This window comes from Bosea sp. NBC_00550, assembly GCF_026020075.1.
GTDB lineage: Bacteria > Pseudomonadota > Alphaproteobacteria > Rhizobiales > Beijerinckiaceae > Allobosea.
Genome location: NZ_CP102772.1, coordinates 1 through 55,269 on the forward strand (window position 1 = coordinate 1; position 55,269 = coordinate 55,269).

Consider the following 55,269-nt stretch of genomic DNA (forward strand, 5'->3'; position numbering starts at 1 on the left):
TTTCAGCTTCTTGTTGGCTGTGAACCATCGATCCGCCTGCACCACCTCCAGCGGATAGGTCGAAGCCATCGGCACCTGTGCGAGCAAGGCGTCGGGGTAGAGCGCGATCGGCGCAACGAGCGCAACGGAGGGCCGCTGGAGAGAACTTCTTCGCCCTGCCCGCCTGGGGCGCCACGGGCACCTGCGGTTTTGAAGGGGGCGCAGTCGCCTGCCCCTACCCCTGAGAGGCGAGCCCGCTGAGGATAACGCTGTCGAACACAATTTGCAGATGCATAGTCATACCTCGCAACGGCCCTGCAACGCGATGAAGCGCGCCTCTTGCCGCAGCATGCTCATCTGCTCGCCGGCGGAATTCGACCCGCAGCTTGATCCGCGGCTTGCTGGCGGCGGAAGGCCTGAATGTTCTCCTGGCCCTCGCGCATGTTTTCGTTCATGCGGCCGTCGTGCATCATGTCATGCCCCTCGAGCAGAACATCCATCGTGCATCCATTTATACGATTGCACGCAGCGGCCGGGCGCGGGCAGATGGACGAGAATACTGCGGCAGCGAATATCGCTGAGATCACGCCGATCAATGAAATCTTGTTCATCCGATTAGCTCCGCGACAACAAATCACAGTCGAGCGCACAAGTTTCTGGCGGCTTATAAGATCAATCCTGGGCTCGACCTGCGCCAAACTCGATTGCAATTCTGGCGACCAGAAACCGACGCTCGATCGATCATTAGCACATCCGCAAGAGCGGAAACCTGTCCCTAGGGACAGTACGCGATCAGCCCGGGATGTGCTGATTGACTGAGCTCAATACAGTGCGACCTGCGAGAGAACAGGAAACAGGATGGCTTCTCCCGTTCAGGAATCGCGCAGCATCGATCACTTTTTTTCCGCCCCGTCCGGTCGCACCGACCGTTGGCGCGACCTCCACGCGGTGGCGCGTTCCTGGTCGACGGGCAGCAAGAGCCGCAGCGCAGTCGAGGCCGCGCTCGACGAGCTGGGTGTCATCGAGGAGTTTCACGCATTCCCGGGAGCCGACCTTATCTCGGTGCTGCGAGGCTTCCTCCAGAACGACGACGCCAGCGGCTTCCTCTCGCTCGCCAAGCGGATCTCGGTGGCGATCATCACAGGCAATTACAAGCACGACTCAAAGGAATGGCAGGCGGCCGACCTGTCGCTGGCGGAGCCCGCCGACATGCTCCCGTCCTCGTTGGGAGAGGCGCCGGTCTATAGGCCCTATTTCGAGATGCTGGCCGTGACGCCGGCGCCGATGGCGCGCTGGCCGCATATGGCCGCCGAATTCCGCCGCCTGCGGCGCGCCGAGGACGCCTTCGTTTACGAAACGGTCCTGGTCGGCAGCCTGGAGGATGCGGTCTGTGCGGCCGTGCTCAACCCGAACATCGCTGCCGTCGTCATCTATGAAGGCTTCGCGTTGAAATCGCGGCACGACGCGCCGGTGCTGCGCAGCGTGCTCGCGGCGCAGCAGCCCTATCTCGACAAGGCGGACGAAGCCGATCTGGCGCTGCGACTCGCGGCCGGCCTGAAAGCGATCAGGCCCGAGCTCGACATCTACCTGTTGTCGGACCGGCGCGTCGAGAAGCTCGCCGGCGATCCGCGGGCCGCCATAATCAGGCGCGTCATGTACCAGATCGAGGAGCCGCTCGAACTCCATCTCTCGGTGCAGGAGGGCATCGCGGCGCGCTACGAAACGCCGTTCTTCGACAATCTCAAGCGCTATGCGCAGCGGCCTGTCGGCACCTTCCACGCGCTTCCGATCGCACGCGGCAAATCGGTGTTCCGCTCGCCCTGGATTCGCGACATGGGGCAGTTCTACGGCATCAACCTCTTCCTGGCGGAGAGCAGCGCCACGACCGGCGGTCTCGACAGCCTTCTCGAGCCCACTGGGAACATCAAGCGGGCGCAGGAGATGGCTGCGCGGGCCTTCGGCGCCGACGAAGTCTTTTTCGTTACCAACGGGACGAGCACCTCCAACAAAATGGTGCTGCAGGCGCTGATCGGGCCCGGCGACATCGTCATCCTCGACCGCAACTGCCACAAGTCGCACCATTACGGCTTGGTGCTGTGCGGCGCGCAGCCCTTCTACGTCGAAGCCTTCCCCATGCCGGAGTTCTCGATGTACGGGGCGGTGCCGCTGCGTACCATCAAGAAGGCTCTGCTGGATCTCAAGGCCGAAGGACGCCTCGACCGTGTCAAGATGGTCGACCTGACCAACTGCACCTTCGACGGGCACATCTACAACACGCGGCGCGTGATGGAGGAGTGCCTCGCCATCAAGCCGGACCTGATCTTTCTGTGGGACGAGGCCTGGTTCGGCTTCGCGCATTGGTCGCCCTTCCTGCGGCCACGGACCGCGATGGGCGCCGCGGCCGACATCGAGGCCTGGATGCAGGATCCCGACGCGGCCGCGCAGCACAAGAAACAGCGGACAGCGCTTGGCGCTAACCCTTCAGCCGAGAAGCTCCTCGATACGCGCCTGGTGCCCGACCCGGACGCCATCAGGCTGCGGGTCTACCAGACCAATTCCACGCACAAATCGATGTCGGCGATCCGCCAGGGCTCGATGGTGCTGGTCAAGGATGTCGATTTCCACAAGGTCGAGGCGCAGTTTCACGAGGCCGTCTTCACCCATGCCTCGACCAGCCCGAACCAGCAGCTCATCGCCAGCCTCGACGTCGCGCGCCGGCAGATGGAGCTGGAGGGCTACGGGTTGGTGATGAACGCCATCGAGGTCGCGCTCGACATCAGGCGCGAGATCGCCGTCCATCCGGTCATCTCGAAATATTTCAAGGTCGTCGGTGCCGACGGAATGGTGCCGCAAGAGTACCGAACCAGCGGCTTCACCGATTTCCTCGCGCCGGACACGCGCTGGGACGATCAGTTGCGCAGCATGCGGGAAGACGAGTTCTGCCTCGATCCGACCCGCATGACGCTGGTCTGTGGAACAGCGGGTTTCGACGGCACGTCGTTCAAGGGCCTGCTTGCCGCGCAATACAACATCCAGGTCAACAAGACCTCGCGCAATTCGGTGCTGCTGCAGTCGAACATCAACAACACCCGCAGCGACGTCGCGCTCCTGATCGGGGTGCTGCTCAAGATCAGCAACGAGATCGAGCTGCGCCTGCGCCAGGGCGGCGAGGATGAGCGCAAGGCCTTTGACGCTCGCGTGCACAGCCTGATGAACGAGGTGCCCGACCTTCCGAATTTCAGCCGGTTCCACGATGCGTTCCGCATGGACGCCGGAAAAGCGACCCCGGAAGGTGACATCCGCACCGCCTTCTTCTCTGCCTATAAGGAGGAGAAGTGCGAGTATCTGCGCATAGACAGCCCGGAATGCGACCGCCGCATCGACAAAGGCCCGGCACTGATCTCGGCCAACTTCGTCATTCCCTATCCGCCGGGTTTCCCCATCCTCGTGCCGGGTCAGGTCGTGACACACGAGACGATCACCTTCATGCGAAAGCTCGATGTGAAGGAGATCCACGGCTACGAGAAAGCAAAAGGCCTCAAATTGCTGAAGCCGGACGCGCTGGGCGCCAGGACGAACCCGGGCTCAGAGAACGGCGGGAATAAATCGCGCAGCTGAGGGCAACTCTCAACCTGTCTGAATCAAAGGGCCGTTCATGCACTGCGATTGACACATAAATGCGAAAGAAATCGCGGCCTCAACTCTCGAGGCCGGACAGGCGTCGGAAGCAAGGCGCCAGGTAAGTGAACGATGCTGGGGCGAACTCTATGCAGGCAACATTCCATTTTCTCGCGACCAATCCGTACATCCTACTGTTTCTAACTGTGGGGCTATCGGTCTGGCTCGGGCGCCAGACCATCGCGGGATACGGGCTCGGCATGGTCGCATCGGCGATCATCGTCGGTTGCGGCCTTTCGGTCTGGGCATCCGTATATGGGGAAAAACTTGCGCTCGATAATTTCGCCCGCCTGCTCTTCTACTATCTCTTCATGTATGGCGTTGGGCTGCGGGTCGGCCCTTCGTTCGTCAACAGCCTGGGTGGCGACGGCATCAAGTTTACTTTTCTCGCCGTCGTCTCCTGCGTGATCGGCCTGTTCCTCGTTGTCGTAGGCGCGAAGTGGCTGGAGCTCCCCCCCGGCGCAGCCGGCGGCATGCTAGCCGGGTCGCAGACCATGTCGGCCGCCATCGGTTCCGCCGAACAGGCGGTGCTTGCTGGCGCAATTGCGTTGCCGCCGGGGACAAACCCCGACCAGGTGAACGCCATGATCGCGCTCTCCTATGGCATTACTTATATTTGGGGCACCGTCGGCATTATTCTCATTACCAAGTACCTGCCGAAATGGTGGGGCATAGACGCGCGCGAGTCGGCCAGGGCGTATGAGAAGGAGCACGGCGTCGCTAGCGGCGACAGTCCAGCTCTGTCTGGCTGGACGGCTGGCGGATTGCGGGCCTACCGGCTCGAGAACGAGGCTTGGGTCGGGCGCACTGTGCGCGATCTGCTGAGAGAAAATCCTGAATACCGCTTCGTGAATCTGGCGCGCGGCGACGCAGCGCTAGGCGCGAGGTTGGATGAACCTCTCCGAGCCGGCGATTTGATAGCCTTAGGCGGCAAGCGCGAAACAATGACGGAGAAAATGGGCCTGATCGGCCCCGAGGTCTCCGATCGCGTGGTGCTGGATCTGCCGCTGGACCGCGCCGAGATCCTCGTGACCAACGGCGAGATCCTCAAGAAGACGCGTGAGGAATGGCGTACGTTGCCAGGCGCCGATGAGATTCAGGTCACCGGGCTTGAGCGTTCGGGCGTGCCCATTCCGATTGGAAACGACACCAAACTGCAGCGAATGGACATCGTCACGGTCGTCGGCCTTAAGGATGCGGTCAACAAGATCGGCGCGACCTTTGGGCGCGTCGTGCGTCCGTCCACCGCCACGGACCTTCTGACGCTATCGGTGGGTATGATCCTCGGCTTCCTGATCGGCGCGATCCAATTCCCGGCCTTTGGCGCAAAGGTCGGGCTCGGCAATGCGGGCGGACTTCTGGTCGCCGGCGTGATCGTCTCGTCTGTCGTTTCGCGTCTGCGATATTTCGGCAACACGCCCACAGCAGCTCGGAACGTGCTGGAAGATCTCGGTCTCGTGGTTTTCGTTGCGATCGTCGGCATCAACGCCGGCAACTCGCTTCTATCACAGCTCACCGGTGCCCTCGCCCTCAAGATCTTTCTGGTCGGGTTTATCGCCTGTTCGATCCCGCCATTCATCGTATGGGGCATTGGCTTGTACGTGTTCAAAATGAACCCGGCCGTCTTGATGGGCGGCGTCGCCGGCGCGCGCAGCCACAGCGGACCCTGCCGCGAGGCCGCGGTCGAAATCCAGTCGAACGTCCCCTGGATCGGGTTCCCTGTCGCGTATGCGGTATCCGGCATTCTCCTGACGGTGTTCGGCTACTTCGCCATGGTGCTCGCGCAATAGCCGCATCGAGCCGGCGAAACGTCCCACGAAATTGGGAAGCCTAATTCGTTGGCTCCCCCGTTTCGGCGGAGCCCGAGTGACGCCGGGCCCGGCTCCTGGAAGAAAGTCGACTGATTGAAGGCCGGGTACAGCAGGTGGCGCGCCTCGCCAAGCGCAGCGCGGTTCACCGGACTGGTCATCCCGCAGCCGTCGGTCCGAGCCGACGAGGAAGGGAGAACCATCCTGGAATGCTTGCTGCTGGACGTCTCGCAGGCGATGACGGGAATCTGCGAAGGTGCCGACCCGCCCTAGTACTCCTTTGGCAGATTTTGAGGTGGGCAGCATTTTTTGGGATTCCGACGGCGCGGTTTAGTGGTCGCTTATGGAGAGCCGACCAGTGACGCGATCTCGAAGTCCGATCTTGAGCGCTCGATCACCGGCGTCGATCAGCCCTGCACAAAAGCCGGACACACCTGCACCGTTTCTCGATGCTCTTGGGCGCGCGGGCGCGCAAGAGCATCCAGCCGATGGCGGCGCGCGACGGTGACGTCGGCTACGACCAGCTTCATCATTCACTGATAGCGGGACATGGGATGCTGCGCCCCTCAAGAAAGGCCTTGCTCAACAGGCCGACAGGATGGTTGGCGGCGCTGAGACCTGGTAATCGTCGATGGCAAGCCCCTGCCGAAGAAGGGCGAACGCTCGGTCGGCGCCGCGCCAAAATACGCCTCGGTGCTCGGCAAGAATGCCAGCTGTCAAACACTCATGTCGCTGACGCTGGCTTCCGGTGAAGTCCCCATGGTGAAGTTGCGGCTTTTCTTGCCCGAGAGCTAGACGAGCGATCCCGCTCGGCTCTCACGTGCGGGTGGCCCGCGCGGACGCGTAACCGGGGCGAGTTGCGCAGCCGCCCGCGCGGTCATGGCGGGATTGCGCGGCGTTGCAGACGCTGTCCGCTCGATCGATGTCAGGAAGCTCGTTCGGCTACAAGCCGGCGAGGTATTCACGCCAAGGCCAACCTTTCACGAACAATCGCCGGACCGCCCACAGGGGCCTGCGATCAGGCCGGCGAAATTGGCGAACTAGACATGCCGACCTGATACCGCTCCCGCACTCCCCAAAAAGCAAGACGCCACCGCAGGGCCTGGGAGGCTGCGAGCGGTGGCGTCCGGCCGTTTCCGCTGCGCCTGCGCGAGCAGTAACCGCGAATGGAGATTATTCAATCGGCGTGCCCGCGTCCAGAAGCTGTACCCCCGGATTAACCTCCATCGCGGAGGTTGGGGGATCTGGAGGTTTGCGGATGTCCAGCTAGGGGGGACCCGATGAACATCCACAAGAATCCCGACTGACTCGGTAGAGCTGCGCTGGCGGGCCCGGCGTTCTGGCCTAAATTGACGCGTTCGCATTCGCGCGCAGACTTGAAGAAGGACCCAAAATGATCCGTTCGATCACTATTGCCGGCTTTATCGGCCTCGGCCTTTTACTCGCAGGCTGCAACCCCGAGTCTCAGTCCCACCGTACGCTTGGCGGCGCCGCCATTGGCGCTGGCGGTGGCGCGCTCATCGGAGGGATCGCGGGCGGCGGACGTGGGGCCGCCATCGGTGCCGTAGCAGGTGGCGTGGCCGGCGCGGTGGTCGGTCGGGCGACGACCCCGAACAACTGTATCTTCCAGGACACGAGCGGTCGCCGTTTTACAGGTCCCTGCCCGTAAGTGACAGAGCGCACCTGTCGGGCCAATTAGGGATCGATACCAGCAGCATTAGGTTTCTTGCACAGCCGCTCCGCTGGGGGCGGCTGTTGCGCGCGAGGATCGCCAGGGGAACTTTGCGGGCAGCGGACCGTGGCGCGGGGCCGCAATATTCTGGAAGCGATCATCGCCGAAGAAGCTCATGTCATCCGCGCGTTGCAAGTCGACAGGCTGATGATGACGACCGATACGGGCTTCTACTGAGCCCGGCGGATAAGGCAGGCATGGCGCTGCGATCAGCGCGGGTTGGTTTCGAGAAAGATTGCAGGGGGAAGCTGCATGGATTTCCTGATCGCCGTCGCAGCCCTCGTCCTGCTGATGTTTGTCGCCTATCGCGGTTTCAGCGTGATCCTCTTCGCGCCCATCGCTGCGATGCTGGCCGTTCTCCTCACCAATCCCCAGGCCGTGCCACCCGTATTCACCGGCATCTTCATGGAGAAGATGGTCGGCTTCGTGAAGCTGTATTTCCCCGTCTTCCTGCTGGGCGCGGTCTTTGGCAAGCTCATCGAACTGTCGGGGTTCTCCAAATCGATCGTCTCGGCGGTGATCGGCGTCGTCGGGCGCGAGAGGGCGATGCTGTCGATCGTGCTGGTCGGCGCCGTCCTCACTTATGGCGGCGTTTCGCTCTTCGTGGTCGTTTTCGCGGTGTACCCATTCGCGGCCGAAATGTTTCGGCAAAGCGACATCCCCAAGCGTCTCATCCCGGGCACGGTTGCCTTGGGTGCCTTCACCTTCACCATGGATGCTCTTCCCGGCACGCCGCAGATCCAGAACATCATCCCGACGACGTTCTTCAAGACGGATACCTGGGCTGCGCCCATTCTCGGAACGATCGGCGCGATCTTCATTCTCACTACTGGCATGGCCTACCTGCAATGGCGCCGGCGAGCGGCCGCGGCCGCTGGGGAGGGCTATGGCGAGGGCCACACCAACGAGCCCGAACCCATGGCCGCGGAGAAGCTGGTCCACCCGGCCATCGCCCTGGCTCCACTGGTCGTGGTCGGCGTGGCGAACAAGATCCTCACCAGCCTGATCGTCAAATATTACGGCGCCACTCACGAGGTGGCGCTGGCGGGAATGGCCAAGCCACTGGTTACGCAGGTGTCATCGGTCGCCGCGATCTGGGCCGTCCAGGGCGCGCTCCTGCTCGGCATCCTTACGGTGCTGACCTTCGCGTTCCGACGGGTCATGGAGCGCTTCGCTGACGGCACCAAGGCGGCGGTGGCCGGATCGCTTCTCGCCTCGATGAACACGGCCTCCGAATACGGCTTCGGCGGCGTGATCGCGGCACTGCCGGGATTCGTCGTCATCGCCGACGCCCTCAAGGCGATCCCGAATCCGCTGGTCAACACGGCGATCAGCGTATCGGTGCTCGCTGGGATCACCGGTTCGGCCTCGGGAGGAATGAGCATCGCGCTCGCGGCCATGTCGGAGCAGTTCATCGCCGCCGCCAACGCAGCGCAAATCCCGCTCGAGGTCCTGCATCGCGTGGCCGCGATGGCGAGCGGTGGCATGGATACATTGCCGCACAACGGCGCGGTCATAACCCTGCTTTCGGTGACCGGCCTGACTCACAAGCAGTCCTATCGGGACATCTTCGCTATTACCCTGATCAAGACGCTAGCGGTCTTCTTGATCATAGCTGTCTACTACATGACCGGACTGGTTTGACCGATTTTGCAAGAGGTTCGTTAGCAAAAGAAGCGCGAGCGGGCAGATCGCTCGCCCACAAACGGCGCTTAGGCGCCACTGGAGGCAAGATGTCACTTCAAGGAAAGGCGGCCGTCGTCACCGGATCGACGAGCGGCATCGGGCTTGCTCTGGCGCGTGCCTTTGCCGCGGTGCCCAGATTAGGAGCCGCCGTTCACCGCGGGAGAGGTTCGTAAACCCCAGGCCAAATCCACGTCGGGCCGATTGGAGATGAGCTGAATCGCTGCTGTAGGCTCACTGGCAGCATTGTATTCCCAGAGTGTACGTGGATTACCCAGGACCTGTGCGGAGGTTCGTCGGACCGGCCGCGCGTCTCGACGATGACACCAACCGACAGGCCTTGATGGATGACGGTCCAGAACTTGTCGTCATCCTAAGGGCGTGGCTGATTGCAAGCACGCCAACGGCGTTCGATCCCAAATGGCTGTCCAGGGAGAGAGGCAACTCGTGATGCGTGCCTCCCCGCCTTCCGACAAGCCTTCGAGCGCTACCTAATCTTCATCGGCGAGGAGGGCTGGGCCGGCCATGTCGAGCACATGAGGCGGTTGGGCCTGCGCAGCGCGGAAACAAGTCGGTACTGAAAACCCGCCACAGTCGGAGCGAAGTGGGGCCTACGCTTTGCACTTCGGGGGAGCGGAACGAACGAGCCGGCGCCCGGTTAAGGCGGGATGGGCCGCATCGTGATCCGCAACGAAGAGGAACTGAGCGCTGCGCTCGAGCGCGCCCAGGAGCTGATGGGCTTCACGAACGGCAGCGACGAAGAGCGCGAAATGGCAGCGATCGCGGACGCCGTGAAGGTCTACGAGGATTCGCTCGCCATGATGAAGGGCGTCGGCAACAGAGCTGCCGGTCATTCCTCCGAGGATTGCAACACGTAAACCGAGGCCTCGTCGGCTTCCTCACGCAGCCCCTTGAACGACGCGTGCCGCAGCTTTCCGTCGTCCGTCCAGGCGCGGAACTCGACCTCTGCGACCAGAGCCGGCGTGAGCCAGCGATAGGCCTGTCGACGCCCACTCAGGCTGACTGCCGGCTTCGGGATGACGAGCTTGTCCATCTGCTTGCGCAGCGCGGTCGCGCTGGCGTGGCTGAAGCCGGTACCGACGCTACCGACATAGACCAGCTTGCCGGCTTTGCGAGCGGCCAGCACTAGCCGACCAATCCCGCCGAGCGCCGCAGTCGACGGCTCATACCCGATGATGACGAAACCCTCGGACTGGACGCACTTGATCTTGAGCCAGTCGCCGCCCCGCCCTGATCGATAAGGCGCCGATCGGCGCTTCGCGATGATGCCTTCAAGCCCGAGCTCGCAGGCAAGCTTGAGGAACGGGGCGCCCTCTGTGTTGATCTCCTCGCCGAGCCGGATCGAGCCATGCGGCTGCGAGGCCAGGACATCCTCCAGCATCGCCCGGCGCTCATCTAGGCTGAGCGAGCGGAGGTCGTGGCCATTGAGATAGAGCAGATCGAAGGCATAGAGCATCGCGCTCGCAGCGGATCGCTTGCCGCTGCGCCCACCCAGCGCCTTTTGCAGGGCGCCGAAGTCGGAAGCGCCGCGCTCGTCCAGCACGACCGCCTCGCCATCGAGGATTGCGCTGTCCAGGCCGAACTCAAGCGCGTCGTGGGCTATGGTCGGAAAGCGGCTGGTCCAATCGTGACCACCGCGGGTGATGACCCGAACCTTTTTGCCAGGGCCTATGTGCACCCCGAGCCGATAGCCGTCCCACTTCACCTCGAACGCCCAATCGTCGCCGGTCGGCGGCTTGCTTTGGAGAAGAGCAAGGCAGGGCTCGACGCGCTCCGGCATTGGATCGCTGAATAAGTTGCGCTCGATTTTCGGCCGCCGCGTTACCGGCCCCTTGACCGTATCGACACCAAGCCCGGCTCTGAGAACCCGACGAGCACACATGACCGCAACTCCACTCCGGCGGCAGGCGCCAGCTACATCTTCATCCGGTCGTATGCGTCGTCCGCCTGTTCCTCGACGGGATCGCGTTCCTTGATCTCGAACTTTCGGCACTCGACCAGCGGGATATCCATCCAGCGGCCGGTCGCTTGGAGACCGCGCGCTTCGGCATTTTCGATCAGAGCCGTGATCAAAGTGTCCGCCGCCTTCGCGATCGAGGCGATTTTCGCGTTGACGCTGGCCGCGTCTGCCTGGTCCAGTTCACCGGTGTTTCGGATGCTCTTCACATCCTCGAGCCGATCCGCAAACGCGCTTGTGAGCATCGCGACTTCATCGACCTTGTCGACCCAGCCTCGGGTCGCGCTGTAGGCGCGATAGGTTGGGAGAACGCGGAGATCGAGAACACCCTGGCGCTCGTCATCCCGCGGCATTGGCCGGCTGCTGACGGTGTCCGAGGATAGGCCAGCTCGAAACATTCGCTGGGCACACATGACGCAACTCCAACTCAACGGAGTCGAGAACCGCAGCTCCGAAGAATCGTTCCTTCGATAGAGAACCGCGATCAGGCTAAGTCTTCGGAACTGAAGAATGCAGGCGAATGCGGCACCATCGCTCTGTCGCCCCCTGGGCTTTCCAGTTCATAGACTGAAGACTCACATGAAGAGCATTCGGGGCGACGCTGCGGTCGTTCGATTGCGCGCCGAGATCGAGCGCTCAACCGCATTGAGGCGGAACTTAAACGAAAAAGACCCGGCCTCCTTTCGGAGTGCCGGGCCTGTGACCGTCGTCGCGCGCGGGCGAACGGCCGCTTCTGAATTCGATGGCTACCGGCCGATCGGGCGCTGCCAGTACATCCGCGGCTCGCTTCCTGATCGGCGGTAGAAAGAAGGGAGCCAGCGGGGGGTGTATGCCGGCTCCCTTCGGTGGTCATCTTGGCAGAGAACCATCACCCCCGTCGCTTGGACACACAACGGCTGCGCTGCCACAACGAGGTAGCCTCAGCGGAGTTCCCGCCCGTCAAGAATTGAATAGTCCTCCGGGAGACTCCCGTGCAAAGTGTAAGGGTGAGGTCGCACGGGCGCGGTTCTCACGGCGGCGAGACCGCCCTGCAAGGCGGGTTCGTCGGAAGCGACGGCGGGGGTGCTGGCGCCCACCTGGTTCTCCCGTCGTCGCTGACCTGCATCTCCCGCGCAAGACCGACCCGAAAAAAGGCAGCCCCGCCGAAGCGAGCCCGGGCCAGCTTGAACGGCAATCCCACGCCGCGATGGGCGCGACCTTCGCCCGAGACGAAGTCCCGGGGCCTGATCCGCTATAGGCACTCCCTCAACACGGGAATGGTCGGGTTAGCGCACTTTCACGGGCAAGAAGGCCCCAGCGCGAGCGGGTAGCGAAGGCGAATTTACCTAACGGTAACTCGCTGTTGGCACCGTTCAGCAATGAGGCCGAGCGACAGATCCCCAGATAAGCGCCGCCATGGTCGCGTACCTGTGAGCCTGGCTGGCCGCCTGATGCTGACCCCGCGCCAGGAGGCAACCTGTCGCGCAGTCGATATGAGCCCAGGCGGCCTTAGCCTTGAAACGGCCGTCCAAGTTCGTCCGGGTGAGCGCATTGTTGCCTACATCGACGAAATCGGCCGCATCGAGGGTTTGGTCGCCCGAACAACCCGGACTGGGTTCGCAATGACGATAAACGCGACCGGCCGCAAGCGGGACAAGCTGGCAGCAATCCTGACTTTTCAAGCGAACCGTGAAGACCTCGATATCGCCGATATCGCCAGCGGCGGTAAGGAATGCCCATAGCGGCCGCCAGCGCTCGATCGCGGCGAAGACAGGATTGGGCTGCTCGCTCATTGGCGCGCCTCCCTCGGTGGTTTGCTCGCTGACACCCGTGCCACGAAGACTGAGAAGGCCGAACGTCGCGAAGCGCTGACAGAGGAGCCGGCGGTCACCGGACGGCGAGAGGCAAGGGGCAGGGTCGCAAGCGCTAGCGCGAAGATCTGGCCGGAAGCGGGGACGCGGGCGATTGCTACTGCCGAGCATCCCATCGCGGCCGGTTCGGCGGATGGAACAAGCGGGGAGAAATGAGGGTGATGCTGCCGGAAGCCCTCCAGCAAGCCTACGAGCACGCACTCGCGGCTGGAGCCGTAAGGCGGGGCGATCCGATCATCATGGGCGCGATGCCCGGGCCTGCTGAGTTGCCGGAAGCGCGGTGGAGCGATGTGCCGGGGCTTTCCGACACGGAACTGGCGGCGCTCGTGTCAGGTGCCGAGCCTTGTGATCGGCTCGATCAAACGCGGGGCAGCCGCGCTGTGCGGCTGATGTCCGACGCCGCGTTGAATGCCGCCATCATCGCGAGCGCAGCGAGGCCGGCGCCATGACGCGATTGTCACAGCGCATCGCGAAACTGGAGACACGCGCCAGCAATAGCGTGCGCCACGATATAAGCGCCCACCCGCTGAGCGATGCGGAAAGGGAGGCCATCAAGGATGGAGTGGCTTTCGAGTTCGACGAGGCGGCAGGCCAGAGCCCGATGACGGAAGCTGGATGGCAGGAGCTGTTCTGCCGTGAACCAGAAACCCGCTAACGGCGCGAGGCGCCGCTCGTGCGGAGCATGCGAGAGACGGCCGACATGGTGGAGTAAGAGTGAGCCGTCGGTGGGTCGAATTGCTCTCAATTATTTTGTCGAGGGTTCACCTGTTGGCATCAGCATGCTCGCCATGGGCAATTATCGTAAGTGCCGCGCCTTTTTGATGGAGGCGTTCCTTACACTTGATAGCGATAGTATCGAAGACGAGCGGCTGTGCCGCGCCATCGTGCTTCTGCTCGAGGCGGTGGCGCGCACTGAACGGGATGCGCGGCCTTCGAACGTCGTGCGTTTTTCAACGCGACCCGTCGAGAGAAAACCGGGGACGTAATCTCGATCGCCGGGCGGGCTTGCCTTGGCGTTGGATCGAAGGTGGTTGGTGCGGCGGCGGGAGTCGAACCCGCCCGATAAGTGCGCGCGATGCGCGCTGAAGATTGGATCGGTCACCCGACGCCGCGTCGAATCACTTCGGCGTTAGGGTTAGCCAGCTGCGATGACTTGTCACCGGCACAATCCTCTCGCCTCTAATTGGCATGTCGATTGCGCGATCGAAGGCTGTTCTCAAGGGCCGCCCGAGCGGCAACAAAGGCCTCCTGCCTCGCAGGCACGCTGGCCTGTTGCAGCTCCAGCAGCATGAGGGCCGTCTCATAGATCTCGCGAATATCGCCCGGAGCTAGCACGCCTTTCTGCACGAGGCAGCGCAACAGGCCGGCCATGGTCACTGATGACACCAGATTGCTGGCCGTCACTGCGTCGGGCGCTTGCATTGGCATGGCGGTGCCTACCGCGCCGCCGACTGAGGCCCATCGTGCCCTTTTCCGCGATAGGCGCTGATCTTGTTGCGCAGGGTACGGATGGAGATGCCAAGCATGTTCGCGGCATGGGTGCGGTTGCCGCCGGTCTCGTGCAGCGTCGCCAGGATCAGATCGCGTTCGACTTCGGCGAAAGTCAGGCCGACGAGCTGCTCCACGGCAGCGTGATCCAAGTGCAAGTCGTGCATGGCCACGGTCCCCCCTCGAGCCCCCCAAGACCCCGATGGACTATGCCAGGGGGCGCCTGCAGTGGTTAAGAAGTGGTTAATCAGCATGGGACGGTAGCGGGAGCGGTGTGATGAAGATTGTGGGCAAACAAGCTGCCGCGCTCGCCTCTTACGCGCTGCAGGCGGACGACCAAGAGCTTGTCCAATACGCAGTGCGCCTCCGCGCTCGCGCCGTCAGGCGTGCAGGAGAGTTGCTCAAGCAAATCCGGCCACAGCACGGATCGAACCCACTAATGTTGTGACGCGAACAGATCTCCCCCGCAAAGCCGGCATGCTCGAGAGGCGAAGAGGCTTGGCGATGGGCTTAAGATAGCCGCTTGGCGATCATCTGCGCTCGTCCAGTTCGCGCCGTGTGCGGTGGCCTTATCATCCCTTATCAGGCGGGACGCTGTGTCTAGGCTAGAGACGCATTGCACAACCGTTCCGGTTGATTCAGCGTTCGTTCGCGGTTTGAGCAGACGCCGCGCCGGGCCACAGGAGGCCCAGGTTTGGCATTTCGCGCGATTTTGGCTATCCGAAGGGCAGAAAATTTTTTCCGCCCACCGGCCGCCTTCTAAACGCTTCCACGGGGCTATGCCCCTTGAAGGAACTTTCGGACCACCTACCTGTTGAGGACGCGGCGTCGGAGACGATGCCTGCCTGCTCTCCGGTTGGATGCGTTGCCGCGGATGTACCGGCCGCACCTACGGGAGGGCAAAGCCAGTTTCCCGGCGATGGCCGGAACCGCCAAGTCCTGACAGAAGTCAGAGGCCCGTCGCTTCCCAAGCGGCGGGCTTATTATTTCCCGAGCCGACGTTCGCGGAGTAATAAGCGCGCAAGCGGCTTCCGATGCCGGCATGTCCGAGAGGCATCTGCGCCTGGCCATCATGTGCTCCGGGTAGCCGCGCGGCTTCTGGTGCCGGTCTTGGTCTGCCCGGCACGGCGTTGCTTGCGGTTCATGATTGCGTCCTCCTGTGTATCCCGATGGCTGCGAGGGAGGCTTCGGCCTGCGCGACACGGTCAGCGTGCCAGGCGGACCAGCAGCCGTCGTGCAGCCAGACCTGATCGGGCGCGATGCCGATGGCGAGCAGGATGTCTCCCGCCCGTTCGGGGCCGCCGCAGCTGCCGCAACTGCCGCACTGCCGCAGGGGGGCGGAGGAAAAACTAACTGGATTGCGGTATTGCCAGTGCATGAGACAGGCGTGGTAGGCGGCGTCCTCGGCCTCGGCCTTGGACTTCCCCAACTCGGTCAGCCGAGCCACATCGCGCTCAAACGTCAGGACCAAGTCACTGACCGAAACAAGATAGGATTTGGCTTTGGGTGCTGCGGCAGTTGCGGCGTTCGCGGCACTTCCCCCAGATGGCGGGGTGCGCGTTTCCGGTTTCACACCCTGCGGCAGTGCGGCGTTTGCGGCGTTTGTGTCTGGAAACTGAAACCGCCTGTAGCTCACGCGCTGGCCTCCTGGACCAGCCGCACGCGGCGAGGACGGGCCGACACCTCCTCGATCCAGCCATGCGAGGCGAGGATGGCGATGGTCGATCCTATCTCATCGGCGGGATCGAGGCACTCGCCGATCATCGCTCGCGGATCGTGTTGCTGGAGGCTGCGAGGCGAACCGATTGCCCGGCGAACGGGAGCGTCGACACTCAGCGCTTTTCGATCTCGGCCAGATAGGAGCGCACGGCGTGTTCCGGCTCGTGCCAGGAGGCGCTGCCCTTGCCTTGGTTTTCCGGCGGCTCCTTCCAGCCGGGCTCGATGCCGGTCATGTCCGGTAGGAGATGGGCGATGCCCTTGTGGCAATCGATACAGGTCTTCTCCTTCGGTATCAGGTAGCGGCTATGGATTTCGGCCGCGCGGCGGGTCTGCTTGGTGAAATCCATCGCCACTGAGGAGTGGCAGTTGCGGCATTCCAGGGAGTCGTTGGCCTTCAGCCTCGCCCATTCGTGCTTGGCGAGCTCGAGTCGCATGCCGAGGAATTTCTCGCGGGTCGAGATCGTCCCGAAGATCTTACCCCAGACCTCCTTCGAGGCTTGCATCTTGCGGGCGATCTTGTCGGTCCAGTTATGCGGGACGTGGCAGTCGGGACAGCTCGCGCGCACCCCCGAGCGGTTGGAGAAGTGTACCGTCGACTGCATCTCCTGGTAAACGTTGTCGTGCATCTCGTGGCATGACGTGCAGAATTTCTCGGTGTTGGTGACCTCCAGCGCGGTGTTGAAGCCGCCCCAGAACAGTACGCCGCAGATGAAGCCGCCGAGCGTTAGGAAGCCGAGAGGGAGATAGGCGCTGGGGCGGCTTATGATCCGCCAGAAGCGCACGACGACGCTCCAGCACCAAAGGACGAGGGATTTGAGCCTAGCCATGATCCCGCCCCGCTACGGCTTCCGGCCGACATCTTTGGCGTCCTGAAACTGGTTCTGGACCAGCGGTGGAACGTCGGTCTGCTGGACGTGGCAGGCGGTGCAGAAATAGCGCCGCGGTGTCACGTCGGATAGCACTTGCCCATCCCGGTCCTGGAAATGGGTGATGCTGATCATCGGCGCGCCCGAGCCTTCCGTGAACTCGCGCTTGTGGCAATCCATGCAACGATTGGTGTTGAGGGTAAGCTGATAGCCGTCGATCGAATGCGGGATGACGGGCGGCTGCTCGGGATAGTTCCGCATGCGCTTCACGTCGTCGACGACCGGGCGGCCGAGCGCCGGCACTCGGTCGAGGTCCATGGGATGGGCGTTGCCGGTCACGCGCGGAACGACCCTGATCGGTGCTCCCTCCTGCGAGAGCGCGCCGACGGTGAGGACGACGAGGGCTGCCAGCGCCGCCCCGAGACCGGTCCAGGAGCGCATCACGCTCAGACCGCGAGGATCTTGACCGCGCATTTCTTGAAATCCGTTTGCTTGGAGATGGGATCCGTGGCGTCGAGAGTAACCTTGTTGATGAGCTGGCTGGCGTCGAACCAGGGCACGAAGACCACGCCCGGCGGCATACGGTTGCGCCCGCGCGTCTCGAGGCGCGTGATCATCTCGCCGCGCCGAGAAACGATCTTCACCTCCGCTCCCTGGTTGAGCCCGCGCTTGCGAGCGTCCTCGGGGTGCATGAAGCAGCGCGCGCCGGGGAAGGCCTTGTAGAGTTCGGGCACGCGCATCGTCATCGAGCCTGAATGCCAGTGTTCCAGAACGCGGCCGGTGACGAGCCAGAAATCGTACTCGCCATCGGGCGATTCCGCCGGCGGCTCATACGGCACCGCGATGATCCGGGCCTTGCCGTCCTTGTTGCCGTAGAACTCGACGCCCTTGCCCGGTTTCACATAGGGGTCCAGCCCCTCGCGATAACGCCAGAGCGTCTCCTTGCCGTCCACCACCGGCCAGCGCAGCCCCCTGACCTGATGATAAAGATCATAAGGACCGAGGTCGTGGCCATGACCTCGGCCGAACGTCGCATACTCTTCAAATAACCCCTTCTGGACATAGAAACCGAAGTTCTTGGCTTCGAAATTGTCGTATTCCGCATCGATTTCGCTCGCTGCGAACTGGTCGACCTGGCCGTTGCGATACAGCACGTCGAACAGCGTCTTGCCCTTATAGTTCGGGTTGGCGTCGAGGATCTCCGCGGGCCAGACTTCGTCGGTGGTGAAGCGCTTCGAGAACTCCATGAGCTGCCAGAGGTCGGAGCGCGCCTCGCCTGGCGCCTGGACGAGCTGGTGCCAGACATGGGTGCGCCGCTCGGCATTGCCGTAGGCGCCTTCCTTCTCGACCCACATCGCGGCGGGCAGAATGAGATCGGCAGCCATCGCCGTCACGGTCGGATAGGCATCCGAGACGACGATGAAGTTCTCCGGGTTGCGATAGCCGGGATACGTCTCGTTGCTGTTGTTGGGCGCGGCCTGGAGGTTGTTGTTGACCTGGACCCAGTAGAAATTCAGCTTTCCGTCCTTGAGCATGCGGTCCTGCTCGACGGCGTGGTAGCCGGGCTTCTCCGGGATGATGCCGTGTGGAATGCGCCAGATCTCCTCGGCATGCTTGCGGTGCTCGGGATTGGTCACGACCATGTCGGCCGGCAGCCGATGGGCGAAGGTGCCAACCTCGCGCGCCGTGCCGCAGGCCGAGGGCTGGCCGGTGAGCGAGAAGGGGCTGTTGCCCGGCTCCGAGATCTTCCCGGTCAGCAGATGCAGGTTATAGACGAGCTGGTTCGCCCAGACCCCGCGCACATGCTGGTTGAAGCCCATCGTCCAGAGCGACATGACCTTGCGCTTGGGGTCGGCATAGAGCTCGGCAAGCTGCTGCAGGAAGCCGGGTTCGACCCCGGTCAGAGCGGAGACCTTCTCCAGCGTGTATTCCTTGACGGAGTCCGCGAAGGCCGCAAAGTCGATCGGCGTCGTCGCCGTGACATCGGCGGCCTTGCGCGCCTTGACCTCGCGCGGATCGTCGGCGCGCAGACCGTACCCGATCTCGGTCGCGCCCTTCACGAAGGTCGTATGCTTGTCGACGAAGTCCTTGTTCACCCGGCCGGTCGAGATGATGTGGTTGGCGATGTAGTTCAGGATCGCCAGGTCGGTGCCCGGCTTGAAGACGATCGGGATATCGGCGAGGTCCGAGCTGCGATGCGTGAAGGTCGAGAGCACCGCGACCTTGACATGGGGATGGCCGAGCCGGCGGTCGGTCAACCGCGTCCATAGGATCGGGTGCATCTCCGCCATGTTCGAGCCCCAGAGCACGAAGGCGTCGGCATGCTCGAAATCGTCGTAGCAGCCCATGGGCTCGTCCATGCCGAAGGTGCGCATGAAGGCGACAGCGGCCGACGCCATGCAGTGGCGGGCGTTGGGGTCGAGATTGTTGGAGCGGAAGCCGGCCCGCATCAGCTTGGTCGCGGCATAGCCCTCGAAGATCGTCCACTGGCCGGAGCCGAACATGCCGAGCGCGGTCGGCCCCTTGGCCTTCAGCGTCTCCTTGGCCTTGGCGGCCATGGTGTCGAAGGCCTCTTCCCATGAGACCGGGGTGAACTCGCCGTCCTTGGCATAGACGCCGTTCTTCTTGCGCAGCAGCGGCTGGGTCAGCCGGTCGCCGCCATACATGATCTTGGAGAGGAAATACCCCTTCACGCAGTTAAGGCCGCGGTTCACCTCGGCCTTCATGTCGCCATGTGTGGCGATCACGCGCCCTTCCTTGACGCCAACCATAACGCCGCAGCCGGTCCCGCAGAAGCGGCAGGGCGCCTTCGACCATTTGATCTGCAACGCGTCGACGCCGCCGGAGACCGGTTGAGCGCCAGCGGGAACGCTCATGTTCGCGGCAACCGCAGCGACGCCGGCGGCTTGAGCCTTCAACATCTCACGACGGGAAATCGTCATGCGGCTGCTCCGTGATCCAGGGGTTCGATTTGCTCGTAGACGAGGTTGGCTGAGAACACGCGGTTCATCAGCGCCATCTCGGTCAGGCGGCTGCCAATCTCGCCGCGGTTCTCGCTCTCCATCACCACGATGATCTTAGTGTCCTCGAGGCCGTGTACTTCGACGCCGGGCATCTCCGCGAGGAGACGAGCGATCGAGGGGCAATCCTCCGCGCGAGCGGTCACGACCGCGCTTGCAATGTGGAGATAGCGCGCAGGCCGGGTCGCGACTTCGAAGTGAGGCGAGATCCGTCCTTTGAGAAAGTCGCGGCGGTCGATGGCGTGGTCGGGCATGTGTCGGCTCACCGTGGAGGTCCAGGCGGGCCAAGAACGATCTGCGACATCCAGATCAGGAAGCCGAAACCGCCAACGATGCCTACCGCCAGAATCGGCCAGATCAAGACAGCGAGCGTCAAGAAAGCGAACAACTCGGCGCGTCGCGTCGGCTTCGCCTCTCCCGCATGCGCTTCCTGAACCGTCGTTTCACTCGTCATCCAATTCCCCTCGCGCGGGATACGCAGGACTTAAGCGCGTTAGATTAGATTTTGATGAAAGTGCGCATGCTGTCCAGCACAAATCGCCCCCACCACCGTGCCCAAATGCAAGGGTCAGACCCTACAATCGGGACGGACATGAGGAGTGGCGTTTCCATTGAACTGGGTCCACCCCTCGCGCTCATAGACTGCGCGTCGCGACGCCATATCGATTCGGACCGACTGGTCCATGATCGGTTGAGCTTCCAGGGTTCGAACGTCGTCCACGCGGATTGGCGCCCGCCCAGCCGCCGCGACGGACGCTCTCAGCGTAAAAATGCGCTTCGCTGTACTACTCGGCGCTTTCCAAGGCTCTGACCGATCCGCTAGCTCCCGCGCCGGCCGCGCGTGAGGCCCGCGCTCCGTCTCTATTGAACGGTTGCTGCGAGTCGTAAGCGGGAGCTTACGGCCTCAGCGATCCTGGAGGCGAGGCCCGTCTCGAGTTCGAAGGCGCTGTTGGAATTCAGATCGGCCTCATAGCTGCCGGACCAGATTATTGCGCTCGTTTCGCTATCCAGAAGGAGGCTGGTGATCCTGACTTTGCTATCGCTCGTACGGATCACTCCCTCCAGGATGTGCCGGTTGCCCAACGACCGATTGCTCGGGACCGCCGAGGGGGGCGGATCCAAAGCAGACAGCGCCTCGCCGCGAAAGACTGTCAGCTCCCCTCGCGGAGCAAGATGTGAGAGCAGCTCGTCGGAAAGCTGCGCTGCAAAAGCCTCGGCTTCGGCCCTCCTGGTCAGACTGACGAAAGGCTTCACGACAACCGCTGGTCGCGCGAGGCTCGCCTGCTGCGTCGGGGCCGGTCGCTTTGCCATCACCATTGTGGCCACTAAAGGGATGATCGCGAGCGCCGCAGTGACACCGACAAGCCGATTTCGCCACGGCCAGCAGCTCGTCCGCGAGCGGGGTGGTTCGTCGGGCGCGGGATCGGATGGTGAAAGCGGCGCAGGCTCCTCCTGATCGTCCAGCCTCCAGCGGAAGCTGGGCACATAGCCCCCCTTGGTAATCTCGATCACAAGCGGGTCGGTACTGCCTTCGAGCAGGTAATACCGCTCCAATCCGCGCCTGAGCCGCCCCGCCTCAATGCGAACGACGGGATCGTTCGAAACGTCGAAATCTGCCCTCCGGCCGAAGACTTCGACTGCGATCGCATAGGCTTTGATGCGGTCGGCCCGGCCAAAGAGCGTCTCTTCAACCACAAAGGACAGAAACCGGCGCACCCGCTCGGGCACCTTAAAGTCGTCACTTGCTAAAATGCGACCCAGTTGGGCACGAATATCGTCTTCAGAGATCCCAGGAACAACGCAGGAAACTGAGCCACTGCTGGAACTCGTCGGCATCATCAATCACTCCGGCCGCGTGACCACGCACCATCTCGAACAGATGGAGAAATTAGTGCAACACAAAATCAGTGAAGGGCAAGGAGTGCATCGACCCGCCCTCACATATCGAGGTCGGCATTATGACCCGGATCGAGGAGCGCGGGCGCGCCCGTCTGAAACTGCGTTTTCCTGATTGGCGGGCCCGTTTTGATCTCGCCGCAAGCGAAACCTTTCTCGACCTTTGCGAGGCGTACGAATTGGCGCATGTGGGGCTGGATTACTGGACCAGGTCAGACGCACCGTTACGCGACGAGATGATTGCAGATTATCGAGACCTGATGGCCTCCCTAGAGTTGGAAGCCCAGATCTCGCCAGCTCGCGACATCATGGCAGGATAGGCTCAGCGAGAGGGCATTGACCCGAGCCGTCGACTGACTTTCTTGATTAAGCCCGCAGCCTCTCAGACGGGCGCGCCACGCGCTTAGCGTCTGAGGCAGGCCCGAAATCGCATTGGACGCATGCCTGCAAGCGACGCTCCCATGTTGCAAACTGTAACCTACTTCCTTCCGCGCCATTTGCGGCGTTGATTTCGATGAATCAGGCAATCGGCATGATTAACAAATAGCTGGCGCGGCTATTGAAATGAATGAGCAGTTTGGGTGGGATTCTCGTATCATGTGGGCAGCGACAATGTTGACCATAGCTACTACGCTGGCTGCTTTCTCGTTCGTCGGTTGGCGGAGAGAGCGGCGCGAGGAAGTCGAAGCTGATGACGCGCAGCGAAAGCCCACCCGGCCGTAGTGGGGCGCACAGGGCGCCGCCGCAGCCTTGAGCTTTTCTGGCTGATCCCCGGCCCGCCACCCGGCCGCAATTGGAAACCGTGCGGGACCTGCTGGCGCAGGATGCAGGTGTCAGCGTCATTGCCAGGACGACCGGTCTGTCCCGGCAGACGATCTACCGGATGAAGGATGATCCCGCGGAGGCAGAGGCGGCGCTGGCAAAGTGGGGCTTATAGCGCGCGGGTCCACCTGTGGCGTTGGGGAGAAGCTACCGGGCAAGGTAAGCTTGAGGGCACGGATGGCCTCAAGGACCAATGCCGGTGGCCGCTAAATTCATCACCCTAATGTCGGCTTGGGGATTATTGGCCCGGGGGCTGGGTGTAGTTCGTCGCGATCCGCAGCAGTGCGCGGAAGTGGTCAAGCAGGCTGCGCTTACGAAGCCTGATCTCGATGTGGACCTTGGATCCGGGTGCCGAGGGCCGGCAGACTATCGAACCGTGCTCCTTGATTGTAGCTTCGATCTCGGCAAGGCTGATCTCTTCGGCCATTCCGTTTGCCTGAATGAGATCGGCCAGTTGGCGCGCCGTGAACAGTGAGCGCTTTTCCTGGCCATTCTCGCGGACGGTAAGCACATCATAGGACTGCGCGTGCTTGTGCGCGGGGACGGCCATTGCCTCCTGTGCGCGCTCGTTGATGATCTCCTCCTTGGCATTGCGAAGCAGGCTCGCCCAGAACATCTGTCGCGCCTTGCCTGCATTGGTTGGGTTGGGGATCGGTGCGTTCTTGCCGGCCTTGGCGCGGAAGCGCCTGAGAGCTCGAGCCATCGCCTCTTCGTCGATAGTCATTGATAGTCCCCGACCGTATCGAGGAGAATGTCCTTGGCCTGGTTGAGGCCGGTGTTGGGAGCCGAAAGCCCCTCGGATTTCGCTTCGAGGCCTGGCTCTCTCCGGCGGTCCCCGAAGCCGATCGATTGGAACTCGTGACCAAGTACCTGATCAAGCCGTTCATTCGCCGTATGTATCCTGGCGCGGACATCAGCGTTCTGCAACGGCTGACTCGCTCACCTGATGAGCGGGATGAAGACGATCGCGCCGACCACGATCACGATAGCTGTTCGGATCAAAAGGCCGTTGACTCGCGCCATCTCCGCCTCGGACGATTTTGATCTACTCATGTCGAACTCACTGCCTACGCGTGATACTTCAGCGCGAGATTGATCAGCGCAATCGGCAATCCGCAGACGGTTCATTTTTAAGCGCTGGGCGTGGCCCAAAAAGCACTGGGCGGCGCGGCTCTTCGCATTGTGCGCCGTCGACGCAGCGTCGCGCCTATCTTCCCAAAGGGAATGGCGTTAATTGACATAGTCGCTGCATCCGCCGTTGCTATGCTGCTGTTGCCTATGTCCCCCATGGTTCATGTGAGCGCTTGATGTCGGCCCAAGAACGCGGGCTTGCCCGTCTCATGCTTCGGTTCCCCGAGTTCCGCCAGGGCTTCGCGCGACTGCGGGGCGGCAGGTTTGGCGGCGTCTGCGAGGAGTACGACCTCGTCTGGGAGGTGATCAGCAGGTGGTCCCAAGACGAACACTGCGCGATGTTTCGCTATGGCGATTACTGCCTTCTGGCGGCCGCGATCGAGCGCGACGCGATCGCAATGGCGAAGGCCGTGCCGGATCCCGGCGCCATCGCCAAGGCGGCTGGGGCGCAATCTGCGCCCACGGCATCCTCGGAGTTTCGACAGCCAGTGCCGCCGATATCTCCCTCTTGGTGAAGCGGGGGCCCGCCAGCATCCGCTTCAGGATCGCCACGCGGGAGGCCCGTGTCCGACGAGTCAGGCCTGAGACGGTTCACACGATCCCTGGTGCCCCGGCCCCGGTCCGGTGACCGGCAAACCAGCGAGCCAACACTGTTGGGCTAACAAAAACAGCCCGGCGCAAGGCGCCGGGCTGCTCGCAGGTCAAAAGCTGTCGCTTCAGAACTTGTAGTTCACGCCGACGCGCACGAGCCCGGCACCGCCGCCGCCATTGCTGACTGCGGTATAGGTTCCGGCCGGGAGCACGCCGCCCGCCGCATTGTCGAAGGATCGGGCGCGCCGGCCCTCGCCGGTATCGACGTAGAGGCCTTCGATCTTGGCCGTCCAGTTGTTGGTGAAGGCGTATTCGACACCGCCGCCGACGGTCCAGCCGGCGTTGCTCGTCGTGTTGCCGGTCAGCGGGTTGGTGTTCAGGCCGCCATAGGCCAGACCGCCGGTGACGTAGACCAGGGTTCGGTCGAAGGCGTAGCCGATGCGAGCACGCACAGTGCCGAAATAGGCGCCGTCACCGCCGCCGCGGCCATCCCACCAGGAATAGCGGCCCCAGGCCACGCTACCGCCTGCATCGACATACTGGATGTCGGTCTCGAGGCCGTAGACGATCGCGCCGGACTGCCAGTTATAGCCGATCTGGGCGCCGCCGACGAACCTGCCGTCACCACCGCCAACACCGCTCAGGACGCCGGAAGAGGCGGCCGTCGGTCCGTTGACGCCGATCTCGCCCGAGTCAGCCCAGCCCACGCCGGCGTTGAGACCGACATAAAGACCAGCCCAGGTGAACAGGGGCGCGTAGACGGGAGCGGGAGGCGGGGCGTGGCGGCTGGGAAGATCGGCCGCGAAGGCCGAGGTTGCCAGGCAGGTTGCCAGCACAGCAGTGGAAACGAGGCCTAGACGCATAATACTCTCCTAGGGTGATTTCATTAGCCGATCCGTAGCGTACGATGTTTTCAGCTGCGAAGTTGAATGATTGGTGACGCTGGCTGATCGAGGGGCCAGAAAATCACTGAGAGTGGCATTTGGGTCACTGGGTTGATACCAATGGCCACTCCTTATCTCCGTGCAAATTTCAGTCTTCGCCGCCATCCGCTGAGACAGCTATCGGCTCCGCGAAAATCGTCGCAGCGGCCTTTCGCAAAAGGCCGCCGACGCCTCAACCCGCAACCGCCTGAAAGGCAGTCGGCATGGGGGGCAGTTCTTCATGACGAAAAGAGGGCAGTTCAGAATGTCGCTGGACACGGTCTGTTCCCGGAAGTGTTGCCCGGTTGATCCTCACGCGCAACAGCCGCCCGAGCGGAGCGGCTGTGTATGAAACCATATGCTGCCGGTCGCCTCGCTAATTGGCCCGACAGTTGCCCTCAGGCGCCTTACGGGCAGGGACCGGTGAAACGGCGACCGCTCGTGTCCTGGAAGATGCAGTTGTTCGGGGTCGTTGCCCGACCGACCACCGCGCCGGCCACGCCACCTGCTACGGCACCGATGGCGGCCCCACGTCCGCCGCCCGCGATCCCTCCGATGAGCGCGCCACCGCCAGCGCCAATGGCGGCGCCGCCAAGCGTGCGGTGCGACTGGGACTCAGGGTTGCAGCCTACGAGTAAAAGGCCGAGGCCGATAAAGCCGGCGACTGTGATCGAACGGATCATATTGGGGTCCTTGCTCAAGTCTGCGCGCGAATGCGAACGCATCAATCTAATAGGCCAAGACGTCGGGTGCGCCATCGCAGAGCGACCGCATCGGTCGGGAATTCCTGTGGATGTTCATCAGGTCTCCTCCGATAGCAGTGGCCCATCACAGCGGGCGGGGAGCGCCCCCGACCACGCGTGGACGTGTGAACGGCAGGACGGCGTCCGTTCAGAAACTGTGGCGCATAAATGGGCCAACCGCTGACGCCGCTATCGATGCCGGGGGCACGCCCAAGCACAGCCTGGATTAGCCTTTCGCTCTGCGGCGGACATCGCGGATTTTCAGCGGTTGCCACAGCCGGCCGCTCGCCATCATGCGGACATTCGATCTCGGGGCGTGAGCGCCGCCAGAGCCCCTGGGACGTCAGCCAGCTTCGCCGCAGCCGCTGGGCTGTCTCCGGCGGTAAGGTTGCCCCGCAGTCGTTGCGCGTCGCCGGGCCGCTCTGACAGCTGCTACCATGAGCCTTGTCCCGCGCGGCTATGTCTTTGACCAGATCAACGTCCAGCTGACTGGCATCGTCGCTTTCGTTCGACGGTCGAACGACCGATAGAGTATACCGTAGCGGACACATCACAGGTGGCGCAAAACGGTGTCCGTAAGGCTTGACGCGAGCCTACGGACATGCATTTCTGCGGACGATATCTCTACGGACGGGAAGCTCGCCCATGCAGATTGTGTTCTATGCCCGCGTCTCGACTGCCGATCAGACCATTGCCCATCAGGAGCGGCAGGCGCGGGACGCCGGCTTCGCGATTGACCGCGTGGTCGCTGACAATGGCGTCTCCGGCGTCAGTAGCCGGCTTGCCGAGCGGCCAGAGGGCCAGCGCCTGTTCGACCTGCTCCGGGCCGGGGACGTGTTGGTCGTGCGCTGGGTCGACCGGCTCGGGCGCAACTACGCCGACGTCACCGAAACGATCCGGGAGTTCATGCGACGGGGTGTGGTCATCAAGACCATCATCAACCGCATGACCTTCGACGGGGCCACGGCAGACCCGATGCAGCAAGCCGTCAGGGATGCCCTTATTGCCTTCATGGCAGCCTCGGCGCAGGCGCAGGCGGAAGCTACAAAGGCGGCACAGGCGGCTGGCATCGAGCACGCGAAGGCGAGCAATGGCAGCGCCTACAGGGGCCGCAAGCCGAGCTTTACCCGAGCGCAAATGGAAACCGTTCGGGACCTGCTGGCGCAGGATGCAGGTGTCAGCGTCATCGCCAGGACGACCGGTCTGTCCCGGCAGGCGATCTACCGGATGAAGGATGATCCCGCGGAGGCAGAGGCGGCGCTGGCGAGGTGGGGGATATAGCCATCTAGCCGGCGTTGCCCAGGGTGTTGCCGGTGAGCGGGTTGGTGTTCATCCGGCCAGAGGCCAGACCGCCGGTGATATAGACGGGGGTCCGGTCGAAGGCGTAGGCGATGCGGGGCAAAGGGGAAGCATGCCTTGCTACCACCGCTGCTGCATGCGCTATTCCCATGTAACGGGGAGTCCGGCGCATGGCTCGTGAGGTTCTTTCGCAAGACGGCTCTGCGTCTCACCGCGATCACAACGGCTCCGTCCGCGCCCTGACGCTCGGCGCTCTGGGCGTCGTTTATGGCGACATCGGCACCAGCCCGCTCTATGCGCTCAAGGAAGCGGCGAGGGCCGCGGCTGCCGGAGCAGCCTTGCGGCCGGAAGCCGTTATCGGCTGTGTCTCGATGATCCTCTGGGCGCTGATCCTGATCATCTCGATCAAGTACTCGATCTTGATCCTGCGCGCCGGCAATCGCGGCGAAGGCGGCATCATGGCGATGCTGGCCCTGCTCAAGGCGCGCCATGCCAAGCCCGGCACAGGGCGCGCCTATGTCCTCGTCGTCGGCCTCGTCGGTGCCGCCTTGCTCTATGGCGATGGCGCGATCACGCCGGCCATCTCTGTGCTCAGCGCGATCGAGGGCCTCAAGATCGACGCACCGATGCTGGCGCCGGCCGTCGTGCCGCTGACCGCCGCGATCCTGATGGGCGTCTTCCTGGTCCAGAGCAAGGGCACCGGCTTCATCGGTCGGCTGTTCGGGCCGATCATGCTGCTCTGGTTCCTGGCGCTCGCTCTGCTCGGCATCCGGGGCATCCTGATGGCGCCGGAGATTCTCGCAGCGATCAACCCGTTGAAGGCGCTCTACTTCATTACCCACACCGCCCCGCTAGTCGGCTTCGCCGTACTGGGCGCCACATTCCTGGCTGTGACCGGTGGCGAGGCGATGTATGCGGATATGGGCCATTTCGGTCCAAAACCCATCCGCCTCGCCTGGTTCACCATCGTGCTGCCTGCGCTGATGCTCAATTATTTTGGCCAGGGCGGGCTGCTGCTCACCCAACCTGCAGCCCTTACCAACCCATTCTACCAACTCGCCCCGGACTGGGCGCACTACCCATTGATCTTCTTCGCCACCGCCGCCGCCGTCATCGCCTCGCAGGCGGTAATCACCGGCGCCTTCTCGCTTACTCGACAGGCAGTGCAGCTGGGCCTCTTCCCCGCCGTCCACATCAAGCACACGGCTCATGACCAAAGGGGACAGGTCTACATTCCGATCGTTAACTGGATGATCTGCCTGGCGACACTCACCTCGGTCTTCATGTTCCGCTCGTCCGATGCGCTGGCCGGCGCCTATGGCATCGCCGTCTCATTGCTCATGGCCATCACCACCGGACTTGCAGCGCTGATCGCCCTCAAATGGGGCTACAACCCAATCCTTGTCGTGGCGGTCAACGGCTTCTTCCTGCTGATCGACCTTGCCTTCTTCTCCGCCAACCTGCCGAAGCTGCATGAAGGTGGCTGGTATCCCCTGGTCCTGGCGCTCGTGCTGGTGGTGGTCATGCTGACCTGGCGGGGCGGCCTCGCTTTGGTGGAGGCCGCGCGTGGCCGCCAACGCGAGCCGGAGTGGGACTTTCTCAACATGCTCGCGACGAACCCGCCACTCCGCCTGCCGGGCACCGCCGCCTTTCTGGCCTCGGCCGCGCGCGGGCTTCCGCTCTCACTCACGCATTTCGTTCGCCACAATCATGCCCTGCACGAGCGCGTTCTTCTTGTTACCGGAAAGCTCGAGGAAATCCCGCGCGTGCCCGACGAAAACCGGATGCAGGTGATCGAACTCGCGCCAGGCGTCACTCGCGTGATCCTGCATTTCGGTTTCATGGAGACGCCACGTATTCCCGATGGCCTGCGCTGCGGCGCCGACCGGGGTCTTCTGCCGGGCGTCGATCTCGACCAAATGTCGTACTACATTGGCCGCGAGACGATCATTCCGCGCGCGGACATAGTGGGAATGGCCATGTGGCGCGAGACGCTCTTCTCCTTTATGCAGCGTAACGCCGAGCGCTCAGCTGCCCATTTCCACATCCCGGCGAAGCAGGTTGTGGAGGTCGGCGTGGAGATCGAGATCTGATCGCCACGCCTTGACCCTGCCCTTGAGAAGCAGATCGCAAAAGCGTTCAGCGAGAAGCAGTGGCCGTGGTCTCGGCCCGGACGGGTCACACAATCCCGGTCCAGCCGACCGGAAGCGCGAGCACGCGGTCGGCTCCCTCGCCAAGCTCAATGATGATCGTCCTCCCCTGACGGGACGCCCCGCGCGTTTCTCTCGAACCATGAAGCAAGATCGTCACCCCATAAGGCGGCGAGTTCAGAGGGGCTGCAATCATAGGGCGAGCGAGGGTTCAGCGCTTCGATGCCTTTCCGCCAGCGCCCTTGATGCTTCGGCGGCAGAAGCGGGTTATTCACGTCGATCGGCTTGTCGTCCATCGCCTTGAGGACGTCCTTCATCCGCAGCGAACGCGGTTTCCGCCGGGTCTGCGTGTTCCGCTCCGTCGCGAGCTTCTTGAAATGCACCAGGTCGCTGACCAGGCGGGCATAGGCGGGGACGTTTGTCTGCCGGAGCTTTTCGATCACCTCCGCGCCGTGTTCGGCGACATCGGCGGCCACGAGTTCGATGATCGATGCGCCGAGGCGATCCCGGGCGTTGAGCAGGTTCCTTCGCTGCATGGCGGCTTCTCTCGCGCCTGCGCGCGACGCGCGCGAATGGGGCAATTCTAGCAGGAACCAGCTGTCCGTATCTGGCGAAAAGTAAGACGCCGCAGTTGGCCGGCAACCGCCTTTGGCGCTGCGCCTCCATCGATCATCGCAGCCAGGGCTTCAGGAACCGCCAGGGGGAGGTCTGCTTCAGGCGGGTCAGCCGGGGCTGGCCTGTCGTCGGCCGATCTCGTGAATATAAATTCATTCGATTCAAGTTTAACCCAGAAGTTCGTGTTGAAATTCTAATAATACGAACTACTCCAATTTATTATGAAGGCAAAAACGAATTGACCCTGTATGTCGTCGATGATATCGTTATTATATTATTACTTATAGGCTCGCGGACTGGAGGCGCGTGCGTTAAGTGGTCGACAACATTCTAGCGTGAGGATGTTTTCCATGCAGAAATTGCCGCCCCGGAATTCGTTCTCTCCGCCCCGTCGCCTGATCGGCGACGGCGGTCCGCCGCCAAACGGCGTCGCGCAGGCCAAGCCGGTCGCGCCCTACCGCGACCCGGCGATGGTCGGTTCGAACTACGACCGGCTCCCGAACGAAGGCTATATGACGATTGACGCCGACTGGATCATTCCGGCGTTGCTAAAGGGCGTCCCGATCGAGGGGCGGATCCTGGAGCCGTGCGCAGGCCGCGGCCACATGGTCTACGCTCTCCGCCAGGCCGGGCTTGTTGTGATCGCCCGCGATCTGTTCGCCTATCCCGACCCGTTGGTCGCCGACATCGAGAGCGGCTGCGATCTTCTGGACATCAGCACACTGACCGGTTTCGACTGGGTGATCACGAACCTGCCTTTCAAGGATCAGGACGAGTTCCTCGCGCACCTCCTGCGCCTGGCAACCGAGGCCGGATGCGGCGTGGCAGTGCTGACGCGGCTGGAGTGGACTTCGGCGCAAGCGCGTCGTTTCCTTGTTCACGACCATCCGAACTTCGCGGGAAACGTGCTGCTGACGCGCCGTCCGCGCTGGAGTGAGGACGAGAAGGCGGCTCCGCGGCACAATTTCTCCTGGTCCGTCTGGCAGCCCGAGCCTCGGCCAGCCTCACGGCCCGCGTGGCTTCGGTTTGACCAATTCACGCGCGCGTCTGCCGCGCTTCAGACCGGCCGTCGCCTTCCCACCTCACGGTCGGTAACCCGCTTGCACCGCGAGCGGCCAGAACGTGAGGGCCCCAACTTACGTCCTGGCTTCGAGGAGTGAGGTGCGACCTTTAAAGATCACGCTGAGGCAGCAATCGGGCATCGACGCTTGCCGCTTGCGTTTCGCGCTTCGCCCGCACCTGCGGTGGCTCCCGCCCCCTCACCCCCGCACCCCTCCCCCCTAAAGGGGGAGAGGGTGCGGTACGGGATTGGGGGCTGTAGTTTTCCGCACCTTCCCGCACCTCTTCCGCACCTCAGGTGCGGGAACGTTATTCGGGAACAATAATGTATTTCCTGCCATCGCTGTTCTTGTCCGGGCGCTTTTCCTCTCGCAGGTGGCCGGCTTGCACCAGGCGCCGGATGTATCCACGGATCCTGTCCCTCTGTTCCTTAATTTCGGGGTCGAGGTTCAAGAGCGGGCCAAGCACGTATCCGACCCAATCTTCAGCCGCGAAGTGGGCTCGGTAGTTGCCGGCGCGGACCGTGGCCTTGATATCCTCGAGGAGAGCCGGGGATATCGTCGTGTCCGCCAACCGCGCCTCCCACGGGACCGGTACGCCGATATGATCGCCTTCCGGGTTGTCGGCATCGTGGTTGTAGAGCGGGACGTTCTCGAGCCTGATCCAGGTCGAGGCATGGGCCGGCGGCGCGTGGTTGGTCTTGCCATCGACGAGGCGCAGGTGGCGCCAGCGCTGCTGCGGATCGATCCCGAAATTCTCCGCCTCTTTCTGCGTCATGCGCTGCACCAGGCGAACGTGGCGGCAGCCGTCGACGAAGGCAGCGGCCCCGCGGGCGTCACCGGCTTCGAGTTCGCGGGCTTGGCCGGCGGGGCCTTTGCGCGCGTGATGGACGAGCAGAATGGCGCAGTTTGCTCTGGTTGCGACGGCAGCCAGGGCCTTGATCACGGCGTCGACGGCGACGTTGTCATTTTCCGGGATGCCGTGCGCCGAGATCACCGGATCAATCACGAGGACATCGAGACCGTGCGCGACAATCGTCGCCTCGAGCCCGGCGAGGCTCGCCTCGTCGAGGGTGAACCCGTGGCCGTCGGCGCTGGCGATCTTGAGCGGCAGATCAAGTCCGCTCTCGAAGAACAACCGGCCTTCGTATTGATCGGGCGTGATACCGAATTGCCGTGCGACGCCAACGAAGCGGCGCTCGAGTTCGTCGATTGGATCTTCAAGGTTCCAATACAAAACCCTGAGGGGCCGGATTGGGAGGTCGTGCAGGAGCCGCCGCCCGGTCGCCATCGCCAGTGCCTCGACCATGGCGACGATCGACTTTCCCGATCCGCCAGGCGCGACGAGGGCAGAGACGCACTGCCGCAAATAGGCTTTGCCGTAGAGCCAGCGCCGCGGCGTAATGTCCTTGGCCGGGCGAAGGACGCGCGGCTGGATTGGCAGCACCTCCGGCTCGGGGGGCTCGTCCCACCCTTCCGTGTCGTCCCCGCCGCCGCCGTCGGGGTCTGGCTCGGGGGGCTCATCCCACCCCTCGGGCCCCTCTCCGGCGTCCCGGGCTGGATTGTCCCCATCCGCAGTGCGGTCCCCGGCGGGCGGGCCCCCATCCGCAGTGCCGTCCCCGGCGTCGTCAGCGGCCTCGTCCCAACCCCCGGTGCCGACTCCGGCGCCGCTGGCGGGTCTGTCCCAACCCTCGGTGCCGTCCGCAGGGCCGTCGTCGGGCCGAGCGTGAGCGTTCGTATCGCCACTGCTGCCAGGCTCCGGGCCAAGATTTGGGTCCGGGCGCCTGGACGGCTTCCTCCAGCCCGGGACCCGCCCAAAAACTTCAGCGAAGAGGCTCGCGGCCGTGATCGACCGGATGTCGGTGAAGCTCTCCCAGGTAGCCCTCGTGTGATCTGGATCGTAGCCCCACCACTTTTGGGACCATCTGTCGAAGGCCTCGAACGAGGCTCCCCCGGCCCGCGCCGCCATGCCGATCTTCAGCCACTTGTCACGGTCAACGTAGTCATTGGGCAGGGCGTCGAGCGCGGCCTCGACATCCGACGGGATGCAGGTGTGAAAGAAACCGAAGATCTTGCCGTTGGCTCCTGCCGGAGCGTCGGCTGTCGTCTTCGCCGACATCGGCCAGCGTGCCTTGCACTCCCTCTCGAACGCTTCTTCCTGCCCCTCGGTGATCAGCGGCAGATCGTCGAATGGAACCGCGTCGAGCGGCACATCGCGCCACTCGTAGGGCACGCCGGACACATGGTCGCCGAACGCGACAAACTGCTGACCGTCGCCGAGTATCTCGATCTTGCTTCCGGTGTGAAAGGGCAGCGCGATCGTCCGTTTCAGGCGCGGCCGGTCGGAGCGGTAAACGGACAGTACGCGCGGTGAATTGCTTCGGAACCGCGTCGGCGCCGGCCCGAAATGTTTCTCGACCAGCGCCTCGACCTCGGCTGCCCTGTCGGGATCGTCAACGTCGATGTCGACGGCGCGCAACTTGTCGCAGCGAATTCCTGTGCTCGCGCCTTCCTGGTTGAAGACCGGCACGCCGGCCGTCTGCCGCCAGCCCGCCTCGAATGGCGCCTTCCCGGCGGTCCGCACGGCGATGACGCGATAGCCCCTGGCGTCCAGGCGCTCGCGAAGCTCCGTCACCTCGCGTTCGAGGGTCATCCCGCCCAACCTTCTGGTTCGGTCGCATCGGACGCGCCCGCGTTCTGGGAATGGGAGCGGTCGGGGTTCGGGAACGCCTGGTTGCGCGGCACCCAATCCACCACCCTGTAGGCGAGCAGCCGCGTTTCATGGTCCCCGAACTGGATCGGCTGCGATGGGCCGAAGACGATGAGCGGGACCAGGCCGCGTCCGAACCGGGGTTCGCATTCGTTGTAAAGACGGGTGACGAATTCGCAGTGTGAGTACGTCCAATTGGTCATTTCGAATGCGATGTCGGCGACGCCGAAGGCCTTCGGCGCGAGGGCGAACAGCGACAATGCGGGCTTTGCCTCCGCCGTCGGCGGCGGCGGCATCGGACCGTCGAGCCCCGGGACCGGCGTGAATTTACGCTTGCCGCTGCCGTCATGGCCGGTAAGCCAGCCGCGCCGGACGCGCTCGATATCGATCGCAACGGCCTGGCCCTCGAGCGAGATGAAGCGGGAGCCCGCCTTGCTGCTGATCGCCCACTCGTCGCGTGATGGGGCGTAGCGGATGTACGGCCGACGGATCGGCATCGCGATCGGCATGATGGAGCCTCCATTTCGGAAGACCGCCGGCGCAGGACAGCGCAGCCCGCCAAGCTCCAGAGATGTTGTCAATCTCTGTGGCCGTGCGGATGGAAGTATTAGCGACGGTATTTCTATTTATTCACGGAATATCTTGTCGGAAGACAAGACCATTATTCGTTCTATGAGGACGTAACGACAAAATTAATCTTACGTGTCGGCTGACATCGTCAGATATCCCGCGTCCATTGGCCTCAGGTCGATGTCTGCATCCGGCCAGCGAGCCACTGCTCGACGTCGCGCCAGCGGTATCGGACCGCCCGGCCAAGCTTCAGGAACTCCGGGCCGGTGCCGTGGCAGCGCATGCGCGCCACCGTGTTCTCGGCGAGGCCAAGGCGCTCCGCCGTTTCCCTTGAGGTGAGGAGCTGCTCGGGAGGGGTGGTCGGCAAGCGTCCATTCATCAGCATGCTCCTCGGGCAGCGTTGAATAGTGGGGCGCGGCAGCGCGCCCGGGTCGCGGGGAACACGCCGCGGTCGATTGGCGCGTTCACAGGGTTTCGGGCGGCTCGGTCGCTCGTTGCCTAACTTGTGGCGGGGTGCCGGAGGAGCTGTCCGCGCGCTGCTCAATCCAGGCGACGAGGTCCCTGGCGCGCCACCCGAGCTTTCGCGTGGAGAGCCGCAGCGGGAGGGGCGCCCGTCCGCTCCGCGAGAGGCGTCGCCAGTGTGCGACGCTGAAGCGGCAGAACGCGGCGGCCTCAGCGGTGCTCAGGACGCGATTGCCAGCGATCGAGGCGGGGAGATTGTCGAGGAGGTTCGCCATTCCGTGACACTCACAAGAAGCTCGAGAGGTGGGCTTATGAGAGCAGAATTGGCTTTGGCGGGTCGTGAAGTCCAAGGGGAAGTTGTCGATCGAGCGACGCGCAAAAACCCCTAAAGCCCGGGACTGACCGTCAGGTGGGTTCCGGCTTGGCGCCTGCGCCCCTTCGCCGGGCCGCCAGCACCTCCGAAATCGCATCCGCCATCGTGTCGTGCGAGCCATGGTGTTGGCGGTACGGTTCGGGCACCGCTTGCATGACGGCCCATGCGAACTGCGTGAATGGGGTGGTGCGGGACTTCTCGCTTTTTTTCGAGGCCGTGACCGGTAGCCCCTGACCTTCGAAGACCGCGGCCAGCTCGGTCACGAAAAATCGCCAGCTATATGAGGTGTCGAGGGGTGACCGGGTCTTTTCCTCGGCATCCAGTTGGTCGACTGCTTGGCGGGCCCGGGCCGCCAGGCTCAACAGTACCGGATGAACGTCCTCCCTGCGAAAGCTGGTTGAATTCCCAACATCGACCTTTTCAAGACGGCGCCACGTCTCAGCCATATCCCCCTGGTCAAGCGCCGCGACCAAGTCGCGCGATGCACGCCTGATCCGCTTGAGCAAGGATCCGACTTCGTCATGGGTGGTGCCGTGGATGAGCGACGCCCGCTCCCAGCAGAATTGCTGGGCCACACGATGCACCAGGGCCAAGTCATGCCCTGACAGTGCAAACCCCTCCAGCGCCTTTTGCCAGCCCGGCAGTAAGTCCGGGGCAATCTCACCACCGAGCAAGACCGCACCTCTCGCGGGTACGGGCTTGCCTTGAAGGACGTCACCGAGATGTTCGCCCGGGACCACGTATGCCCGTTCGATCTTTGGTCGTACCGCAAGCGATTTGCGCGGGTTGCGGACTGGTTGACGCTTAGCCATGGCCATTTTCTCCGAACCGGCTCCCGAAATTGGCGCCGGCGCGCGCGACCGAGCGAGCCCTCGGCGTTGATGGAGAGGACGCTGGCTCCAGGCCCAGGTTACGAACGAGGATCAGCCGGGCTCGGCCCAGCGGGCTCGTCGCGTCTACCGGCTGCGGTGATACCGATGCGTGCAAGCTCCGCCTCCACCTGTTCGAGGGTCATGTGCTCGACCTTGGTCGACGGCAGCTGGCCTGTCGGCGCCTCGATCGATTTCGGCTCGCGCCAATGGGCCGACCTGGTCCGCAGCAGCATCTCATTGGCTCGGAGCGCCACGCCCAAATCGTCGGTCTGATTGGCGAGCGCCAGGATGTTGCGGGCGGCGAGTGCCAGGAACTGGTACTCGGTCAGCTCCAGCTCCTCCTTGTAGTGATATTCCAAAGCCTCGACGCCGATGCGCAGGATCCGGGCGATGATCTCCTTCGGCACCCTGTTGTAGGCGTGAGCCCTCACCACCGACCGCGTCGTCTCGGTCGGCTCGTGCTGGTTGGGCCCCAAGGCGCCCGGCGGTGGTGCTTCGACCGTCATCGCATCTCTCCGGGCACTGGCTCCAGGCGGCCTGAAAGACGTGCTGTCGAGCTTGGCTGCGCTGCCAACAGCTCCGCAACGTGCTGGCCCCAGCGCTCGAGCGCATCGCGTCGCTCCGCCATGAACTCGTGGCGCTGGTAGACTGCCGCGACGCCGGAAATGGTGCCGGACGTATGATTGAGGATCTTGTCGGCTACGTGAGGAGCTATTCCGAGCCGGGCCATGCCTGAAACGGCCGTCCGCCTCAGATCATGCAAGCGCCAGCCGACAATCCCGGCTAGTCCGTCCAGCTCCCGCTTCGCCTTGGAGAAGTTATTGAAGGGGGCAGCGCCGCTCGGGGTGAAGACGTAGTGCCCGAGCCGAGGCATGCGCCGGATCAACGCGGCCGCGGGATCCGTCAGATGGACCAGGTGGGGCCGGCCGTTCTTGGTTCGCCCCGCGGGAAGCGTCCAGGTCCGCGCCTCAAGGTCGATCTCGTCCCAGCCCATCCGGGCGACTTCCTCGCGGCGCTGGGCCGTCAGGGCCAGCAGTTCCACGATACCGCCATAGGCACCACCCAATTGACGGGCTGCCATCAGCACCTGGGCCAGTTCCGCGTCGGACAGCACGCGATCGCGCGAGATCACGCGACTGGGCGCTGGGATACCATCGCAGGGCGACCGCTCGAGCAGCGCCTTGCCGATGCACCAGTTGAACAAGGTGCGCATGACCCTGAGGAGCTTGTTGGCCCCGATCGGGGCTCCCCGGTCGACGACCTCGCCCAGGCAGGCCACCACGTCCCGTTTGGTGATGGAATGGATGCTGCGCGCGCCCCAGCGCTCGACCATATCCCGGCGGAGCAGCCGCTCGATCTCCCGCCCTGACCGGCGCTTGGAGGCATGCTGCTGGACAAACAGTTTCACGACGTCCTCGACCCGATCGCTCGACAGCCTGCGCCGCGCTTCGCCCTTCTCTGCAGCCGGGTCGCGCCCCTCCCGCCGCGCGCTGAGCACCTTGTGCGCTTCACCCCGAGCCAGATGCAACGTGACGCGGCCATGGGGCCCGATGGTATATTTGCGCAAGGCCGACCCCGCCCCGCCGGTGCGGTAGAGGACGATGAACACCTTTCGCCCGGCGGGGGTTACCTTGACGCCGAAGCCCGGCAGCGTCTCGTCCCAATAGACCAGCTCGCGCGACGGTGTCGGAAGGGCATCAATGATGGACTTGGTCAGGCGTGCCCGTGGCATGAGGTGCTACCCAAGAGAGATATAGGTAGCCTCATAGAGCCAATTCGCTCCATGGCTGTCAATACCAGATCAGAAAATCATCAACAAACCCAGCTAGATATCCATCTCAATCCATCCCCATCCATTTCCAGACAGCTGATCCCCGGTAACCTTGCGGGAGAAGGTGCCGGCAGGCGGATGAGGGGTCGCGCCACGATCCCAACGTTCACGTATGCCTGCCGCAACTCCTAAAGCGTCGCGTGACCCCTCATCCGTCAGCGCTTTGCGCTGCCACCTTCTCCCGCAAGGGGAGAAGGGAAGGGGTGCCGGGTCGAGCCCGAGCATGACGGCTTGCAGATTCCCATTCACCCATTTCCCTCAAATCGCTCGAAAATTCGTCGCGCCGCTGCTAGGACGGCGCTCGCAACAGGACAGGACGCCCCGTGCCCGCCAGCCGCGCCAGCATCGACACCGTGATCGCGCTCTTTGCGGGCGAGGGTTATGCGCGGGCGGAGCCCGCCATCCTCCAGCCCGCCGACGTCTTCCTCGATCTGTCGGGTGAGGACATCCGCCGTCGCATCTTCATGACGCAGGATGCCGATGGCCGCGACTGGTGCCTGCGCCCCGAATACACCATCCCCGTCGCGCTCGATCACATCGCCTCGGGCTCGACCGAGCCGGCGGCCTATGCCTATGCCGGGCCGGTCTTCCGCATGCGCTCGGGCGAGCCGGGCGAGTTCCAGCAGGCCGGGCTCGAATCCTTCGGCCGGGACGATGCCACCGCCGCCGATGCCGAGATCATGGCGCTCACCATCGACACCACCGCCGTGCTCGGGCTGAAGGCGCCGCGCATCGCTATGGGTGATGTCGCGCTGCTTGGCGCGCTGCTCGATGGGCTGGCGGTGCCGCAGGGCGCGCGCCGCCGTCTCGTGCGCGCCGTCGTGCAGGGCAAGGGCGCGGAAGCCGTTGATGCGCTCGATCCGCCCGCGGCCGATGACGACGCCGCCCATGCCGGCCTGCTCAAGGCGCTGGAAGGGCAGGACCCCAAGGCCGCCCGCGCCTTCGTCGAGGATGTCCTGTCGATCGCCGGCATTTCGACGGTCGGTGGACGCACGGCGGGCGATATCGCCGAGCGTTTCCTGGCGCGCGCCGCCGAGCGCGAGAACCCGGTCAATGGCGACGTCAAGGCGCTGCTCGCCCAGGTGCTCGCCGTGTCGGGCGATCCGGATGCGGCCTCCGCGGCGCTGCGGGCGCTCGCCGATCAGGCTTCGCTCGATCTCGGCCGGCAGCTCGATGCCTTCGACGAGCGCACCGGCTTCCTGGCCGCGCGCGGCGTCGATGTCGGCGCCATCCAGTTCTCGGCAGGGTTTGCCCGAAATCTCGACTACTACACCGGCTTCATCTTCGAGCTGCACGACGACACCCGTGGCGATGGCAAGCCCGTCGCCGGCGGCGGCCGTTACGACAACGTCCTCGGGCGCCTTGGCGCGGGCCGGCCGATCCCGGCCGTCGGTGCCTCGCTCTGGCTCGACCGCCTGACGGGAGAAGCCCGATGACCGATGCGCCTCTCGTCCTTGCCGTGCCCTCGAAGGGGCGGCTGCAGGAGAACGCCACCGCCTTCTTCGGTCGCGCCGGGCTGAAATTCGTCAAGGCCAGCGGCGAGCGCGGTTATCGCGGCACGATCGCTGGGCTTGATGGCGCGGAGGTTGCCTTCCTCTCGGCCTCCGAGATCGTGGCGCAGCTCGCCTCGGGCGCCGCCCATATCGGCATCACCGGCGAGGACCTCGTCCGCGAGCAGCTCCCGGATGCCGATGCGGCGGTCGAGATGCTCACCCCGCTGGGCTTCGGCCATGCCAATGTCGTCGTCGCCGTGCCGCAGGCCTGGATCGACGTGCGCAACATGGCCGATCTCGACGATGTCGCCTCGACGATGCGCGCCCGCCATGGCCGCAAGCTCCGCGTCGCCACGAAATATGTGCACCTGACCCGCCGCTTCTTCGCGCAGCACGGCCTTGCCGATTACCGCATCGTCGAAAGCCTCGGCGCCACGGAAGGTGCGCCGGCTGCCGGCACGGCCGAGATCGTGGTCGACATCACCACCACCGGCGCGACGCTCTCCGCCAATGCGCTGAAGGTGCTCGATGACGGCGTGATGCTGGCCTCGGAGGCCAATCTCGTCGCGTCGATGCAGGCGCCCTGGGGCGATCGTGCCAAGGCCGCCGCCAGGACCATCCTCTCCCGCATCGCGGCGGAGGAGGAGGGACGCACGGTCCGGGAAGTGCGCGCGAGCCTCGCTCTCGCGCCGGATGTTCTGGCGGCACTAGAGGAGCGCTTCGGGGCGCGTCTTCCCTTTGGCGCGCCTGCGCCCGGCGCGCCGCTCACGCTGCATTGCCCGGACAAGGTCGTGTTCGCGCTGGTCGAGCATCTCGACGGGCTCGGCGCCGACGACGTGACCGTGACGGCACCGGCCTATGTCTTCCGCCGTTCGAACCGCCTGCTCGAGCGGCTCAACGCCAGGATCTGAAACGATTTTCCGTAGCGGAATGCTTTCCGCCGCGCTTCAGCCTTGATCCTGAGCCAATTGGCCTCTAGGCGTGTTAACCGATTTTGACGGCACGTCGCGCTGCCGCGCGAGTGAATGCAGGTAAGACGATCATGATCCGACGCCTTGGCCTTGCGGCCGTTCTTGCTGGCCTGGCCGTGCCGATGTTGATGCCGGGCGAGGCCGCCGCGCAGCGCCGCCAGCAGATGCCGTCCCGCTCCGAGCTGGGCGGCGGACAGACCGAGATCCCGCAAGCCCAGCAGGAGAAGACCTTTCCGCTGGGTGCGAGCTGGAGTGTCGTTCAGCTCAACGGCAAGCCGGTCTACGACCGGCGCGCGACGCTGCTCATCGACAAGAACCTGCGCGGCACCGGCTTCGGCGGCTGCAACACCTTCTCGGCTTCGGCCTATCCGCTGCGCCAGCAAGCGCTCGCCGTGGGGCCGATCGCGCTGACGAAGCGCAGCTGTGACAAGGGCGCGCTCGAATTCGAGCGCGCCTTCCTGACCGCGCTGCGCGCAACCCGCAACTGGGACCTCGTCAATGGGCGTCTCGTGCTCAAGGGCGCCGCGGGCGAGCTGACCCTCAGCCGCTCGCTCTGATCGTTTCGATCCCGACCGGACCGTTTCGCGCCGGCTGCCTCAGGCAGCCGGCGTTTTTGCTGTCGGCGTCGGCGTGAAGGTGCCGTCCGCGTTCGGCTCCATGATGACGATGGCGTCATGCATGGCGCGCAGCGTCGCGCGGTGGCCGATCGAGACGATGCGGGCCTCGGGCAGCTCGGCATCGATCGTGCCGTAGATCTCGCCTTCCAGCTTCTCGTCGAGCGACGCGGTGGCCTCGTCGAGGAAGAGCCAGTCCGGCTTGCTCAGCAGCGCGCGCGCGACGGCCAGCCGCTGCTGCTCGCCGCCGGAGAGCCGCTGCCCCCACAGATCGATCTCGTCGAGCCTGTCGGCGAGATGGCCGAGCTTGACCTTGTCCATCGCCGCACGGATTGCGGCGTCGTCATAGGCTGTCTCTTCGGCCGGATAGGCCAGCGCAGCCCTGAGCGAGCCCTGCGGCAGATAGGGCCGCTGCGGCAGCAGCATGATCTCCGCGTTGGCGGGAATCCCGACCTTGCCGTCGCCGAAGGGCCAGATGCCCGCGATGGCACGGAACAGCGTCGATTTGCCGGAGCCCGAAGGCCCGATCAGCAGCGTCGAACGCGTCTTGCCGAGATCGAGTTCGCCGAGCTTCACGATCGGCTTGCCGTTCGGCAGCAGGAGCGTGGCGTTGCGGATGCGCAGGCTCTCGTCGCGCGAGGTCTCGCGGCCGAGCGCTTCCTCCGAAATCGGCCCGTGATGCGCGTCTGCGATGGCGGTCTCGAAGGAGGTCAAGCGGTTGATCGAGGCGAGGTAGGACGCGATCGACGAGTAGCTGTTGATGATGAAGGAGAGCGCGGTCTGCACCCGGTCGAACGCGCCGGCGACCTGCATCATGATGCCGAGCGTGATCGTGCCCGCGAAATAGTACGGCGCAAGAATGATATAGGGCAGCACCACGCTGAGCTGGTTGTAGGACAGGGTGAAGCTGGTGAGCTTCAGCCGGCGCCAGACCAGCCGGTAGAAGTTCTCGACGATGTCGCGGAAGCGCTGGGCCAGATGGCTGCGCTCGGTCGGCTCGCCCACCATCAATGCGATCTGCTCGGAATATTCGCGCAGGCGCGCCAGCGAGAAGCGGAAGTTCGCCTCGCGTTTCTCCTGCTCGAATTCGAGCCGGATAAGGGGGCGTCCGATGAGATGGGTCAGCCAGGTCGCGGCAGCCGCATAGAAGAACGCGACCCAGAAGATGTAGCCGGGGATGGCGAGGGAGGTGCCCGGCAGGGTGAAGGCGACGGGAATGTTCCAGAGGATGATCGAGAACGAGACCAGCGTCGAAACCTGCGAGAGCAGGGGCAGCGCGAAATTATAGGTTTGGTTGACGAAGGAGCGTGTGTCCTCGGCGATACGCTGGTCGGGGTTGTCGACGGTGCCGGCGAGCGCGATCCGGTAATGCGTGGCATGGTCGAGCCAGCGCTGCGTGTACTCGTTCGCCATGAACTGCCGCCAGCGGATCAGGATGGTGTAGTTGGCGAAGAGCTCGATCAGGTTGGCGACTACCCATATCGCGGCCCAGATGCAGAAGACGTAGAAGAGCTGATACCAGAACGCCGCCGCATCCTTGTTCTGCAGCGCGTCATACATGTCGCGATTGAAGAACGAGAGCCGCAGTGTGATGCCGACCTGCGCCTGGTTCAGCACGATCAGGAAGACGAACAGCGCGACGGCCAGCGTGCCGAGGCGGATATTGAACGGCCCGATCGGCCAGAGATTGGCGGTGGTGGTCTGGTCGGATTCGAAATAGGGCGATGCGATCCGCGATATGCGCGCGATGACCGGCACGAAGGAGATCGCGTAGATCAGGATGCCGAAGACGCCGACAGTGATCGGCAGGCTCGTGGGAGCCGGCGGGATCTGCAGCGCCTCGGACCACCAGCCGACCTGCGCCATGATCGCGGCGGCGCCGAACAGCAGATACTCGATGGCGAAGACGCCCGAAAATATCCGCAGGAAGAAGGACAGGCTCGGCGAGCGGAAGGTCACCACCGCGAGCAGCAGGCCAACGACGCCCATGCCGATCAGCCCGGCCGATCCGGCTTGCTGGCCGACGACCAGCGTGACGACCGCCAGCACGGCGACGAGAATGCTCAACAGACGCATGGGCTGAAATCCTGGCGGGAAACGGTGGGAGCCACGATTCGGACCATGTCGCAGCGGATAGGGCCTTTCAATGGCCATGCGCCTGGATGAGCAAATTGTCATCTGACGGACAGGCGCTCGCGAGGCGCAGGAAGGCGCTGGTTGCCTCCTGCTTTTCGTCGAGGCGCGGGTCATCCCGGACGCAGCGCAGCGGAGATCCGGGATCCATCATGGAGCGCCGTCGAGGCCCTCGATGGATCCCGGGTCGAGCCCGGGATGACGGCGTGGTTCGGTGAAACGAGGGCATGTTTTTCGAGCCAGAAAACGAAACGCCCCAGACGAGCGATGCTCGTCCGGGGCGCGAAGCTGGAGGGCCGGCAGGGTCGAAAGCCCCGCTCGTCAATCGGCCGAGACGATCTTGCCAGCATCCCATTTGTACATGGCGAAGCTCGGTGAGCTCAGGTCGCCGGTCTTGCCATAGGTCAGCGTGCCGATCGCCGTCTTGACCGGCATGCCGGATTGCAGCGCCCTGGCGGCCCCGCTGGCGTCGCCCGCCTTGCCGGCCTTCTCGATTGCGGCCTTGAGCACCTCGACCGCGGCATAGGCATTGAGCGTGAAGGCCTCGGGCGGAATGCCCTTCTCCTTCAGCGCGGCGACGGCCTGGGCCGAATCCGGGTTCTTCAGCGCGTCGGTGGCGTTGGTGAAGAGGGTGCCCGTGGCGTGGTCGCCGCCGATCGCGGCGAACTCGGTGTTGGACAGGCCCTCGCCGCCGATGATGGTCGCCTTGACGCCGGCATCGGCGAGCTGGCGGGAGAGCAGCCCGCCTTCCGGGTGATAGCCGCCGAAATAGATCAGGTCGACATTGGCGGCCTTGAGGCGCGTCACGACCGCGGACATGTCCTTGTCGCCGGGGTTGACCGTCAGCGCGGCGACCTCCTTGAGGCCGCCGGCATTGATGCCCTTCTGGAAGGCGTCGGCAAGGCCCTTGCCGTAAGTGCCCTTGTCATGGACGATCGCGATCTTCTTGTCCTTCAGGTTCTTCAGGACGTAGGTCGCGGCGATCTCCGCCTGCTGGTCGTCGCGGCCGCAGGTGCGGAAGACGTTGGTCAGGCCGCGCGTGGTCAGCGCCGGCGAGGTCGCCGTCGGCGTCACCATCAGCAGGCCGCTTTCCGCCAGCACGTCGGAAACCGCCATGGCGACGCCCGAGGTCACCGGCCCGACCACGAACTTGACCTTCTCGCCGACCAGGAGGTTGGCGGCCGAGACACCCTGCTTGGGATCGCCGGCATCGTCGGCGAGCTTCAGCACGAGCTTCTCGCCGAGCACGCCGCCGCTCTTGTTGATGACATCGACGGCGGTCTGGGCGCCGTTCTTCACCTGGTCGCCATAGGCGGCGACCGGACCGGTCAACGGCGCGACGAGTCCGATGGTGATGTCGGCCTGCGCAGCCTGGCTTGAGAGGAACAAGGCGGTCGCGATCGCGGCGCCCGAGAGGAAATGGGACTTTTTCATTTTCATCTCCCTACGACATGCAACTTATGCGCGCGATCCTGCCGTGGATCGCTTGTCGCCTGTATAGGCCATGACGAGCCGAGGGGCACTGCCTGCTTTTTCATCAGCTGTGGCGGGAAACGCATGGCTGCTGCTGGCCCGCTCCCGCGAAATCCTGATGCCGTCCCGGACGGAGCGAAGCGGAGATCCGGGATCCATGCCTGAACTCAGGCGGAGATGCTCCGGCGTGGATCCCGGGTCTCCCTTCGGTCGCCCGGGATGACGCGGCGCATGTTTGCTCAAACGAAAAAGGCCCGGCTTGCGCCGGGCCTTCCATAGTTCGCTTGGAGCGATGGATCAGAAATCCATGCCGCCCATGCCGCCGCCGCCCATCGGGGGCATCGGGGAGTCCTTCTTCGGCAGCTCGGCGATCATCGCCTCGGTGGTGATCAGCAGGCCAGCGATCGAAGCCGCGTCCTGGATCGCCGTGCGCACGACCTTGGTCGGGTCGATGATGCCGGCCTTGACCAGATCGCCGTACTCGCCGGTCTGGGCGTTGTAGCCCCAGGAGTAGTCCTTCGACTCCAGCAGCTTGCCGATCACGACTGCGCCGTCATCACCGGCGTTGTCGACGATCTGACGGGCCGGAGCCATGATCGCCTTGCGGACGATCTCGACGCCGGTCTTCTGGTCGTCGTTCTGGGTCTTGATCGACTTGACCGAGGACAGCGCGCGCAGCAGGGCGACGCCGCCGCCCGGCAGGATGCCTTCTTCGACCGCAGCGCGGGTCGCGTTCAGGGCATCGTCGACGCGGTCCTTCTTCTCCTTGACCTCGACCTCGGTCGCGCCGCCGACGCGGATGACCGCGACGCCGCCGGCGAGCTTGGCCAGGCGCTCCTGGAGCTTCTCACGGTCGTAGTCCGAGGTGGTCTCCTCGATCTGGGCCTTGATCTGACCGACGCGGGCCTCGATGTCCTTCTTCTTGCCGGCGCCGTCGATGATCGTGGTGTTCTCCTTCTCGATGCGCACCTTCTTGGCGCGGCCGAGCATCTGGAGGGTCACGGTCTCGAGCTTGATGCCGAGGTCTTCCGAGATCATCTGGCCGGCGGTCAGGATCGAGATGTCCTCGAGCATGGCCTTGCGGCGATCACCGAAGCCCGGAGCCTTGACGGCCGCGACCTTGAGGCCGCCACGGAGCTTGTTGACGACGAGCGTGGCGAGAGCCTCGCCCTCGACGTCCTCGGCGATGATCAGGAGCGGCTTGCCGGTCTGAACGACGGCCTCGAGGATCGGCAGCATCGCCTGGAGCGAGGACAGCTTCTTCTCGAAGATCAGGACGTAGGGGTCTTCCAGCTCGGCGACCATCTTCTCCGAGTTGGTAATGAAGTACGGCGAGAGATAGCCACGGTCGAACTGCATGCCCTCGACGACGTCGAGCTCGGTCTCGGCGGTCTTGGCTTCCTCGACGGTGATGACACCCTCGTTGCCGACCTTCTGCATGGCGGTCGAGATCATCTTGCCGACCGACTCGTCGCCGTTCGCCGAGATGGTGCCGACCTGCGCGACTTCCGCGTTGGACGTGACCTTCTTGGAGTTCTTCTTGAGGTCGGCGACGATGGCCTCGACGGCCAGATCGATGCCGCGCTTCAGGTCCATCGGGTTCATGCCGGCGGCCACCGACTTGGCGCCCTCGCGGACGATCGCCTGGGCCAGAACGGTCGCGGTCGTGGTGCCGTCGCCGGCATGGTCGTTCTGACGGGACGCGACTTCGCGAACCATCTGGGCGCCCATGTTCTCGAACTTGTCGGCGAGCTCGATCTCCTTGGCGACGGTGACGCCGTCCTTGGTGATGCGCGGAGCGCCGAACGACTTCTCGATCACGACGTTGCGGCCCTTGGGACCCAGTGTGACCTTCACGGCGTTGGCGAGGATGTCCACGCCGCGCAGCATCTTGTCGCGGGCGTCGGAAGAGAACTTGACGTCTTTGGCAGCCATGAGAGCTACTCCTTGAAATGGAAACGGAAGCGAGCGGTCAGGCGGCTATCAGCCGACGACGCCCATGATGTCGGATTCCTTCATGATGAGGAGATCCTGGCCGTCGATCTTGACCTCGGTGCCCGACCACTTGCCGAACAGGACGCGGTCGCCCTTCTTGACGTCGAGGGCAACGAGCTTGCCGGCTTCGTCACGCGCGCCGGAACCGACGGCGATGACCTCGCCCTCCTGGGGCTTTTCCTTGGCGGTCTCGGGGATGATGATGCCACCCTTGGTCTTCTCTTCGCCATCCAGGCGGCGGACCACGACGCGGTCATGCAAAGGACGGAACTTCATGGTTCTGTCTTCCTCTCGGTCTTATTCGGTGCGGGCGCCGCTGAAGGGCCCCGGGTGAGGCTGTTAGCAGTCACCTGACGGGAGTGCTAACAGATGCCGCGGAGATAGGCTTGGGGTCGCGGAGAGTCAAGGAAGCCTGCGACGATAAAGTGAACGCCGCCAGATGCGGCATCGCCGCCCTTCGCCTACCGGCTGCCGCCAGCGCTAGAACACGCTAAGATGGCCGAATGACGACACCCGTGCCCGACCCCCGCCTCGACGCCATCGCCCGCTCCTGCGTCGCGCTGCACGTCCGCATGACAGCGCGCGCCGTGACGCGCGCCTATGACGAGGCGATGCGACCGAGCGGACTGAAGATCACGCAGTTCGTGCTGCTCTCGGCCTTGAGCACGGGGCAATGGAAGTCGGTGACCGAGCTGGCCGAGCGCTTCGCGCTGGAGCGGACATCGCTGACGCGCAATCTCCAACTGCTGGCGGTCGAGGGAATGGTCGAGCCGGTCGAATGCCGCGGGCGCGCCTCCGTCTATGCCGTGACGGAGAAGGGCCGGGCCGCGATCGAAGCCGCCATCCCCTATTGGCGGGCCGCACAGGACAAGATCGAGGGCGGCTTCGGCGAGGAGCGCTGGCGCGATACGCGCGACGGGCTCAAGGCGCTGCGCAAGGCGGCGCGTGATGTGCGTTGACGCACGGCTCCGATTGACGCGCATGCCATCCTCTCTCTATCGTGCAGATACACGATTGGAGAAGAAGTCATGGATCGGACCTTTGGTGTTGTGTCCCGCGAGGTGCTGGTTGCGGATGGGGGCCTGAGCTTCTTGCGCGGCATCATTGCCGGCACCCAGCCGGCCCCGCCCTTCGCCCAGACCATGGATTTCGATCTGGTCGAGGCGGAGGAGGGCAGGGTCGTCTTCGTCGGTGTGCCGTCGGCGCGCTTCTTCAACCCGCTCGGCACGATCCATGGCGGCTGGACCGCGACGATCCTCGACTCCGCCATGGCCTGCGCCGCGCACTCCACGTTGAAGTCCGGCGAGGGCTACACCACGCTGGAGATGAAGCTGAACTATGTCCGGCCGGTCATGCCCGATAGCGGCACGGTGCGCTGCGAGGGCAAGCTGATCCATCGCGGCGGTTCGGTGATCACGACCGAAGGCAACCTGCGAGACGAGCGCGGCAGATTGCTGGCGCACGGCACGGAGACCTGCCTGGTCTTTCCGGCGAAGCCTAGCGCCGGCTGACCGCGACGGCGCCGGCCACGATCAACAGCGCGCCGAGATAGGTTGTGTACAGCGGCACCTCGCCGAAGACGAAGAAGCCGAGCAGGCTCGCCCAGATCAGCGCCGTGTATTCGATCGCTGCCAGCCGGGAGGCGGTCGCCCTGGCATAGGCCGAGGTGAGCGTGAGATGACCGGCGACGCCGAGCGCGCCGGCGACCAGATAGATCCCGAGGTCGGCAAGGCCCATCGGCACGAAGGCGAAAGCGGCGGGGACGGCGAGGCACAGCGCCGGCCCGACATTCTGGAAGGCGACGATGACGGTGGGGTGTTCCCGGACCGCGATCCGCCGCAGCAGGATCAGGTTGAAGGCGTAGCTCACCGCCGAGAACAGGGCGGCCGCGACGCCGAGACTGGCGCCGCTGACATGGCCCTGCAGCCGCGGCCAGACCATGACCAGCATGCCGGCGAGCCCGAAGCCGAGCGCCTGCAGGATGCGTTTGTCGATCCTCTCCTTCAACAGCAGGCCGCCGAGCAGCGCGACGAAGACCGGGGCGAGGAACGACAGCGTCAGCGCCTCGGCGAGCGGCAGCACCGAGATCGAATAGAAGAAGCTGCCGGCCGTGAGCACGACGAGGGGGATGCGCGCGACATTGCCGATGACGCTCGCGCGCGTCGGGCGGAGCGGGCGTGCGATCGCGAGGACGATCAGCGCGCAAAGGCCGCCCATCAGGAAGCGCATGAACAGCGCCAGGGCAAAGGGCTGATGCTGCATCTGGCCCTTCAGCACCGCATCCATGGCGGTGAGTAGGGCGATGCCGAGCGCGGCGCGCAGAGCGATCGACGAGGTCATGATGTCAGGCCGCGTCCATGGCTTTCCGGAAGGCGCCCGTGCGGACCATGGGCAGCAACTCCCGTCTAAGGCCGATCCCGGGGCGCGGATAGGGGAGGGGCGCACAGGCCCCCAATGCCGCCATTGCAGGTGTGAAAGCGCCGGAACGTCCCGGCGCCGACACCTCCCCGCTTGGAAAAGGGCCGCGCCGACGCTAGGCCGTATCGGGGCAGGCTTGCGGCAGCCGGGCGAATCGCGCGAACCGCCACATAGCGCCGCGCAGGACGAAGTGACCGAGAGGCGATGACCGTTCTTCTGCCCTTCATCGTCAATGCCGGGCTGAATTTCGTCCTCGGGCTGCTCGTTGCCCTGTTCCTCGGCCCCGCAGCCTTCGGGGTCTATGCGATCGGCGCCGCGATCGTCGTCCTGGTCAACACGGCGCTGCTCGACTGGCTGAAGCTCTCGGTCATCCGTTTCTATTCGGGCCGCGAGCGCGAACCCGGTATCCGCGCGACCCTCGATCTGCTCTTCGCCGGCATCGGCCTCTCGCTCTGCGCGCTGCTGGCGGCGGCGCTGCTGGCCGGCATCGATACGGGCCTGCCGATGACCCTGCTCGTCGTCGCCGTTGCCGGGGGCGTCGGTGCCGGCTGGTTCGACTATCACGGCGCCATCGCCCGCTCGCGCTTTCTCGATGCCGCCTATGCCCGTCTCGTCGTCGTCAGGAGTTCCGTTGCGCTCCTGCTGATGGTCGGTGCGGCCTGGCTGATGCGCGATCCCGTGCTCGTCCTTCTTGGCGGGCTCGTCAGCACCATCGTCTCGGTGCTCGCCGTGCGCCGCAGGCTGGCCGAGGACGGACCGAGCTTTGCCGCGGCGCGGGCCGACCTCGCCCGCAGCTTCGCGCGCTATGCGCTGCCGCTGGTGGCCGGCAACGCCGTCTATTCCATCATCCCGCTGCTCAATCGCGCGATCCTGGCGGATCGACTCGGTTTTGCGGAAGCCGGCTATTTCTCGCTCGCCTCCGATATCGGCCTGCGGCTTTTCCCCGTTCTGGCTTCGATGCTGGAGATCCTGCTGCTGCGAGAGGTCATCCGTCTCGACGAGACGCGGGGGCGGCTGGCAGCGCAGAAGCGCATCGCGCGCAATATGGCGTTGGTGCTTGCCGTCGTCCTTCCCGTCGCCCTGGGCTTCTGGCTGACGCTGCCGGCCTTCGAGCGGGTCTTCGTGCCGGTGAGTTTTCGAGGTCACTTTGCCAACCACATGGCATTGCTGCTGCCCGGCTTCGCGGCGATCGCGCTGTTCCAGGCGGCGATCTACCCGGTCTTCCTGCTGGAAAGGCGTACGCGCGTCGCGGCGCTCGCCGCTCTGGTGGGGCTGGTGGTCAATCTCGCCGTCATCTACCTGCCGCCGGGAGCGTTTGCGCCCGGAACGATCGCAATCGCGCAAAGTGCCGCCTTCGTCACGGCGTTTCTCGTCACCGGCTTGGTGGCCTTGCGCGCGCTGCCGTCCTGGCCGCCGCTGCACGATATCGGCTGCATCATCCTCGCCGGTGTCGTGATGGGAGCGGTGGTCTGGCCGCTGCAGAACCGCTTGCCTGCCTTGCTGGAGCTGCCGCTTCAGATCGTCCTCGGCGGGTTGGCCTATGCGGCTGTCATCCTCGCTTGCGATATCGGCCGCTGGCGCACCGGCCTGAAACTGCGGTGGCTCGCCCGAAAGAGCGCGCGGCGATAGCGCCCGCAACTTTTCCTTCACCCTGACATTTGACGCCGCGCTAAGGTTAATTCCGTGAATTGAGCGGTTTGGGCCCGGTTTGGACCCGCAAACCTCGGCGATTCACCATTCCTTTGAGGCAGCGCCGCAGGCTCCCGGCAGTTGATGTCGAGAGTATTGCGTGATGCGTCGAACGATTGTGCTTCCGCTGCTGGTCGTTGCCGGCACCCTGGCTGCGAGCGCGGCCGTGGCGCAGGGCTATGCCGCCCCGAACGACCCCATGGCCGCCGCCCGCGGCCGGGCGAATTATGGCGGCGGCTTCATCGAGATGCTGATGACCGGCCGGGACCCGACGCCCTATGGCCGCGGCGGCGCCGTCTACAATCGCCCCGGCGGCTACGCTTATGGCCAGACGGTCCGATCGGCGCCCGGCTACGAGGTCGACCCGTTCGAGGCGGCGGGGCAGCCGCGTGCCGGCCGCCGCATGGCCGCGCTCGGCGAGCCGGTCGAGCCGCAGCAGGGCATCCAGCAGATCGTCGATCCGCGCTTCCGCAAGCAGGAGGTCGCCTATGACGGGCCGCACAAGCCCGGCACGATCATCATCGACACCCCCCAGCGTTTCCTCTTCCTGGTGCAGCCCGGCGGCAGGGCCCTGCGTTACGGCATCGGCGTCGGCCGCCCCGGCTTCTCATGGGCGGGGATGAAGACGGTGTCCCGCAAGGCGGAATGGCCGAGTTGGACGCCGCCGGCCGAGATGCTCAAGCGTCGGCCGGATCTGCCGCGCTTCATGGCAGGCGGCCCGGAAAACCCGATGGGCGCGCGCGCCATGTATCTCGGCTCGACGCTCTACCGCATTCACGGCACCAACGAGCCCAATACCATCGGGCAGGCGGTCTCGTCAGGCTGCATCCGCATGACCAATGACGACGTCACCGATCTCTACGAGCGCGTGCGCGTCGGCGCCAAGGTGCTGGTGATCTGAGGCGGAGCGGAGAGCCGCTCGCAAGAAAAAGCCCGCCTTCTCAGGCGGGCTTTGTCGTTTCGGTGCTGGCGTCAGACCCAGCTGTCATCGTCGCCGGAATCGAGGCCCGGATCGTCGTCCTCGTAAGTCGCTGGCTCGGATCTGGCCTCGCCGTCATAACCCTGGTCGTAGCCCGAGCGATCCTGCGCTGCCTGGTCCGAGGCGCCCTGGTCATAGGCCGCCTGTTGCGTGCTGGCACCGGCATCGGTGTTGGTGCTGGCGTTCGTATCCGCCGCGGCCGCCGGGGTCGCGGGCTTGGCAGCGTTACCCGCGCCGCTGAAGGCATTGGTCAGGACGTTGCCGAGGACGAGACCGCCGGCGACGCCGGCCGCCGTCGTCAGGGCGCTCGCCATGAAGCCGCCGCCACGGCCGGCGGCCTGCTGCGGCTGGTTGCTCCACGGGCCGGGCTGCGCGGACGCGGCGGCCTGCATCGGCGCCGCCTGCATGGGCTGGCCCTGCGGCTGCGTGTTCCAGGCGCCGGACGGCGCGGGCGCGTCGCCGCGCGGCGGGACGGAGGGCACCGATCCGGCACGCGGCGGGCTGGCGCCGCCGAAGATGCCTGACAGGAAGCCGCCGGCCGCCGGCTGGGATGCGGCCTCGCTGGCGCGGGTCTGAGCTTCGCGCAGCTGCGCCTGCAGGCTCTCGACCTGCTGGTTCAGATTGGTGAGGGCCTGCTCCTGCACATAGACCGCCTGGGCCATGGCATAAGGCGCATAGGGCTGCTCGCGCAGGCGTTCTGCGATGAAGTTCTCAGCCTCGGGGTCGCGGGGCTGATTGGCCGCCTGTTTCAGGCGGTCGAAAATCCCGGCGATCACGTCGCGTTCCTGCGGCGTCATCGTCATCTCCTCTCGTTGCGCGGCATTGCTTGCGCCGCGCTCAAGAGGTGGGACCGTCCTGTGACAGTATCAAGGCCGAAGCCGCGGCACGCTGCCGCGCGCTTCAGATGCTGCCGCCGAAATCGTCATCCGGCGGCGGGATCTCGTCGCCGTCCATATTCGGCTGCAGCGTGCCGCGGTTGAGCACCACGACGGCCGTGCCGGTCGGCACGCGGCTGTAGAGGTCGATGATGTCCTGGTTGAACAGGCGGATGCAGCCGGACGACACCGACTTGCCGATCGACCACGGCTCGGACGTGCCATGGATGCGATACAGCGTGTCGCGGCTGCCCTGGTAGAGATAAAGGGCGCGGGCACCGAGCGGGTTCTCGAGTCCGCCGGCCATGCCGGCAGCCCAGGCGCGGTTCCGCTCCGGCTCGCGGGCGATCATCGCGGGAGTCGGGGTCCAACGCGGCCACTGCGCCTTGCGGGCGACGGTGGCCCGGCCACGCCAGGACATGCCCTGCTTGCCGACGCCGATGCCGTAGCGGATCGCCTTGCCGTTCTCCTGAACGAGGTAGAGGAAGCGGTTGTCGGTATCGACGACGATGGTGCCGGGCTGCTCGCGCGTCGGATACGACACGATGCGGCGCAGGAACTGCGGATCGACCTCGTCCAGGTCCGTCGCCGGCAGCGGGTGCTGCTCGTCGGGCCGCTCGCCATACATCGTGAGATACTCGGCACTGACATGCGGCCCACGCGAGGCAACCTCGAAGGGTTGCTGGCGCTGGCCTACGCAGGCCGCGAGGAAGAGCGGGGTCAGCGCCGCAAAAACGCGACGGGTCGGCCGGGCGAGGGAAGAGGCGGGCGGGCGGGCGGGGGACATCGACAAAAAACTCGGCGTTGCGGGCGGGAAATCAACGGTGGGACGGCGCCGGGGTTCCATGCGCCGTTGCAGGTCCCCGTTCAAGGTTCCCGAGATGGCCGTGGGGTGAACAGGAGGTGGCCAAATTGTGTCCGTGCAACTCTGTTGCCGATCAGCCACAGACGGGGTCGGGTCACACCCCTGCATCAGGCGCCGCTTCGATGAGCGGATTAAGCTAGGACGCTTCCCTCAAGCCCCACCGCAGCAGGCCCAGCCGCTCGCGCGCCCACCAGCGCCACAGCATCATCACGGCGACGACGGCAAGCCCGATCGCGAGCCCGATCCAGATGCCGCGCCCGGCGAGCGGGGTCAGGAAGCCGAGTGCCGCTGAAAGCGGCAGGCCGATGCCCCAATAGCCGATGCCTGCCAGGATCATCGGCAGGCAGGTGTCGCCGAGCCCGCGCAGGATCGACGAGCCGATGACCTGCGCGCCATCGGCGATCTGGAAGACCGCGGCATAGAACAGGAAGATCATCGCGAGCTGCGCCACCGCTTCCGCCCCCGGCTTGGAGCGGTCGAGGAAGGGCGCGACCAGCCATTGCGGCACGACAGCCATCAGCAGAGCCGTGCAGGTCATGAAGCTCAGGGCGAGGATGAGCGCCATGGTGCCGGCGCGGCGGATGCCGTCCTTGTCGCCGGCGCCGAAGGCGCGGCCCACGCGCACCGTGCCGGCCTGGCCGATGCCGAGCGGCACCATGAATGTCAGCGAGGCGATCTGGATCGCGATGGCGTGCGCCGCGAGGGAGGACGCGCCGATCAGACCCATCAGGAAGGCGGCGCCGTTGAAGATCACCACCTCGAAGGCGAGCGTCAGGCCGATGGGCAGGCCGAGGCGCCAGAAGGCGCGGTAGCGCGACCAGTCCGGCACCCAGAAGCGGCCGAGCAGATGATAGCGCCGGAAGCGCCGGTCGAGCACGACGACGAGCGCCAGCCCCGCGAACATCAGGGCCGATGACAAGGCCGTCGCCAGCCCCGAGCCCGGCAGGCCGAGCGCGGGAAAGCCCAGCTGCCCAAACATCAGGCACCAGTTGGCGAGGGCGTTGAAGGCGACCGCGAACAGCACGACGATGAAAGCCCAGCGCGGCCGCTGCAAAGCGGCGACGAAGCCGCGCAGGCACAGATAGAGGAAGAAGGGCAGCAGGCCCCATTGCAGCGTGTGGACATAGGAAGCTGCTGCCTTCGACAGGCCGGGGTCCTGCCCCATCGCCCTGAGAATGAACTCGGCCTGCCACAGAAACAGCCACATCGGCCCGACCATCGTGGCGGCGGCCCAGAAGCCTTGCCGCACCGTGCGGCGCAGATCGCGCACCGCATGCCGGTTGCGGCCGAGTTCGATCGCGATCATCGGCGAGACCGCACCCATCACGCCGATGCCGAAGATCAGCACGGAATTGTAGAGATTGGTGCCGAGCGCGCCGGCTGCCAGGGCGTCCGGCTGAGATGGCCCATCATGATGACGTCGGTCGCCGTCATCGCCGTCTGCGCGACATTGGTCAGCACCATCGGCCAGCTGAGGGCGAGCATGGCGCGCGCCTCGGTGAGCCAGGGACTGAGCGGTTGCGAGGCGTCGGCGATCGTCATGAAGCTCTTTCTCGGGGCGCCGCTTCTACTCCCGATTGCAACCCCGAAACAGCCACGCCCATGTCTGACGCCGCCCGGAGCCGATGCGCTGGACGCGGGTCGACAAGCGACGTCGCGGTCTGCATCTTGCCTTCCGGAACGCAGGGGGGCCTGAAGCGATGAGCACCAATCTGAGGATCGACGGCGCGAGATTGACCTCGCGCCTCGGAGAACTCGCGAAGATCGGTGCCACGCCGGAAGGGGGCTGCCGCCGCCTTGCCCTGACCGACGAGGACAAACAGGGTCGCGACTGGCTCGTCGCTCAGATGCAGGCGCTCGGCCTCGACGTCCGCGTCGACGCGATCGGCAACATCGTCGGCATCCTGAAGGGGCTCG

Annotated in this window: 55 protein-coding genes and 4 pseudogenes (1 of these 59 only partly in view); 26 read left to right on the top strand and 33 right to left on the bottom strand. The window is 64.6% G+C overall.

The window, feature by feature from the left end; genetic code table 11:
* Both NWE53_RS29935 and NWE53_RS00010 read right to left on the bottom strand, forming a co-directional pair.
* Positions 1-181 (bottom strand): annotated as a pseudogene (locus tag NWE53_RS29935) (DUF3300 domain-containing protein); the annotation flags it as partial.
* Between the two features lie 151 nt (positions 182-332).
* Positions 333-590, bottom strand: coding sequence for a hypothetical protein (locus tag NWE53_RS00010; protein WP_265052366.1), 258 nt, complete (start codon positions 588-590; stop codon positions 333-335).
* A gap of 247 nt (positions 591-837) precedes the next feature.
* On the opposite strand from NWE53_RS00010, the gene NWE53_RS00015 reads away from it, so the two are divergent.
* The 7 genes and pseudogenes from NWE53_RS00015 (at position 838) to NWE53_RS00045 (ending at position 9,758) form a co-directional block, all read left to right on the top strand.
* Complete coding sequence (locus NWE53_RS00015) at positions 838-3,597, top strand: aminotransferase class I/II-fold pyridoxal phosphate-dependent enzyme (protein ID WP_265052367.1); 2,760 nt, start codon at positions 838-840, stop codon at positions 3,595-3,597.
* Between the two features lie 149 nt (positions 3,598-3,746).
* Positions 3,747-5,447, top strand: a complete 1,701-nt coding sequence (locus NWE53_RS00020) for an aspartate:alanine exchanger family transporter (RefSeq protein WP_265052368.1) — start codon at positions 3,747-3,749, stop codon at positions 5,445-5,447.
* Between the two features lie 434 nt (positions 5,448-5,881).
* Positions 5,882-6,257 (top strand): annotated as a pseudogene (locus NWE53_RS00025) (transposase); the annotation flags it as partial.
* Between the two features lie 601 nt (positions 6,258-6,858).
* Entirely contained in the window at positions 6,859-7,134 is a 276-nt protein-coding gene (locus tag NWE53_RS00030) for a YMGG-like glycine zipper-containing protein (protein WP_265052369.1), read from the top strand.
* A gap of 315 nt (positions 7,135-7,449) precedes the next feature.
* On the top strand, positions 7,450-8,841 hold the full coding sequence (locus NWE53_RS00035; protein WP_265052370.1) for a GntP family permease: 1,392 nt from the start codon (positions 7,450-7,452) through the stop codon (positions 8,839-8,841).
* An 89-nt stretch (positions 8,842-8,930) separates the two neighbouring features.
* Positions 8,931-9,011 (top strand): annotated as a pseudogene (locus NWE53_RS00040) (3-hydroxybutyrate dehydrogenase); the annotation flags it as partial.
* Between the two features lie 537 nt (positions 9,012-9,548).
* A complete protein-coding gene (locus NWE53_RS00045) occupies positions 9,549-9,758 on the top strand; it encodes a hypothetical protein (RefSeq protein ID WP_265052371.1) in 210 nt (69 codons plus the stop codon).
* On the opposite strand, the gene ligD is transcribed toward NWE53_RS00045, so the two are convergent.
* Both ligD and NWE53_RS00055 read right to left on the bottom strand, forming a co-directional pair.
* Positions 9,731-10,783 (bottom strand): non-homologous end-joining DNA ligase, encoded by a 1,053-nt coding sequence (gene ligD, locus NWE53_RS00050; RefSeq protein WP_265052372.1) that lies wholly within the window; start codon positions 10,781-10,783, stop codon positions 9,731-9,733. The genes NWE53_RS00045 and ligD overlap by 28 nt on opposite strands.
* Before the next feature lie 32 nt (positions 10,784-10,815).
* Positions 10,816-11,211, bottom strand: coding sequence for a hypothetical protein (locus NWE53_RS00055; protein WP_265052373.1), 396 nt, complete (start codon positions 11,209-11,211; stop codon positions 10,816-10,818).
* Positions 11,212-12,288: 1,077 nt separating this feature from the next.
* Here NWE53_RS00055 and NWE53_RS29940 point away from each other — a divergent pair.
* The 4 genes from NWE53_RS29940 (at position 12,289) to NWE53_RS00075 (ending at position 13,694) form a co-directional block, all read left to right on the top strand.
* Positions 12,289-12,579: a PilZ domain-containing protein gene (locus NWE53_RS29940; RefSeq protein WP_442864916.1), complete on the top strand. Its 291-nt coding sequence runs from the start codon at positions 12,289-12,291 to the stop codon at positions 12,577-12,579.
* Positions 12,580-12,869: 290 nt separating this feature from the next.
* Positions 12,870-13,157, top strand: a complete 288-nt coding sequence (locus NWE53_RS00065; RefSeq protein WP_265052375.1) for a hypothetical protein — start codon at positions 12,870-12,872, stop codon at positions 13,155-13,157.
* The gene (locus NWE53_RS00070) at positions 13,154-13,363 is read left to right on the top strand and encodes a hypothetical protein (protein WP_265052376.1); all 210 of its coding nucleotides are present in this window, start codon (positions 13,154-13,156) and stop codon (positions 13,361-13,363) included. Before NWE53_RS00065 ends, NWE53_RS00070 begins: the two co-directional genes overlap by 4 nt.
* 70 nt (positions 13,364-13,433) lie before the next feature.
* Complete coding sequence (locus NWE53_RS00075) at positions 13,434-13,694, top strand: hypothetical protein (protein WP_265052377.1); 261 nt, start codon at positions 13,434-13,436, stop codon at positions 13,692-13,694.
* Positions 13,695-13,887: 193 nt separating this feature from the next.
* Here the strand turns inward: NWE53_RS00075 and NWE53_RS00080 are convergent, their stop codons facing one another.
* The 10 genes from NWE53_RS00080 to NWE53_RS00125 form a co-directional block, all read right to left on the bottom strand.
* Positions 13,888-14,130, bottom strand: coding sequence for a hypothetical protein (locus tag NWE53_RS00080; RefSeq protein WP_265052378.1), 243 nt, complete (start codon positions 14,128-14,130; stop codon positions 13,888-13,890).
* Positions 14,131-14,144: 14 nt separating this feature from the next.
* Positions 14,145-14,363 (bottom strand): helix-turn-helix domain-containing protein, encoded by a 219-nt coding sequence (locus tag NWE53_RS00085; RefSeq protein WP_442865063.1) that lies wholly within the window; start codon positions 14,361-14,363, stop codon positions 14,145-14,147.
* A 974-nt stretch (positions 14,364-15,337) separates the two neighbouring features.
* Positions 15,338-15,832: a hypothetical protein gene (locus NWE53_RS00090; RefSeq protein WP_265052379.1), complete on the bottom strand. Its 495-nt coding sequence runs from the start codon at positions 15,830-15,832 to the stop codon at positions 15,338-15,340.
* Entirely contained in the window at positions 15,829-15,960 is a 132-nt protein-coding gene (locus NWE53_RS00095) for a hypothetical protein (protein WP_265052380.1), read from the bottom strand. Before NWE53_RS00095 ends, NWE53_RS00090 begins: the two co-directional genes overlap by 4 nt.
* Before the next feature lie 68 nt (positions 15,961-16,028).
* The gene (locus NWE53_RS00100; RefSeq protein WP_265052381.1) at positions 16,029-16,742 is read right to left on the bottom strand and encodes a cytochrome c3 family protein; all 714 of its coding nucleotides are present in this window, start codon (positions 16,740-16,742) and stop codon (positions 16,029-16,031) included.
* 12 nt (positions 16,743-16,754) lie between these two features.
* The gene (locus NWE53_RS00105; protein WP_265052382.1) at positions 16,755-17,255 is read right to left on the bottom strand and encodes a nitrate reductase cytochrome c-type subunit; all 501 of its coding nucleotides are present in this window, start codon (positions 17,253-17,255) and stop codon (positions 16,755-16,757) included.
* Positions 17,228-19,723 carry a periplasmic nitrate reductase subunit alpha gene (gene napA, locus NWE53_RS00110; RefSeq protein WP_265052383.1) on the bottom strand — a complete coding sequence of 832 codons (2,496 nt, stop codon included), beginning with the start codon at positions 19,721-19,723 and terminating at the stop codon, positions 17,228-17,230. Before napA ends, NWE53_RS00105 begins: the two co-directional genes overlap by 28 nt.
* Positions 19,720-20,055, bottom strand: a complete 336-nt coding sequence (locus NWE53_RS00115) for a chaperone NapD (RefSeq protein WP_265052384.1) — start codon at positions 20,053-20,055, stop codon at positions 19,720-19,722. The genes napA and NWE53_RS00115 overlap by 4 nt, the downstream gene beginning before the upstream one ends.
* A gap of 8 nt (positions 20,056-20,063) precedes the next feature.
* Positions 20,064-20,255, bottom strand: coding sequence for a periplasmic nitrate reductase, NapE protein (gene napE, locus NWE53_RS00120; RefSeq protein ID WP_265052385.1), 192 nt, complete (start codon positions 20,253-20,255; stop codon positions 20,064-20,066).
* A gap of 407 nt (positions 20,256-20,662) precedes the next feature.
* The gene (locus NWE53_RS00125; RefSeq protein ID WP_265052386.1) at positions 20,663-21,640 is read right to left on the bottom strand and encodes a hypothetical protein; all 978 of its coding nucleotides are present in this window, start codon (positions 21,638-21,640) and stop codon (positions 20,663-20,665) included.
* A 119-nt stretch (positions 21,641-21,759) separates the two neighbouring features.
* On the opposite strand from NWE53_RS00125, the gene NWE53_RS00130 reads away from it, so the two are divergent.
* Positions 21,760-22,017, top strand: coding sequence for a hypothetical protein (locus tag NWE53_RS00130; RefSeq protein WP_265052387.1), 258 nt, complete (start codon positions 21,760-21,762; stop codon positions 22,015-22,017).
* A gap of 473 nt (positions 22,018-22,490) precedes the next feature.
* The gene (locus tag NWE53_RS00135) at positions 22,491-22,634 is read left to right on the top strand and encodes a helix-turn-helix domain-containing protein (protein ID WP_331489863.1); all 144 of its coding nucleotides are present in this window, start codon (positions 22,491-22,493) and stop codon (positions 22,632-22,634) included.
* A gap of 123 nt (positions 22,635-22,757) precedes the next feature.
* Here NWE53_RS00135 and NWE53_RS00140 read toward each other — a convergent pair whose 3' ends face one another.
* Positions 22,758-23,243, bottom strand: a complete 486-nt coding sequence (locus NWE53_RS00140; RefSeq protein ID WP_265050996.1) for a hypothetical protein — start codon at positions 23,241-23,243, stop codon at positions 22,758-22,760.
* On the opposite strand from NWE53_RS00140, the gene NWE53_RS00145 reads away from it, so the two are divergent.
* Positions 23,243-23,563 (top strand): hypothetical protein, encoded by a 321-nt coding sequence (locus NWE53_RS00145; RefSeq protein WP_265050997.1) that lies wholly within the window; start codon positions 23,243-23,245, stop codon positions 23,561-23,563. The genes NWE53_RS00140 and NWE53_RS00145 overlap by 1 nt on opposite strands.
* A 263-nt stretch (positions 23,564-23,826) precedes the next feature.
* Positions 23,827-24,165 carry a hypothetical protein gene (locus NWE53_RS00150; RefSeq protein ID WP_265052388.1) on the top strand — a complete coding sequence of 113 codons (339 nt, stop codon included), beginning with the start codon at positions 23,827-23,829 and terminating at the stop codon, positions 24,163-24,165.
* Positions 24,166-24,366: 201 nt separating this feature from the next.
* Here the strand turns inward: NWE53_RS00150 and NWE53_RS00155 are convergent, their stop codons facing one another.
* Entirely contained in the window at positions 24,367-25,104 is a 738-nt protein-coding gene (locus tag NWE53_RS00155; RefSeq protein WP_265051888.1) for an outer membrane protein, read from the bottom strand.
* A 467-nt stretch (positions 25,105-25,571) separates the two neighbouring features.
* Entirely contained in the window at positions 25,572-25,922 is a 351-nt protein-coding gene (locus NWE53_RS00160) for a YMGG-like glycine zipper-containing protein (RefSeq protein WP_320109543.1), read from the bottom strand.
* A 630-nt stretch (positions 25,923-26,552) separates the two neighbouring features.
* Here NWE53_RS00160 and NWE53_RS00165 point away from each other — a divergent pair.
* A complete protein-coding gene (locus NWE53_RS00165; protein WP_265052389.1) occupies positions 26,553-27,188 on the top strand; it encodes a recombinase family protein in 636 nt (211 codons plus the stop codon).
* 4 nt (positions 27,189-27,192) lie between these two features.
* Here the strand turns inward: NWE53_RS00165 and NWE53_RS00170 are convergent, their stop codons facing one another.
* Positions 27,193-27,333, bottom strand: a complete 141-nt coding sequence (locus NWE53_RS00170) for a hypothetical protein (RefSeq protein WP_265052390.1) — start codon at positions 27,331-27,333, stop codon at positions 27,193-27,195.
* 112 nt (positions 27,334-27,445) lie between these two features.
* Here NWE53_RS00170 and NWE53_RS00175 point away from each other — a divergent pair, with 112 nt between their 5' ends.
* Positions 27,446-29,299 (top strand): potassium transporter Kup, encoded by a 1,854-nt coding sequence (locus NWE53_RS00175; protein WP_265055041.1) that lies wholly within the window; start codon positions 27,446-27,448, stop codon positions 29,297-29,299.
* Between the two features lie 146 nt (positions 29,300-29,445).
* On the opposite strand, the gene NWE53_RS00180 is transcribed toward NWE53_RS00175, so the two are convergent.
* Complete coding sequence (locus NWE53_RS00180; protein WP_265052391.1) at positions 29,446-29,937, bottom strand: hypothetical protein; 492 nt, start codon at positions 29,935-29,937, stop codon at positions 29,446-29,448.
* Positions 29,938-30,321: 384 nt separating this feature from the next.
* On the opposite strand from NWE53_RS00180, the gene NWE53_RS00185 reads away from it, so the two are divergent.
* Positions 30,322-31,131 (top strand): hypothetical protein, encoded by an 810-nt coding sequence (locus NWE53_RS00185; RefSeq protein ID WP_265052392.1) that lies wholly within the window; start codon positions 30,322-30,324, stop codon positions 31,129-31,131.
* A gap of 208 nt (positions 31,132-31,339) precedes the next feature.
* Here NWE53_RS00185 and NWE53_RS00190 read toward each other — a convergent pair whose 3' ends face one another.
* The 6 genes from NWE53_RS00190 to NWE53_RS00215 all read right to left on the bottom strand — a co-directional run bounded on the left by NWE53_RS00190 (position 31,340) and on the right by NWE53_RS00215 (position 37,748).
* The gene (locus tag NWE53_RS00190) at positions 31,340-33,682 is read right to left on the bottom strand and encodes an AAA family ATPase (RefSeq protein ID WP_265052393.1); all 2,343 of its coding nucleotides are present in this window, start codon (positions 33,680-33,682) and stop codon (positions 31,340-31,342) included.
* The gene (locus tag NWE53_RS00195) at positions 33,679-34,248 is read right to left on the bottom strand and encodes a hypothetical protein (RefSeq protein WP_265052394.1); all 570 of its coding nucleotides are present in this window, start codon (positions 34,246-34,248) and stop codon (positions 33,679-33,681) included. The genes NWE53_RS00190 and NWE53_RS00195 overlap by 4 nt, the downstream gene beginning before the upstream one ends.
* Before the next feature lie 233 nt (positions 34,249-34,481).
* A complete protein-coding gene (locus NWE53_RS00200; protein ID WP_265052395.1) occupies positions 34,482-34,688 on the bottom strand; it encodes a helix-turn-helix transcriptional regulator in 207 nt (68 codons plus the stop codon).
* Between the two features lie 488 nt (positions 34,689-35,176).
* Positions 35,177-35,956, bottom strand: a complete 780-nt coding sequence (locus NWE53_RS00205) for a hypothetical protein (RefSeq protein WP_265052396.1) — start codon at positions 35,954-35,956, stop codon at positions 35,177-35,179.
* 98 nt (positions 35,957-36,054) lie between these two features.
* Entirely contained in the window at positions 36,055-36,522 is a 468-nt protein-coding gene (locus NWE53_RS00210) for a hypothetical protein (protein WP_265052397.1), read from the bottom strand.
* Positions 36,519-37,748: a tyrosine-type recombinase/integrase gene (locus NWE53_RS00215; protein WP_265052398.1), complete on the bottom strand. Its 1,230-nt coding sequence runs from the start codon at positions 37,746-37,748 to the stop codon at positions 36,519-36,521. Before NWE53_RS00215 ends, NWE53_RS00210 begins: the two co-directional genes overlap by 4 nt.
* A gap of 422 nt (positions 37,749-38,170) precedes the next feature.
* Between NWE53_RS00215 and NWE53_RS00220 the strand changes: the two genes are divergently transcribed.
* From NWE53_RS00220 to NWE53_RS00230, 3 genes are all read left to right on the top strand, one after another.
* Positions 38,171-39,283, top strand: a complete 1,113-nt coding sequence (locus tag NWE53_RS00220; RefSeq protein WP_265052399.1) for an ATP phosphoribosyltransferase regulatory subunit — start codon at positions 38,171-38,173, stop codon at positions 39,281-39,283.
* Positions 39,280-40,251, top strand: a complete 972-nt coding sequence (gene hisG / locus NWE53_RS00225) for an ATP phosphoribosyltransferase (protein ID WP_265052400.1) — start codon at positions 39,280-39,282, stop codon at positions 40,249-40,251. The genes NWE53_RS00220 and hisG overlap by 4 nt, the downstream gene beginning before the upstream one ends.
* 131 nt (positions 40,252-40,382) lie before the next feature.
* Positions 40,383-40,868, top strand: coding sequence for an META domain-containing protein (locus NWE53_RS00230; RefSeq protein WP_265052401.1), 486 nt, complete (start codon positions 40,383-40,385; stop codon positions 40,866-40,868).
* 39 nt (positions 40,869-40,907) lie between these two features.
* On the opposite strand, the gene NWE53_RS00235 is transcribed toward NWE53_RS00230, so the two are convergent.
* The 4 genes from NWE53_RS00235 to groES all read right to left on the bottom strand — a co-directional run bounded on the left by NWE53_RS00235 (position 40,908) and on the right by groES (position 46,802).
* On the bottom strand, positions 40,908-43,001 hold the full coding sequence (locus NWE53_RS00235; RefSeq protein ID WP_265052402.1) for an ABC transporter ATP-binding protein/permease: 2,094 nt from the start codon (positions 42,999-43,001) through the stop codon (positions 40,908-40,910).
* A 378-nt stretch (positions 43,002-43,379) separates the two neighbouring features.
* Positions 43,380-44,492, bottom strand: coding sequence for a branched-chain amino acid ABC transporter substrate-binding protein (locus NWE53_RS00240; protein ID WP_442864917.1), 1,113 nt, complete (start codon positions 44,490-44,492; stop codon positions 43,380-43,382).
* A 336-nt stretch (positions 44,493-44,828) separates the two neighbouring features.
* Positions 44,829-46,466 (bottom strand): chaperonin GroEL, encoded by a 1,638-nt coding sequence (gene groL / locus NWE53_RS00245; protein WP_265052404.1) that lies wholly within the window; start codon positions 46,464-46,466, stop codon positions 44,829-44,831.
* 48 nt (positions 46,467-46,514) lie between these two features.
* Complete coding sequence (groES, locus tag NWE53_RS00250) at positions 46,515-46,802, bottom strand: co-chaperone GroES (RefSeq protein WP_061964603.1); 288 nt, start codon at positions 46,800-46,802, stop codon at positions 46,515-46,517.
* Between the two features lie 227 nt (positions 46,803-47,029).
* Between groES and NWE53_RS00255 the strand changes: the two genes are divergently transcribed.
* Positions 47,030-47,485, top strand: a complete 456-nt coding sequence (locus tag NWE53_RS00255; RefSeq protein ID WP_265052405.1) for a MarR family winged helix-turn-helix transcriptional regulator — start codon at positions 47,030-47,032, stop codon at positions 47,483-47,485.
* 69 nt (positions 47,486-47,554) lie between these two features.
* A complete protein-coding gene (locus NWE53_RS00260) occupies positions 47,555-48,037 on the top strand; it encodes a PaaI family thioesterase (RefSeq protein ID WP_265052406.1) in 483 nt (160 codons plus the stop codon).
* On the opposite strand, the gene NWE53_RS00265 is transcribed toward NWE53_RS00260, so the two are convergent.
* On the bottom strand, positions 48,024-48,866 hold the full coding sequence (locus tag NWE53_RS00265; RefSeq protein WP_265052407.1) for a DMT family transporter: 843 nt from the start codon (positions 48,864-48,866) through the stop codon (positions 48,024-48,026). The two genes, NWE53_RS00260 and NWE53_RS00265, sit on opposite strands and share 14 nt — an antisense overlap.
* A gap of 282 nt (positions 48,867-49,148) precedes the next feature.
* On the opposite strand from NWE53_RS00265, the gene NWE53_RS00270 reads away from it, so the two are divergent.
* Together NWE53_RS00270 and NWE53_RS00275 are read left to right on the top strand one after the other, a co-directional pair.
* Complete coding sequence (locus NWE53_RS00270; RefSeq protein ID WP_265052408.1) at positions 49,149-50,573, top strand: lipopolysaccharide biosynthesis protein; 1,425 nt, start codon at positions 49,149-49,151, stop codon at positions 50,571-50,573.
* Positions 50,574-50,736: 163 nt separating this feature from the next.
* Positions 50,737-51,534, top strand: a complete 798-nt coding sequence (locus tag NWE53_RS00275; RefSeq protein ID WP_265052409.1) for a L,D-transpeptidase — start codon at positions 50,737-50,739, stop codon at positions 51,532-51,534.
* A 71-nt stretch (positions 51,535-51,605) separates the two neighbouring features.
* Here the strand turns inward: NWE53_RS00275 and NWE53_RS00280 are convergent, their stop codons facing one another.
* The 3 genes and pseudogenes from NWE53_RS00280 to NWE53_RS00290 all read right to left on the bottom strand — a co-directional run bounded on the left by NWE53_RS00280 (position 51,606) and on the right by NWE53_RS00290 (position 54,894).
* A complete protein-coding gene (locus NWE53_RS00280) occupies positions 51,606-52,409 on the bottom strand; it encodes a DUF2076 domain-containing protein (protein WP_265052410.1) in 804 nt (267 codons plus the stop codon).
* A 103-nt stretch (positions 52,410-52,512) separates the two neighbouring features.
* Positions 52,513-53,274 (bottom strand): L,D-transpeptidase, encoded by a 762-nt coding sequence (locus NWE53_RS00285; protein ID WP_265052411.1) that lies wholly within the window; start codon positions 53,272-53,274, stop codon positions 52,513-52,515.
* Between the two features lie 214 nt (positions 53,275-53,488).
* Positions 53,489-54,894, bottom strand: a pseudogene (locus tag NWE53_RS00290) (MATE family efflux transporter).
* A 158-nt stretch (positions 54,895-55,052) separates the two neighbouring features.
* Here NWE53_RS00290 and NWE53_RS00295 point away from each other — a divergent pair.
* Positions 55,053-55,269 carry the beginning of a M20 family metallo-hydrolase gene (locus tag NWE53_RS00295; RefSeq protein ID WP_265052412.1) on the top strand. Its footprint extends 1,013 nt past the window's final position, so only the first 217 of its 1,230 coding nucleotides appear in the window; the start codon lies at positions 55,053-55,055; its stop codon lies beyond the right edge, outside the window.

Excerpts from the sequence above, each read along its gene's own strand:
- NWE53_RS00100 (WP_265052381.1), bottom strand. The coding sequence starts at position 16,742 with ATGGCTAGGCTCAAATCCCTCGTCCTTTGGTGCTGGAGCGTCGTCGTG.
- NWE53_RS00235 (WP_265052402.1), bottom strand. The coding sequence starts at position 43,001 with ATGCGTCTGTTGAGCATTCTCGTCGCCGTGCTGGCGGTCGTCACGCTG.
- NWE53_RS00265 (WP_265052407.1), bottom strand. The coding sequence starts at position 48,866 with ATGACCTCGTCGATCGCTCTGCGCGCCGCGCTCGGCATCGCCCTACTC.
- NWE53_RS00065 (WP_265052375.1), top strand. The coding sequence starts at position 12,870 with ATGCTGCCGGAAGCCCTCCAGCAAGCCTACGAGCACGCACTCGCGGCT.
- NWE53_RS00140 (WP_265050996.1), bottom strand. The coding sequence starts at position 23,243 with ATGACTATCGACGAAGAGGCGATGGCTCGAGCTCTCAGGCGCTTCCGC.
- NWE53_RS00045 (WP_265052371.1), top strand. The coding sequence starts at position 9,549 with ATGGGCCGCATCGTGATCCGCAACGAAGAGGAACTGAGCGCTGCGCTC.
- NWE53_RS00280 (WP_265052410.1), bottom strand. The coding sequence starts at position 52,409 with ATGACGCCGCAGGAACGCGACGTGATCGCCGGGATTTTCGACCGCCTG.
- groL (WP_265052404.1), bottom strand. The coding sequence starts at position 46,466 with ATGGCTGCCAAAGACGTCAAGTTCTCTTCCGACGCCCGCGACAAGATG.
- NWE53_RS00155 (WP_265051888.1), bottom strand. The coding sequence starts at position 25,104 with ATGCGTCTAGGCCTCGTTTCCACTGCTGTGCTGGCAACCTGCCTGGCA.
- NWE53_RS00275 (WP_265052409.1), top strand. The coding sequence starts at position 50,737 with ATGCGTCGAACGATTGTGCTTCCGCTGCTGGTCGTTGCCGGCACCCTG.
- NWE53_RS00210 (WP_265052397.1), bottom strand. The coding sequence starts at position 36,522 with ATGACGGTCGAAGCACCACCGCCGGGCGCCTTGGGGCCCAACCAGCAC.
- groES (WP_061964603.1), bottom strand. The coding sequence starts at position 46,802 with ATGAAGTTCCGTCCTTTGCATGACCGCGTCGTGGTCCGCCGCCTGGAT.
- NWE53_RS00215 (WP_265052398.1), bottom strand. The coding sequence starts at position 37,748 with ATGCCACGGGCACGCCTGACCAAGTCCATCATTGATGCCCTTCCGACA.
- NWE53_RS00070 (WP_265052376.1), top strand. The coding sequence starts at position 13,154 with ATGACGCGATTGTCACAGCGCATCGCGAAACTGGAGACACGCGCCAGC.
- NWE53_RS00200 (WP_265052395.1), bottom strand. The coding sequence starts at position 34,688 with ATGAATGGACGCTTGCCGACCACCCCTCCCGAGCAGCTCCTCACCTCA.
- hisG (WP_265052400.1), top strand. The coding sequence starts at position 39,280 with ATGACCGATGCGCCTCTCGTCCTTGCCGTGCCCTCGAAGGGGCGGCTG.
- NWE53_RS00165 (WP_265052389.1), top strand. The coding sequence starts at position 26,553 with ATGCAGATTGTGTTCTATGCCCGCGTCTCGACTGCCGATCAGACCATT.
- NWE53_RS00190 (WP_265052393.1), bottom strand. The coding sequence starts at position 33,682 with ATGACCCTCGAACGCGAGGTGACGGAGCTTCGCGAGCGCCTGGACGCC.
- NWE53_RS00055 (WP_265052373.1), bottom strand. The coding sequence starts at position 11,211 with ATGCCGCGGGATGACGAGCGCCAGGGTGTTCTCGATCTCCGCGTTCTC.
- NWE53_RS00240 (WP_442864917.1), bottom strand. The coding sequence starts at position 44,492 with ATGAAAAAGTCCCATTTCCTCTCGGGCGCCGCGATCGCGACCGCCTTG.
- ligD (WP_265052372.1), bottom strand. The coding sequence starts at position 10,783 with ATGTGTGCTCGTCGGGTTCTCAGAGCCGGGCTTGGTGTCGATACGGTC.
- NWE53_RS00130 (WP_265052387.1), top strand. The coding sequence starts at position 21,760 with ATGACCCGGATCGAGGAGCGCGGGCGCGCCCGTCTGAAACTGCGTTTT.
- NWE53_RS00195 (WP_265052394.1), bottom strand. The coding sequence starts at position 34,248 with ATGCCGATCGCGATGCCGATCCGTCGGCCGTACATCCGCTACGCCCCA.
- NWE53_RS00030 (WP_265052369.1), top strand. The coding sequence starts at position 6,859 with ATGATCCGTTCGATCACTATTGCCGGCTTTATCGGCCTCGGCCTTTTA.
- NWE53_RS00105 (WP_265052382.1), bottom strand. The coding sequence starts at position 17,255 with ATGCGCGGTCAAGATCCTCGCGGTCTGAGCGTGATGCGCTCCTGGACC.
- NWE53_RS00160 (WP_320109543.1), bottom strand. The coding sequence starts at position 25,922 with ATGGCGCACCCGACGTCTTGGCCTATTAGATTGATGCGTTCGCATTCG.
- NWE53_RS00035 (WP_265052370.1), top strand. The coding sequence starts at position 7,450 with ATGGATTTCCTGATCGCCGTCGCAGCCCTCGTCCTGCTGATGTTTGTC.
- NWE53_RS00260 (WP_265052406.1), top strand. The coding sequence starts at position 47,555 with ATGGATCGGACCTTTGGTGTTGTGTCCCGCGAGGTGCTGGTTGCGGAT.
- NWE53_RS00125 (WP_265052386.1), bottom strand. The coding sequence starts at position 21,640 with ATGATGCCGACGAGTTCCAGCAGTGGCTCAGTTTCCTGCGTTGTTCCT.
- NWE53_RS00270 (WP_265052408.1), top strand. The coding sequence starts at position 49,149 with ATGACCGTTCTTCTGCCCTTCATCGTCAATGCCGGGCTGAATTTCGTC.
- napA (WP_265052383.1), bottom strand. The coding sequence starts at position 19,723 with ATGACGATTTCCCGTCGTGAGATGTTGAAGGCTCAAGCCGCCGGCGTC.
- NWE53_RS00085 (WP_442865063.1), bottom strand. The coding sequence starts at position 14,363 with ATGCACGACTTGCACTTGGATCACGCTGCCGTGGAGCAGCTCGTCGGC.
- NWE53_RS00010 (WP_265052366.1), bottom strand. The coding sequence starts at position 590 with ATGAACAAGATTTCATTGATCGGCGTGATCTCAGCGATATTCGCTGCC.
- NWE53_RS00230 (WP_265052401.1), top strand. The coding sequence starts at position 40,383 with ATGATCCGACGCCTTGGCCTTGCGGCCGTTCTTGCTGGCCTGGCCGTG.
- NWE53_RS00255 (WP_265052405.1), top strand. The coding sequence starts at position 47,030 with ATGACGACACCCGTGCCCGACCCCCGCCTCGACGCCATCGCCCGCTCC.
- NWE53_RS29940 (WP_442864916.1), top strand. The coding sequence starts at position 12,289 with ATGCTGACCCCGCGCCAGGAGGCAACCTGTCGCGCAGTCGATATGAGC.
- NWE53_RS00115 (WP_265052384.1), bottom strand. The coding sequence starts at position 20,055 with ATGCCCGACCACGCCATCGACCGCCGCGACTTTCTCAAAGGACGGATC.
- NWE53_RS00080 (WP_265052378.1), bottom strand. The coding sequence starts at position 14,130 with ATGCAAGCGCCCGACGCAGTGACGGCCAGCAATCTGGTGTCATCAGTG.
- NWE53_RS00185 (WP_265052392.1), top strand. The coding sequence starts at position 30,322 with ATGCAGAAATTGCCGCCCCGGAATTCGTTCTCTCCGCCCCGTCGCCTG.
- NWE53_RS00205 (WP_265052396.1), bottom strand. The coding sequence starts at position 35,956 with ATGGCTAAGCGTCAACCAGTCCGCAACCCGCGCAAATCGCTTGCGGTA.
- NWE53_RS00095 (WP_265052380.1), bottom strand. The coding sequence starts at position 15,960 with ATGATCGGCGAGTGCCTCGATCCCGCCGATGAGATAGGATCGACCATC.
- NWE53_RS00150 (WP_265052388.1), top strand. The coding sequence starts at position 23,827 with ATGTCGGCCCAAGAACGCGGGCTTGCCCGTCTCATGCTTCGGTTCCCC.
- napE (WP_265052385.1), bottom strand. The coding sequence starts at position 20,255 with ATGACGAGTGAAACGACGGTTCAGGAAGCGCATGCGGGAGAGGCGAAG.
- NWE53_RS00020 (WP_265052368.1), top strand. The coding sequence starts at position 3,747 with ATGCAGGCAACATTCCATTTTCTCGCGACCAATCCGTACATCCTACTG.
- NWE53_RS00015 (WP_265052367.1), top strand. The coding sequence starts at position 838 with ATGGCTTCTCCCGTTCAGGAATCGCGCAGCATCGATCACTTTTTTTCC.
- NWE53_RS00285 (WP_265052411.1), bottom strand. The coding sequence starts at position 53,274 with ATGTCCCCCGCCCGCCCGCCCGCCTCTTCCCTCGCCCGGCCGACCCGT.